The organism is Serratia sp. LSHTC3, from assembly GCF_057197125.1.
In genome coordinates this window covers 453,402-511,072 of sequence record NZ_JBXUNP010000002.1, presented here as the reverse complement: position 1 = coordinate 511,072, position 57,671 = coordinate 453,402, and the positions used below count along the sequence as shown (strand labels likewise).

The 57,671-nt window shown below is 58.8% G+C and carries 43 protein-coding genes (2 of these 43 cut by a window edge); 15 read left to right on the top strand and 28 right to left on the bottom strand.

Annotated elements, in window-relative coordinates:
- The 3 genes in view from ssuD to ssuB are tightly spaced (at most 11 nt apart) and all read left to right on the top strand, a layout consistent with a single transcriptional unit that may run on beyond the window.
- Nucleotides 1-166: the 3' portion of an FMNH2-dependent alkanesulfonate monooxygenase gene (gene ssuD, locus AC2CGI_RS09585; protein WP_015377346.1), read on the top strand. Its footprint begins 983 nt before the window's first position; 166 of the gene's 1,149 nt are visible here — the last part of the coding sequence; its start codon lies beyond the left edge, outside the window; it ends in the stop codon at nucleotides 164-166.
- Between the two features lie 11 nt (nucleotides 167-177).
- The gene (ssuC, locus tag AC2CGI_RS09580; protein WP_044031527.1) at nucleotides 178-972 is read left to right on the top strand and encodes an aliphatic sulfonate ABC transporter permease SsuC; all 795 of its coding nucleotides are present in this window, start codon (nucleotides 178-180) and stop codon (nucleotides 970-972) included.
- Complete coding sequence (ssuB, locus tag AC2CGI_RS09575; RefSeq protein ID WP_015377344.1) at nucleotides 969-1,742, top strand: aliphatic sulfonates ABC transporter ATP-binding protein; 774 nt, start codon at nucleotides 969-971, stop codon at nucleotides 1,740-1,742. Before ssuC ends, ssuB begins: the two co-directional genes overlap by 4 nt.
- Nucleotides 1,743-1,797: 55 nt before the next feature.
- On the opposite strand, the gene pepN is transcribed toward ssuB, so the two are convergent.
- Nucleotides 1,798-4,416 (bottom strand): aminopeptidase N, encoded by a 2,619-nt coding sequence (gene pepN, locus AC2CGI_RS09570; RefSeq protein ID WP_076740364.1) that lies wholly within the window; start codon nucleotides 4,414-4,416, stop codon nucleotides 1,798-1,800.
- A 337-nt stretch (nucleotides 4,417-4,753) separates the two neighbouring features.
- Here pepN and AC2CGI_RS09565 point away from each other — a divergent pair, with 337 nt between their 5' ends.
- The 5 genes from AC2CGI_RS09565 to AC2CGI_RS09545 all read left to right on the top strand — a co-directional run bounded on the left by AC2CGI_RS09565 (nucleotide 4,754) and on the right by AC2CGI_RS09545 (nucleotide 12,396).
- Complete coding sequence (locus AC2CGI_RS09565; RefSeq protein WP_041922208.1) at nucleotides 4,754-6,454, top strand: GGDEF domain-containing protein; 1,701 nt, start codon at nucleotides 4,754-4,756, stop codon at nucleotides 6,452-6,454.
- 255 nt (nucleotides 6,455-6,709) lie between these two features.
- A complete protein-coding gene (gene pncB / locus AC2CGI_RS09560; protein WP_076740365.1) occupies nucleotides 6,710-7,915 on the top strand; it encodes a nicotinate phosphoribosyltransferase in 1,206 nt (401 codons plus the stop codon).
- Between the two features lie 215 nt (nucleotides 7,916-8,130).
- The gene (asnS, locus tag AC2CGI_RS09555) at nucleotides 8,131-9,531 is read left to right on the top strand and encodes an asparagine--tRNA ligase (protein ID WP_015377341.1); all 1,401 of its coding nucleotides are present in this window, start codon (nucleotides 8,131-8,133) and stop codon (nucleotides 9,529-9,531) included.
- 301 nt (nucleotides 9,532-9,832) lie between these two features.
- Nucleotides 9,833-10,960 carry a porin OmpC gene (gene ompC, locus AC2CGI_RS09550; RefSeq protein ID WP_015377340.1) on the top strand — a complete coding sequence of 376 codons (1,128 nt, stop codon included), beginning with the start codon at nucleotides 9,833-9,835 and terminating at the stop codon, nucleotides 10,958-10,960.
- Nucleotides 10,961-11,205: 245 nt separating this feature from the next.
- Entirely contained in the window at nucleotides 11,206-12,396 is a 1,191-nt protein-coding gene (locus tag AC2CGI_RS09545; protein ID WP_076740366.1) for an amino acid aminotransferase, read from the top strand.
- Between the two features lie 76 nt (nucleotides 12,397-12,472).
- On the opposite strand, the gene AC2CGI_RS09540 is transcribed toward AC2CGI_RS09545, so the two are convergent.
- The 7 genes from AC2CGI_RS09540 to cmoM form a co-directional block, all read right to left on the bottom strand.
- Complete coding sequence (locus tag AC2CGI_RS09540; RefSeq protein WP_075684382.1) at nucleotides 12,473-13,120, bottom strand: MBL fold metallo-hydrolase; 648 nt, start codon at nucleotides 13,118-13,120, stop codon at nucleotides 12,473-12,475.
- 64 nt (nucleotides 13,121-13,184) lie between these two features.
- Nucleotides 13,185-13,733 (bottom strand): peptidoglycan L,D-endopeptidase MepK, encoded by a 549-nt coding sequence (mepK, locus tag AC2CGI_RS09535; protein ID WP_004928217.1) that lies wholly within the window; start codon nucleotides 13,731-13,733, stop codon nucleotides 13,185-13,187.
- A 180-nt stretch (nucleotides 13,734-13,913) separates the two neighbouring features.
- Nucleotides 13,914-15,722 (bottom strand): L,D-transpeptidase, encoded by a 1,809-nt coding sequence (gene ldtD, locus AC2CGI_RS09530; RefSeq protein ID WP_028127364.1) that lies wholly within the window; start codon nucleotides 15,720-15,722, stop codon nucleotides 13,914-13,916.
- A 221-nt stretch (nucleotides 15,723-15,943) separates the two neighbouring features.
- Entirely contained in the window at nucleotides 15,944-20,392 is a 4,449-nt protein-coding gene (gene mukB, locus AC2CGI_RS09525) for a chromosome partition protein MukB (protein WP_076740367.1), read from the bottom strand.
- Complete coding sequence (gene mukE / locus AC2CGI_RS09520) at nucleotides 20,389-21,117, bottom strand: chromosome partition protein MukE (protein ID WP_004928226.1); 729 nt, start codon at nucleotides 21,115-21,117, stop codon at nucleotides 20,389-20,391. Before mukE ends, mukB begins: the two co-directional genes overlap by 4 nt.
- Nucleotides 21,098-22,420 (bottom strand): chromosome partition protein MukF, encoded by a 1,323-nt coding sequence (gene mukF / locus AC2CGI_RS09515; RefSeq protein WP_076740368.1) that lies wholly within the window; start codon nucleotides 22,418-22,420, stop codon nucleotides 21,098-21,100. Before mukF ends, mukE begins: the two co-directional genes overlap by 20 nt.
- Complete coding sequence (cmoM, locus tag AC2CGI_RS09510; protein ID WP_015377334.1) at nucleotides 22,417-23,202, bottom strand: tRNA uridine 5-oxyacetic acid(34) methyltransferase CmoM; 786 nt, start codon at nucleotides 23,200-23,202, stop codon at nucleotides 22,417-22,419. Before cmoM ends, mukF begins: the two co-directional genes overlap by 4 nt.
- Nucleotides 23,203-23,354: 152 nt before the next feature.
- Here cmoM and elyC point away from each other — a divergent pair, with 152 nt between their 5' ends.
- Nucleotides 23,355-24,128, top strand: a complete 774-nt coding sequence (gene elyC, locus AC2CGI_RS09505) for an envelope biogenesis factor ElyC (RefSeq protein WP_015377333.1) — start codon at nucleotides 23,355-23,357, stop codon at nucleotides 24,126-24,128.
- 7 nt (nucleotides 24,129-24,135) lie between these two features.
- Here the strand turns inward: elyC and AC2CGI_RS09500 are convergent, their stop codons facing one another.
- The 6 genes from AC2CGI_RS09500 to cspE all read right to left on the bottom strand — a co-directional run bounded on the left by AC2CGI_RS09500 (nucleotide 24,136) and on the right by cspE (nucleotide 28,404).
- Nucleotides 24,136-25,032 (bottom strand): YcbJ family phosphotransferase, encoded by an 897-nt coding sequence (locus AC2CGI_RS09500; protein ID WP_015377332.1) that lies wholly within the window; start codon nucleotides 25,030-25,032, stop codon nucleotides 24,136-24,138.
- Between the two features lie 150 nt (nucleotides 25,033-25,182).
- A complete protein-coding gene (kdsB, locus tag AC2CGI_RS09495; protein WP_004928235.1) occupies nucleotides 25,183-25,932 on the bottom strand; it encodes a 3-deoxy-manno-octulosonate cytidylyltransferase in 750 nt (249 codons plus the stop codon).
- On the bottom strand, nucleotides 25,929-26,111 hold the full coding sequence (locus AC2CGI_RS09490) for a Trm112 family protein (protein WP_004928237.1): 183 nt from the start codon (nucleotides 26,109-26,111) through the stop codon (nucleotides 25,929-25,931). Before AC2CGI_RS09490 ends, kdsB begins: the two co-directional genes overlap by 4 nt.
- A 298-nt stretch (nucleotides 26,112-26,409) precedes the next feature.
- Nucleotides 26,410-27,636 carry a winged helix-turn-helix domain-containing protein gene (locus tag AC2CGI_RS09485; protein WP_015377331.1) on the bottom strand — a complete coding sequence of 409 codons (1,227 nt, stop codon included), beginning with the start codon at nucleotides 27,634-27,636 and terminating at the stop codon, nucleotides 26,410-26,412.
- A 113-nt stretch (nucleotides 27,637-27,749) separates the two neighbouring features.
- Nucleotides 27,750-27,971, bottom strand: a complete 222-nt coding sequence (locus AC2CGI_RS09480) for a cold-shock protein (RefSeq protein WP_004928241.1) — start codon at nucleotides 27,969-27,971, stop codon at nucleotides 27,750-27,752.
- A 223-nt stretch (nucleotides 27,972-28,194) separates the two neighbouring features.
- Entirely contained in the window at nucleotides 28,195-28,404 is a 210-nt protein-coding gene (gene cspE / locus AC2CGI_RS09475; RefSeq protein WP_004928244.1) for a transcription antiterminator/RNA stability regulator CspE, read from the bottom strand.
- A gap of 525 nt (nucleotides 28,405-28,929) precedes the next feature.
- Between cspE and hglS the strand changes: the two genes are divergently transcribed.
- The gene (gene hglS, locus AC2CGI_RS09470; RefSeq protein WP_004928247.1) at nucleotides 28,930-30,336 is read left to right on the top strand and encodes a 2-oxoadipate dioxygenase/decarboxylase HglS; all 1,407 of its coding nucleotides are present in this window, start codon (nucleotides 28,930-28,932) and stop codon (nucleotides 30,334-30,336) included.
- Nucleotides 30,337-30,338: 2 nt separating this feature from the next.
- Here the strand turns inward: hglS and lpxK are convergent, their stop codons facing one another.
- The 9 genes from lpxK to ansB all read right to left on the bottom strand — a co-directional run bounded on the left by lpxK (nucleotide 30,339) and on the right by ansB (nucleotide 42,639).
- Nucleotides 30,339-31,319 carry a tetraacyldisaccharide 4'-kinase gene (lpxK, locus tag AC2CGI_RS09465; protein ID WP_015377330.1) on the bottom strand — a complete coding sequence of 327 codons (981 nt, stop codon included), beginning with the start codon at nucleotides 31,317-31,319 and terminating at the stop codon, nucleotides 30,339-30,341.
- Entirely contained in the window at nucleotides 31,319-33,067 is a 1,749-nt protein-coding gene (gene msbA / locus AC2CGI_RS09460) for a lipid A ABC transporter ATP-binding protein/permease MsbA (RefSeq protein ID WP_015377329.1), read from the bottom strand. Before msbA ends, lpxK begins: the two co-directional genes overlap by 1 nt.
- Before the next feature lie 35 nt (nucleotides 33,068-33,102).
- Entirely contained in the window at nucleotides 33,103-35,379 is a 2,277-nt protein-coding gene (locus AC2CGI_RS09455; protein WP_370456215.1) for a ComEC family protein, read from the bottom strand.
- A gap of 270 nt (nucleotides 35,380-35,649) precedes the next feature.
- Nucleotides 35,650-35,934 (bottom strand): integration host factor subunit beta, encoded by a 285-nt coding sequence (gene ihfB, locus AC2CGI_RS09450; protein WP_004928264.1) that lies wholly within the window; start codon nucleotides 35,932-35,934, stop codon nucleotides 35,650-35,652.
- A 62-nt stretch (nucleotides 35,935-35,996) separates the two neighbouring features.
- Nucleotides 35,997-37,670, bottom strand: a complete 1,674-nt coding sequence (gene rpsA / locus AC2CGI_RS09445) for a 30S ribosomal protein S1 (protein WP_004928267.1) — start codon at nucleotides 37,668-37,670, stop codon at nucleotides 35,997-35,999.
- A gap of 184 nt (nucleotides 37,671-37,854) precedes the next feature.
- Nucleotides 37,855-38,544, bottom strand: coding sequence for a (d)CMP kinase (gene cmk / locus AC2CGI_RS09440; protein ID WP_004928270.1), 690 nt, complete (start codon nucleotides 38,542-38,544; stop codon nucleotides 37,855-37,857).
- 259 nt (nucleotides 38,545-38,803) lie between these two features.
- Nucleotides 38,804-40,090, bottom strand: coding sequence for a 3-phosphoshikimate 1-carboxyvinyltransferase (aroA, locus tag AC2CGI_RS09435; protein WP_016928320.1), 1,287 nt, complete (start codon nucleotides 40,088-40,090; stop codon nucleotides 38,804-38,806).
- 114 nt (nucleotides 40,091-40,204) lie between these two features.
- Nucleotides 40,205-41,290 carry a 3-phosphoserine/phosphohydroxythreonine transaminase gene (gene serC / locus AC2CGI_RS09430; protein ID WP_004928275.1) on the bottom strand — a complete coding sequence of 362 codons (1,086 nt, stop codon included), beginning with the start codon at nucleotides 41,288-41,290 and terminating at the stop codon, nucleotides 40,205-40,207.
- A 302-nt stretch (nucleotides 41,291-41,592) separates the two neighbouring features.
- Nucleotides 41,593-42,639 carry an L-asparaginase 2 gene (ansB, locus tag AC2CGI_RS09425; RefSeq protein WP_021504333.1) on the bottom strand — a complete coding sequence of 349 codons (1,047 nt, stop codon included), beginning with the start codon at nucleotides 42,637-42,639 and terminating at the stop codon, nucleotides 41,593-41,595.
- A gap of 148 nt (nucleotides 42,640-42,787) precedes the next feature.
- Between ansB and ycaO the strand changes: the two genes are divergently transcribed.
- The 4 genes from ycaO to pflA all read left to right on the top strand — a co-directional run bounded on the left by ycaO (nucleotide 42,788) and on the right by pflA (nucleotide 49,232).
- Nucleotides 42,788-44,551, top strand: a complete 1,764-nt coding sequence (ycaO, locus tag AC2CGI_RS09420; protein ID WP_076740369.1) for a 30S ribosomal protein S12 methylthiotransferase accessory factor YcaO — start codon at nucleotides 42,788-42,790, stop codon at nucleotides 44,549-44,551.
- A gap of 461 nt (nucleotides 44,552-45,012) precedes the next feature.
- The gene (focA, locus tag AC2CGI_RS09415; protein ID WP_004928284.1) at nucleotides 45,013-45,873 is read left to right on the top strand and encodes a formate transporter FocA; all 861 of its coding nucleotides are present in this window, start codon (nucleotides 45,013-45,015) and stop codon (nucleotides 45,871-45,873) included.
- 54 nt (nucleotides 45,874-45,927) lie between these two features.
- Nucleotides 45,928-48,210, top strand: a complete 2,283-nt coding sequence (gene pflB / locus AC2CGI_RS09410; protein ID WP_004928286.1) for a formate C-acetyltransferase — start codon at nucleotides 45,928-45,930, stop codon at nucleotides 48,208-48,210.
- Nucleotides 48,211-48,491: 281 nt separating this feature from the next.
- Nucleotides 48,492-49,232 carry a pyruvate formate lyase 1-activating protein gene (pflA, locus tag AC2CGI_RS09405; protein WP_031299859.1) on the top strand — a complete coding sequence of 247 codons (741 nt, stop codon included), beginning with the start codon at nucleotides 48,492-48,494 and terminating at the stop codon, nucleotides 49,230-49,232.
- A 48-nt stretch (nucleotides 49,233-49,280) separates the two neighbouring features.
- On the opposite strand, the gene AC2CGI_RS09400 is transcribed toward pflA, so the two are convergent.
- On the bottom strand, nucleotides 49,281-50,432 hold the full coding sequence (locus AC2CGI_RS09400) for an MFS transporter (RefSeq protein ID WP_033654251.1): 1,152 nt from the start codon (nucleotides 50,430-50,432) through the stop codon (nucleotides 49,281-49,283).
- Nucleotides 50,433-50,595: 163 nt separating this feature from the next.
- On the opposite strand from AC2CGI_RS09400, the gene AC2CGI_RS09395 reads away from it, so the two are divergent.
- Nucleotides 50,596-50,961, top strand: coding sequence for a DUF1801 domain-containing protein (locus tag AC2CGI_RS09395; RefSeq protein ID WP_015377322.1), 366 nt, complete (start codon nucleotides 50,596-50,598; stop codon nucleotides 50,959-50,961).
- 53 nt (nucleotides 50,962-51,014) lie between these two features.
- Here the strand turns inward: AC2CGI_RS09395 and serS are convergent, their stop codons facing one another.
- From serS to AC2CGI_RS09375, 4 genes are all read right to left on the bottom strand, one after another.
- Nucleotides 51,015-52,307 carry a serine--tRNA ligase gene (serS, locus tag AC2CGI_RS09390; RefSeq protein ID WP_015377321.1) on the bottom strand — a complete coding sequence of 431 codons (1,293 nt, stop codon included), beginning with the start codon at nucleotides 52,305-52,307 and terminating at the stop codon, nucleotides 51,015-51,017.
- A 109-nt stretch (nucleotides 52,308-52,416) separates the two neighbouring features.
- The gene (locus AC2CGI_RS09385) at nucleotides 52,417-53,703 is read right to left on the bottom strand and encodes a replication-associated recombination protein A (protein WP_049870719.1); all 1,287 of its coding nucleotides are present in this window, start codon (nucleotides 53,701-53,703) and stop codon (nucleotides 52,417-52,419) included.
- Between the two features lie 67 nt (nucleotides 53,704-53,770).
- Nucleotides 53,771-54,382, bottom strand: a complete 612-nt coding sequence (lolA, locus tag AC2CGI_RS09380; RefSeq protein ID WP_015377319.1) for an outer membrane lipoprotein periplasmic chaperone LolA — start codon at nucleotides 54,380-54,382, stop codon at nucleotides 53,771-53,773.
- Between the two features lie 195 nt (nucleotides 54,383-54,577).
- A protein-coding gene (locus AC2CGI_RS09375; RefSeq protein ID WP_076740371.1) for a DNA translocase FtsK 4TM domain-containing protein crosses the window boundary here: on the bottom strand, nucleotides 54,578-57,671 show its 3' portion. Its footprint extends 584 nt past the window's final position; the window shows 3,094 of its 3,678 coding nt (coding positions 585-3,678); the start codon falls outside the window, past its right edge; the stop codon is at nucleotides 54,578-54,580.

Here is a 57,671-nt window from a genome sequence, read left to right as displayed (position 1 = left end):
TCTCTCCGGCTATCCGCATCTGGAAGAGGCCTACCGCGTCGGCGAACTGCTGTTCCCGCACCTCGATCTGGCGCAGGAGGAAACGCCCGCTCGCCTTCAGCCGGTGCGTCCGCAGGGCGAAGTGGTGGCCAACATCTATGTTCCGCAAAAAGTATCGCAGAGCTGAGGAGCGCCCCGATGGCAAATAACGTACAACGCATCCTGTATCGGCTGGCCCCCTGGGCGCTGCCGCTGGCGCTGGTGATCATCTGGCAAATCGCCGTCGAAACCGGCTGGCTGTCCAACCGCATTTTGCCGGCGCCGAGTGCGGTGCTGGCCGCCTTCTGGCGCCTGAGCCAAAGCGGCGAACTGTGGCAGCACCTGAGCATCAGCAGCCAGCGCGCGTTGTTAGGCTTCGCCATCGGCGGCAGCATCGGACTGATACTCGGCTTTATTACCGGGCTGTCGCGCTGGGGCGAACGCCTGCTGGACAGCTCGGTGCAAATGATCCGCAACGTGCCGCATCTGGCGCTGATCCCGTTGGTGATCCTGTGGTTCGGCATCGATGAATCCGCCAAGATCTTTCTGGTGGCGCTCGGTACGCTGTTCCCGATTTATCTCAATACCTATCACGGCATCAAAAACATCGATCGCGGCCTGTTGGAGATGGCCCGCAGCTACGGCCTGAGCGGTTTTCGCCTGTTTACACAGGTGGTGCTGCCGGGCGCGCTGCCGTCGATTATGGTCGGCGTGCGTTTCGCTCTCGGCTTCATGTGGCTGACGCTGATCGTCGCCGAAACCATCTCGGCCAATTCGGGCATCGGCTACCTGGCGATGAACGCGCGTGAATTTCTGCAAACCGACGTGGTGGTGGTGGCGATCGTGCTGTACGCCCTGCTCGGCAAGCTGGCGGACGTGGGCGCGCAGCTGCTGGAGCGCGTCTGGTTGCGCTGGCATCCGGCCTATCAACTGAAACAGGGAGAAGCGCTATGACCCTTCCCGCTCGCCTTGCGCAAGGCACGCCGGTGACGCTGGAGTCTATCGGCAAACGTTACGGCAACCGCACGGTGCTGGACAATATTCAGCTGCGCATTTCCGCCGGGCAGTTCGTGGCGGTGGTTGGCCGCAGCGGCTGCGGCAAGAGCACCCTGCTGCGCCTGTTGGCCGGCCTGGAACAGGCCAGCAGCGGCGCTTTGCTCAGCGGCAACGCGCCGCTCGCCGCCGCTAAAGAGGATACCCGGTTGATGTTTCAGGATGCGCGCCTGTTGCCATGGAAAACGGTGATCGATAACGTGGGTCTGGGGCTGCGCGGCCAGTGGCGCGACGCGGCGTTGCAAGCCCTGGAAGCGGTCGGTTTGGCGGATCGCGCCCGCGATTGGCCGGCGGCGCTGTCCGGCGGACAAAAGCAGCGGGTCGCCCTGGCGCGCGCGCTGATCCACCGCCCCCGCCTGCTGCTGCTGGATGAACCGCTCGGAGCGCTGGATGCCCTGACGCGCATCGAGATGCAAGGGCTGATAGAAACGCTGTGGCTACAACACGGTTTTACCGTACTGCTGGTCACACATGACGTCAGCGAAGCCATCGCGCTGGCGGATCGGGTGATCCTGATTGAAGAGGGCCATATCGGGCTGGATCTGAGCATCGATCTGCCGCGGCCGCGCCGCAAAGGCTCGGCCAGGCTGGCGGAACTGGAGGCCGAAGTGCTGGAACGGGTGTTATCGCCGCCTGCCGCGACGGACGCCGCGCGCCGGGCGGCGAATTGAATGAATGAAAAAGGGACGGCCCAGGCCGTCCCTTGATGTCTCTAGCGCGAAAAAATCAGGCGTCGAGCGCCTTGCTGATCTTCTCGTACAGATCGCCGGACAGGTTTTCCAACCCTTTCAGCTGTTCCAGCGCCTTACGCATCAGCGCCTGGCGGCCGGCATCGTAACGCTTCAGGCGAATCAGCGGTTCGATCAGGCGCGCGGCGATCTGCGGGTTGCGCTGGTTGAGATCGCTGAGGATCTCCACCAGGAACTGATAGCCGCTGCCGTCCGCGGCATGGAACGCCGCCGGGTTGCCGGAAGCGAAGCCGCCGATCAGCGAACGGGTGCGGTTCGGGTTGCTCAGGCTGAACGAGCGGTGTTGCAACAGCGCGCGCACCTTGCTCAACACGTCTGCCGCCGGGCTGCCGCCCTGCAGCACGAACCATTTGTCCATCACCAGGCCATCCTGATGCCAGCGCTCGTCGAACGCCGCCAGCAGCGCATCGCGGCACGGCAGCTGGGCCGCGACCGCGGCAGACAGCGCCGCCAGCGAGTCGGTCATGTTGTCCGCCTGGCGATACTGTTCGTTCACCAACTGGTCCGCCAGCGCCTCATCTTCGCCGAACGCCAGATAGCCCAGGCACACATTGCGCAAGGCGCGCTTGGCGATCTCGGCATGCTCCACGCGGTAGCCGTCGGTCTTGTTGGCGTGATACACCGCCAGCCACTCTTCGGCCAACTCCCGCGCCAGGCAGCGTACGATCGCTTCGTGCACCGCGGCGATCGCTTCCGGATCGATAGTGGCGAACAGCTCGGCGATTTCGTTCTCCGACGGCAGCGTCAGGATCTGCGCCGCCAGCGCCGGATCCAGTTTTTCGTCCAGCAGCACCGCACGGAACGCATCGGCCACGTGCAGCGGCAGCGACAGTGGCTGCTTCTGCTGGTGCCGCGCCACGTTCAGCTTGATATAGGTCGCCAGCAGGCTCTGTGCCGCATCCCAACGTGCAAATTCATTGCGTGCGTGCTGCATCAGGAAGGTCAGTTGCTGATCGCTGTACGGATAGTCCAGTTTCACCGGCGCGGAGAATTCGCGCAGCAGCGACGGTACCGGCTTGTGCGCCACGCCGTCGAACACGAAGGTCTGCTCCGCTTCGGTGACGTTCAGCACGTTGTTGACCGGCAGGCCGCCTTTTTGCAATGGAATGACATTGCCTTCGCTGTCGTACAGTTCGATATCCAGCGGAATATGCAGCGGCAACTTCTCCGGCTGATCGGCGGTCGGCGCAGTTTTCTGGCTGACATGCAGGCGATATTGCTGAGTTTGCGCATCGTACTCGTCGCGCACCGTCAACAGCGGCGTGCCGGACTGGCTATACCAACGGCGGAAGCGCGACAGATCGACGTTAGACGCATCCTCCATCGCCTGCACGAAATCGTCGCAGGTAGCGGCGCTGCCGTCGTGGCGTTCGAAATAGAGCTGCATCCCTTTCTGGAAGTTCTCCTCCCCCAACAGGGTATGCATCATGCGGATCACCTCGGAACCCTTTTCATACACCGTGAGGGTGTAGAAGTTGTTCATCTCGATGACTTTGTCCGGGCGGATGGCGTGCGCCATCGGGCTGGCGTCTTCGGCAAACTGCGCGCCGCGCATCACGCGCACATTGTCGATGCGGTTGACCGAACGCGATCCCAGATCGGAACTGAATTCCTGATCGCGGAACACCGTCAGCCCCTCTTTCAGACTGAGCTGGAACCAGTCGCGGCAGGTCACGCGGTTACCGGTCCAGTTGTGGAAGTATTCGTGGCCGATCACCGCTTCGATGTTCAGGTAATCCTTGTCGGTCGCGGTTTCCGCCTTCGCCAGCACATATTTGGAGTTAAAGATATTTAACCCTTTGTTCTCCATCGCGCCCATATTGAAGAAATCGACCGCCACAATCATATAAATGTCGAGATCATATTCCAGGCCGAAGCGGGTCTCGTCCCACTTCATCGAGTTCTTCAACGAAGTCATTGCCCAGTCGGCGCGATCCAGGTTGCCGCGATCGACGAACAGCTCCAGTGCGACCTTACGGCCGGAACGGGTGGTGAAGCTGTCGCGCAGCACGTCGAAATCCCCCGCCACCAGCGCGAACAGGTAGCAAGGTTTCGGGAACGGATCCTGCCATTGCACCCAGTGGCGGCCATCGGCCAATTCGCCCTGGCCGATGCGGTTGCCGTTCGACAGCAGGAACGGATAGCGCGTCTTGTCGGCCACGATGCGGGTGGTAAAGCGCGCCAGCACGTCCGGGCGATCCTGGTAATAAGTAATGTGGTGGAAGCCTTCGGCTTCGCATTGCGTGCACAGCGCATCGCCGGACAGGTACAGCCCTTCCAGCGCGGTGTTCTTCGCCGGGTGAATATCGTTGACAATGGTAAGAGTGAATTGTGCCGGCAACTCTTCGATGATCAGCTGGTTATCCTGCTGACGGTAGGCGCTCCACGGTTGGCCGTCCACCTGAATGCTCACCAGCGTCAAATCTTCGCCATCCAGCACCAGCGGTGCACCGGCCGCCCCCTGACGTTTGATTTTACTGACGGCGGTCACGCGCGTGGTTTCCGCGTCCAGACTGAAGTCCAAATCGATATCGGTCGTGGTGTAATCGGGCGCGCGATAATCGTGGCGGTATTTTGCCTGTGGCTGTTGTGTCATAAAAACCCTTAAACGTCTCAGTGAGTTATAGGTGCCAGGCTGCTCTTCTCCTTCGTACCGCAGCCGGTATGTTCCCCTGCGGCGCGCGGTGAGCCTGAATTGTGAATAAACTGTATCACAGCTGGCCGAAAAGCCCAGAGCCGCAGGGCGACCAGGAGAGAGAAATCAGAGGCAAATCATAAATCGCCCGGCAGGCGGCAGTGCGGGTGACCAATGGCCAAATAAAAATCAGCATTTACTGCTAAAAAACCGCCATCGCGGCGCGCCGGCATAGTTGAGGCGACACCGGCGGCATGGTGGTATAATTGCGGCATCAGGTTCAGGGATGGCTCGCATTATGAAGATTAAATACGCAATCTATTTTTTCACCCTGTGCCTGATGACTTCTTTCTCTCTGTTCATCGTCGATGAGCTGCTCGAAGCCCATACCGACTACCGCGACAACCAGCTAAACCTGTACAAAATTGATCGCGCCAAAGAAATTTCCGAAGCTTTTCAGGCTGCGTTGCTGGCTCATCGCCTCAAACGATTGAGCCTGATCGATCCGCAAATCACCCGTGCGCAATGTTTGGCCGCCGATCGGGTGGCGCGTGAGAGAATCACCCGGATCCGCGAACATCTGGACGATGAGGTCGCCAGACAGCTTGGGGTTCAGCAAAAAATCGCCGCGCTGTCGATGATCGCTTTGATGGAACAGCTGCTGGATAATGACAACCTGCAGCTTTCGCAGGTCAATAACACCAACGCCAATCTGTTCAACATCAACAGCGCCTATTACATCTCGCAAACCAGCAAGAGTTATTACCGCTACACCTACGATACCCGGATGGTGGATACCGACTCCTTTATGTTTCTCGAGGCCATCCGCCTCAATAACCGGCTAAATATGTCATTGACGGAATTAAGCGATCAGATTATCGACGTCAACGTCAGCCAGCTCGTTCGCAAAGACGCCTATCTGAAGTCCATTCAGCTAACCGGCGTGCTGAACGCGCTGAGCACCCGATTGATCTTCATGAAGATCAACTACGACGACGTGCAAACCACCGAGCTCGTCAATCAGTTGCTCACCCTAGTGTCGGCCGAACGTCTCAAGCAGATCACCGATGGGTTATACACCGCCATCAATACCCAAAAACCCTATCCCGCAGCGCTTATTTCGCGCTATGTCGACGAGCTGAGCGGGCTTTCGCAGGCGCTGTATCAACGCAGCTTCGAGCTGGAAACCGTCGCTTCGCGTCATAAAATTTACGATAGCCAGACGACCATTTACGGCATGATCGCGCTGGCCGGCCTGGTGGTTTTGCTGTTCATTTTGCCGGCGTTGGTGTTCTGCACCAGCATCAACCGCTGGCTGACCAAGACCCACAACAATATCGTGCGGCTGTCGCGCGGTGAGATGAATATCGATCGCAACGACGCCTTCTACAGCCAGGAATTGATCGCCATCAGCGACGCCATTCAGCAGCTCAGGCAATACCAGCTGGACAAGGTCTCGCTTGAGAGCGAGAAACAACTGCTGATTAAAGAGCTCGAGGCCTCTTCCTTCCTCGATCCGCTTACCAATATCTACAACCGCCGTAAATTCTTCCTTGAATGTCAACTGCTGGGCAACGCCAGCTACCCGCAGGCCTTTTGCCTGATCGACATCGACAATTTCAAACAACTCAACGACAGCTACGGCCACGACGTGGGTGACCGGGCGCTGGTGGCCTTCGGCCACCTGCTGCAACGCGCGTTCCGCGCCAGCGACATCTTCTGCCGCTATGGCGGCGAAGAGTTCGCGGTGCTGCTGGGCAACTGTTCGTTGGACAACGCGCGGGACATCATGGAGCAATTGCGCGCCCGTACTCATCGCCTGACGCTAAATCTGGCCGACGGACGGCAAGTGCGTTTCACCACCAGCTGCGGCATTGCGCCAGTCAGCGCGTTCACCGCGCTGCAGGCGGCGATCAAACAGGCGGACGAAGCGCTCTACTTTTGCAAAAAGAACGGCAAGGATCGGGTCAGCGTGCATACCCAGGCCGGCTTTATCTGATTCGCTGTTTAAAATAATTAACATTATAATTTTTATGACTAATTAGGCTAAGTCATTCACCTTACAGGCATATCTGGCTTTTTTTCCTCTCCGCCGCTATCCGGCTGCCATAAAGGCACGTTTAATCCTCGACCCGCTTCGGTGATTTATGGTGTGATGCAGCTTCAATAACAGGATAATCCGGGTATACTCCCCCCCCACTTTTATGATTATCCGGATTTGGACACGCGCCTGACGAGGATGCTGTAACGCGCTATGACTCAATACGCTTCCCCGATTTTGACATCACTGCTTGATACCGATGCTTATAAGCTTCATATGCAGCAAGCAGTGTTCCATCGCTATCCCGCGATCAGCGTGGCGGCGGAATTCCGCTGCCGCGGCGACGAACTGCTGGGCGAATATGCCGACGAGATCCGCGCGCAGGTGGCGCTGATGAGCCGGCTGGCGCTAACCGACGCCGAATTCGCTTATCTTTCGGGCCTGCCCTTCTTCCGTCAAGATTACCTGAACTGGCTGCGAACGTTCCGCTACGATCCGCAGCAGGTCACCATCGACAACCGCGACGGCAAGCTGCAAATCCGCATCGCCGGCCCCTGGCGTGAAGTGATCATGTGGGAAGTCCCATTGCTGGCAGTGATCAGCGAAGTGGTGCACCGCCGGCGCTCGCCGCTGGCGACGCCGGAACAGGCGGTGGCGCATCTGCAAACCAAGCTGGCGCAGTTCAAGACGTTGGCGGGCGATCTGGATCTTTCGCGCTTCAAGTTGATGGATTTCGGCACCCGCCGCCGTTTCTCTCAGGGCGTGCAACAGGCCATCGTCAGCACCTTGAAGGCCGAATTCCCGTACCTGTCGGGCACCAGCAATTACGATCTGGCGCACCAGCTGGGTCTGGCGCCGGTCGGCACGCAGGCGCATGAGTGGTTCCAGGCGCATCAGCAGATAAGCCCGGTGCTGGCCAACAGCCAGCGCGCCGCATTGCAGGCCTGGCTGGATGAATATCCGGACCAGCTTGGCATCGCGCTCACCGACTGCATCACCATGGATGCCTTCCTGCGCGACTTCGGCCCGCAGTTCGCCGAGCGTTATCAGGGGCTTCGCCACGATTCGGGCGATCCCGTCGAGTGGGGTGAAAAGGCCATTGCCCACTATCAGAAACTGGGCATCGACCCACTGAGCAAAACGCTGGTGTTCTCGGACAATCTGGATCTGGAAAAAGCGCTGGCGCTCTATCGCCATTTCTATCAGCGCATTAATCTCGGCTTCGGCATCGGCACGCGCCTGACCTGCGATATTCCCGGCGTTAAGCCGTTAAATATCGTGATCAAGCTGGTCGAGTGCAAAGGCAAGCCGGTGGCCAAACTCTCCGACAGCCCCGGCAAGACCATCTGCCAGGACCAGGCGTTCGTCAGGGCCCTGCGCAAGGCCTTCGATCTGCCGCTGGTGAAGAAAGCCAGCTGAGCCTTCTTTATATAAAGAGAGAAAGCCGGCCCGGTTCACGCGCCGGCTTTTTTGTTTTTATCCCGAACGCCCTCTTTTCAGTCAGCCGCGATAAATGTTGCGCCAATCCGATGATTTCTGCTTGTGCTCTGCACCGCGGCAAGTAACATAGCCATTACCCCCATATTCTTGGGTTGTAAGCTATTTCTAAACCAAATTATTAAAGAGAGAAATCTATGAGCGTAGTGCCTGTAGTCGACGTACTGCAAGGTCGTGCTGCGGTTGACAGTGAAGTCACCGTACGCGGCTGGGTACGTACCCGGAGAGATTCAAAAGCTGGTATCTCCTTCCTGGCCGTCTATGACGGTTCCTGCTTTGATCCGTTACAGGCCGTCGTTAATAATTCTCTGCCGAATTATCAAGATGAAGTGCTGCACCTGACCACCGGCTGTTCGGTTGAAGTTACCGGCAAGGTCGTCGCCTCACCGGGCGAAGGCCAGAGCTTCGAGCTGCAGGCCACCGCGATCAAAGTGGTCGGCTGGGTCGACGATCCGGATACTTACCCGATGGCGGCCAAACGTCACAGCATCGAATACCTGCGCGAAGTGGCCCACCTGCGCCCGCGCACCAACCTGATCGGCGCCGTGGCGCGCGTGCGTCATACCCTGGCGCAGGCGATCCACCGCTTCTTCCATGAAAATGGCTATTTCTGGGTATCTACCCCGCTGATCACCGCCTCCGACACCGAAGGCGCCGGCGAGATGTTCCGCGTCTCCACGCTGGATCTGGAAAACCTGCCGCGCACCGACAAGGGCGCCGTCGATTTCAGCCAGGACTTCTTCGGTAAGGAAGCCTTCCTCACCGTTTCCGGCCAGCTGAACGGCGAAACCTACGCCTGTGCGCTGTCCAAGGTATACACCTTCGGCCCAACCTTCCGCGCTGAAAACTCCAACACCAGCCGCCACCTGGCGGAATTCTGGATGATCGAGCCGGAAGTGGCCTTCGCGACGCTGGACGATGTCGCCGGCCTGGCCGAAAGCATGCTGAAGTATGTGTTCCAGGCGGTGCTGGATGAGCGTGCAGACGATCTGAAATTCTTCGCCGAGCGCGTGGATAAAGACGCTATCGCGCGTCTGGAGCGCTTCGTCTCTTCCGATTTCGCCCAGGTAGACTACACCGACGCCATTGAGATCCTGCTGGCCTCTGGCCAAACCTTCGAAAACCCGGTCTCCTGGGGTATCGATCTCTCTTCCGAACATGAGCGTTATCTGGCGGAGAAACACTTCCAGGCGCCGGTAGTGGTGAAAAACTACCCGAAAGACATCAAAGCGTTCTATATGCGCATGAACGAAGACGGCAAAACCGTCGCGGCCATGGACGTGCTGGCGCCGGGCATCGGTGAAATCATCGGGGGCTCTCAGCGTGAAGAACGTCTCGACGTACTCGATCAGCGTCTGGAAGAGATGGGCCTGAATAAGGAAGACTACTGGTGGTATCGCGATCTGCGTCGTTACGGCACCGTGCCGCATTCCGGTTTCGGCCTGGGCTTTGAACGTTTAATCGCCTATGTCACCGGCGTGCAAAACGTGCGCGATGTGATCCCGTTCCCACGCACCCCACGTAACGCAAGCTTCTAATTTATACGATCACACGTTTTTTAAACGATTTCGTTACAAAACAAAGGCCAGCCTCGCTGGCCTTTCGCATTTTTTAATATTGACGCACGTCACAAAGTTCCCGAAAAATTACATTTGGTTACACATACTTTCCTTTTGCAACCTCATTGCGACATTGGTATCATTTTCGTCCTAGATTAACCCGCCTGTGAATGGAACACTGCGTTCAGACACAGGACGACACCAATCTATCAACAATAGTTCCCAAGGAATTATTGGCGGCAGTGGCAAAGGTGTCCGAATAACACCAATGAGGGTAATAATGATGAAGCGCAACATTCTTGCAGTGGTTATCCCGGCTCTGTTGGCTGCTGGTGCAGCAAACGCAGCTGAAATCTACAACAAAGACGGCAACAAGCTGGATCTGTACGGCAAAGTTGACGGTCTGCACTACTTCTCCGACGACAAAGGTAATGACGGCGATCAGACCTATGTTCGTTTCGGCTTCAAAGGTGAAACTCAGATTACTGACCAACTGACCGGTTACGGCCAGTGGGAATACAACGTCCAGGCTAACCACTCCGAATCTCAGGGCACCGAAGGCACCAAAACCCGTCTGGGCTTCGCGGGTCTGAAATTCGCTGACTACGGCTCCTTCGACTACGGCCGTAACTACGGCGTACTGTACGACGTGGAAGGCTGGACCGATATGCTGCCAGAGTTCGGTGGCGATACTTACACCTACACCGACAACTTCATGACCGGCCGTACCAACGGCGTTGCGACCTATCGTAACAACAACTTCTTCGGTCTGGTTGACGGTCTGAACTTCGCCGTTCAGTACCAGGGCAAAAACCAGAACGACGGCCGTAACGTCAAGAAACAAAACGGCGACGGCTGGGGCATCTCCTCTACTTATGACATCGGCGAAGGCGTAAGCTTCGGCGCTGCATACGCATCTTCTAACCGTACCGACGACCAAAAACTGCGTTCCAACGAGCGTGGCGACAAGGCTGACGCATGGACCGTGGGCGCGAAATACGACGCCAACAACGTTTACCTGGCGGCGATGTACGCAGAAACCCGTAACATGACTCCGTTCGGCGGCGGTAACTTCGGTGCAGGCTGTGCAGCTACCGATGACAAGTGCGGCGGCTTCGCGAGCAAAACTCAGAACTTCGAAGTGACTGCTCAGTACCAGTTCGACTTCGGTCTGCGTCCAGAAGTGTCTTACCTGCAATCTAAAGGTAAAAACCTGAACGTCCCAGGCGTGGGTTCTGACCAGGATCTGGTTAAATATGTTTCTGTTGGTACCACCTATTACTTCAACAAGAACATGTCCACCTACGTTGATTACAAAATCAACCTGCTGGATGACAACGAGTTCACCAAAGCAACCGGCACCGCTACCGACGATATCGTAGCTGTTGGTCTGGTATACCAGTTCTAAGTTGTCTCGCTTAACGGCGGTTTACCGTCGGCTAAGTTAAAAAAACAGGGCTTCGGCCCTGTTTTTATTTGTGTCTGCCGGTAACGTTTTATCCTGCAGATTTCCCCTTATCCCTCATTTTTTCTGTCGAATCCTTCCCGTTCACAAGATCGCGGTGTTTTTATCGCAAACGGTTGGCAAAGCCGATAACTGGCGCTACCCTGATGCTTCTGTCTGCTTAACTCCGAGATTTGGAAGCACCTGACATGTTTGAAAAAATCACCGCCGCACCCGCCGACCCGATCCTGGGCCTGACCGACATTTTCCGCGCCGACGCCCGCCCGAATAAAATCAATTTAGGCATTGGCGTTTATAAAGATGAAACCGGCAAAACCCCGGTGCTGACCAGCGTAAAAAAAGCTGAACAGTATCTGCTGGAAAACGAGACCACCAAAAACTATCTCGGCATTGAAGGCATCCCGGCGTTTGCCAGCTGCACGCAAGAGCTGCTGTTCGGTAAAGAGAGCCCGATCGTCACCGATCGTCGCGCACGCACCGCACAGACGCCAGGCGGCACCGGCGGCTTGCGCGTAGCGGCAGACTTTATCGCCAACCAGACCAGCGCCAAGCGCATCTGGATCAGCAACCCAAGCTGGCCGAACCACAAGAACGTCTTTAGCGCCGTTGGCCTGGAAGTGCTGGAGTACGCCTACTACGACGCAGCCAACCACGCGCTGGATTTTGACGGCCTGCTGAACAGCCTGAAACAGGCTCAGGCCGGTGATGTCGTGCTGTTCCACGGCTGCTGCCATAACCCGACCGGTATCGATCCAACGGCGGAACAGTGGGCGCAGCTGGCTGAGCTTTCCACCGCCAATGGCTGGCTGCCGCTGTTCGACTTCGCCTACCAGGGCTTCGCCAACGGTCTGGAAGAGGATGCGCAGGGTCTGCGTATTTTCGCCGCCAAACATCAAGAGCTGATCGTCGCCAGCTCCTACTCGAAAAACTTCGGCCTGTACAATGAGCGCGTCGGCGCTTGCACCATTGTAGCTGCCGATGCCGAAACCGCCGATCGCGCCTTCAGCCAGGTGAAAGCGGCCATTCGTGCCAACTACTCTAACCCGCCGTCGCACGGCGCGGCCGTTGTCGCCACCATTCTGGGCAACGACGCCCTGCGCGCGATGTGGGAGCAGGAGCTGACCGACATGCGCCAGCGCATTCACCGCATGCGTCAGCTGTTCGTGAACACCCTGCAGGAGAAAGGCGCACAACAGGACTTCAGCTTTATCATCCAGCAGAACGGCATGTTCTCATTCAGCGGCCTGACCAAAGAACAGGTGCTGCGTCTGCGTGAAGAGTTCGGCGTATACGCCGTAAACTCGGGCCGGGTGAACGTGGCCGGCATGACGCCGGACAACATGGCACCGCTGTGTGAAGCCATCGTCGCCGTGCTCTAAAGCATCGACGCAGGTCATAAATCATAAAAAAAGGGCGCTCTATGCGCCCTTGATTATTTCGGCCGGGAAATAATCGTTACCACACCGCCGGCTCTTCGCGCAGGAACGGATTGGTCTGGCGCTCGTGGCCAAAGCTCGACATCGGGCCGTGGCCGGGAATAAAGCGCATATCGTCGCCCAATGGCAGCAGTTTGGTGCGAATAGAGGCGATCAGCGCCTGATGATCACCGCGCGGGAAGTCGCTGCGCCCCACGCCGCCGTTAAACAGCACGTCACCCACCAGCGCCAAACGCGCCTGCTCATTGATAAAGACGATGTGGCCCGGTGTGTGCCCAGGGCAATGCAACACCTTGAGCGTCATCTCACCCACCTGCATCTCATCGCCTTCCGACAACCAACGGGTCGGGGTCAGCGGCGCACACTCTTCCAGCCCGAACATCCGGCTCTGCGCCGGCAAACCATCCAGCCAAAAAGCGTCCTCTTTATCCGGGCCGTAAATCGGCACCTGATAATGTTCCGCCAGCTCCGCCGCCGCGCCGACGTGATCCAAATGGCCGTGCGTCAGCAAAATCTGCGTGATTGTCACACCCTGTTTCGCCACTTCCGCTTTGATTTTTTCCGCTTCGCCGCCGGGATCGACCAACGCCGCCTGCTGCGTGTTTTCACACCAGATCAGGCTGCAATTCTGGCTAAAGGCGGTAACGGGAATAAGATGGTATTTCATAAGGCTCCAACGACAATAACACCGCCTCCGCAAGGAGCGGCGTTATTCACTGAGGGCACCGCGATTACCAGCTCCGAACCGGGCCGGTATCGATGTGCACGAAGTTGCTACGTGGGTAATATCCTACACCACCGGCGCGCATTTTTAACGCCGCTTTACGGATATTACTCAATTGGATACCTTCAATATGGAAATCCATCGCCTGGCCCTTGGTATGGTAGCTGTGCTTGGCCACACCGCGGCTGTGCGCGCGCAATTCGTTATTGGTATCTACGGAACGGTAACCGGAGATCAGCTGCACCGGCTTGCTGGTACCCAGCAGCCCCTGCAGGCGATAGAGGTGATCAAACAAGCTGGGATCGATCGATTTAACCTTGTTGGCGCGATAATCGCGGAACAGATGATTTAGCCGAACCAACTCTTCTTTATTGTAGCCTTTGCCGTCAAAGAACTCGGCTTTAATAGATTCACCGGTATTCAGGTTATTCAGCACTAAAATACGCGGTCGAGCGGTGGAAAGACTGGCAAATGCCTGCCCTGGAAGCAGCGCTATGCCCATAGCGGCGCCACCTAGCGCCAGCCATTTACGGCGATGATGATCAATTTTGTCCATGACTCTGTTAAACCCGGCAAGAATGTCAAAATAAATGCACAAAGCAGCGCACTGTCCGAACCATAACCGCCTGCGTATGCTGAGTCAACCCGCGATACGCCTAGGTTTACAGGCCCCCGGCTACGAGGGCCTGCGGTATAGCCAAACATTCTGACCGTTATTTATTTATAATTACTGCATTTACTGCATTAATTTTTTGGCCTGAGCCAAAATTTGTGCGCCCGATCTCACCGTATTATCATAATTGTAAATATCTGTACGGAATTGCGGTTGGCCATCATCCGAAACCCAGGCGGTCAGATAATACAGTTTTACGGGAATACGCTGGCGAATATTCACATAAGTGGTATTGCCTTCTTTCAGCGTGGAGGAAACGCGGCTATTGTTCCAGCCGGCATCCTGCAGCAGCATATTCGCCAAATCGGAAGCCTTGTTCACCCGCACGCAGCCGGAGCTGAGCGCGCGGATGTCTTTCTGGAACAGGCTGTGGTTCGGGGTATCGTGCAGGTAGATGGCATCCGAGCTCGGCATATTGAACTTGAAACGCCCCAGCGAGTTGGTGGCGCCTGGCGCCTGGCGCACGCGATACGGGAAGTTGCGCGCAGAAACCATGCTCCAGTCGATCATCGCCGGGTTGATCACTTCCGCATCGTTGCTCCAGCCTGACAGCACGGTATAGCCGTGTTTCTGGAAATAGTTACCGTCGCGCATCGCCTTCGGCACGATATCCTCACGCACCAGCGTGGTCGGAACGTTCCAAGGCGGGTTGACCACCACGTTATTCAATGCGCTGCTCATCAACGGCGTCTTGCGGCTTGGCCGCCCGACGATAACGCGGGAGGACAACACTTCGTTGCCGTTCTGATAGTAGGTCAGCGAGTAGTTGGGAATGTTCACCATAATGCCGGTGCCGACATGCCCCGGCAAGATGCGCAAGCGCTGGATATTCAGCGCCAACAGCGCGGCGCGGGTTTTCGGTGACACGTTGAGCCACTCGCGGGTGCGCACGCCGATCACGCCGTCCGCCGTCAACCCCTGCCATTTCTGGAAACGCTTGACGCCCTCCACCAGCTCGTTGGTATAGAGGTTGTCGCTCACCACGCTGCCGATCTGCGGCGGCGTCTGTTCCGCGGTCAACTCCGTCACCGGCGCTGCCGATGGGCTGACCGTCACGCGGCTTTTCTCTTCGTCTACCGTCAGCCCGCCGTCGTCGGGTTCATTGCTCTTCGCCGAGACCACCGCCGGTTCCGGCTCCGCTTCCGGCGCCGAGGCGGCCAGCATGCCGGTGCGCGTCAGGATCTCACGCAGCGCCGGGATATCGTTGCTCATTTGGCCTGGGCGCAAGCTCGGGCCACTGCCCACCTGCGGCCAGGGGCGGTTGTCCGCCAGCATGTCACGCAGCGCCTGATGCATCTTGGCGTATTGCGGATGCTGCGGCGCAAGTGAATTCACGTAGCTCAGGGTTCGCGCCTGGCGCACCGCCAGCTGCCATTGATTGATCACCGCCGTGGGCGGCAAACCAAGCTTGTAAGGAATATTGCTGTACAGCCAGTTGTTGCCGTTGGCGCCGATGGCGGATACAAACTGCAAATAGCCCAGCATCGCATCGGACAACACCGCATCGCGGCCCGCTTCACTGAGCGCCGGATCGGTCAACATCTTCACCCACTGGGTGAACTGCGGCTGTACGCCGGACATCGCCAGTTCGGCCAGCTGCTGTTGAAATTGCTGAACGGCCTCGCGATCCTGCCACATCGGCTGCATATGATTCGCCGCATACAGCGGCGCCAGCGTGGAAAGGTAGTGCAGATCCATACCGCGCGGCAACGCGGCCAGCAGTTCAGAACGACTCTGCGCAACGGACATGCCTGCTGTTGCCACCGGTAACGCCGTTACGGTGGCCAAGGCGGAAAACGACGACACAAGACTACAGGCGATAGCGCCACTCAGCGCCAAACGTCGTAGAGAGTTTCCCTTTTTAAGCAACATCCCTTGCCCCCTGTATGCTCACAAAAAAAAACGTCAAAAACTGCATATAGTTTCAGTATACAAACAGAAAGGCCGTTTCGCCCTGCGGGCGTCGAATAACTGTTTATGTGATTAAACTAACCGCTTTTCAACGGATAAAAAAGCAGGACTATCATCCACGCGCACAAAAAAATAGCCACCCTGCGGCGGCTATTTTCGGATTTTTAGGGCGTTTTTCTGCGTTACGGCGTCTCAACCGGCGCAGTGCCCAGCGCCGGCGGCTCGCCGGCGAAACCGCGCAGCCCCACCACGTGCACATGCTCGTGGTTCTGGAACACCTTACGCACCAGTTTATAGGTGGTGCCCTTCTCCGGACTGATGTTTTCCGGCGCCGCGATGATCAGCTGCATCTCCAGACGATCGCACAGTTCGAACAGCGTGGCGATCGACTTGGCATCCAGGCGCGCCGCTTCATCGAGGAACAGCAGGCGACACGGCGAGATATCTTTACCGCGCAGGCGGCGGGACTCTTCTTCCCAGCTCTGCACCACCATCACCAGGATTGACATCCCGGTACCGATGGCTTCACCGGTAGACAACGCGCCGCTTTCCGCACGCAGCCAGCCGTCGGAACCACGGTACACCTCAACTTCCATTTCCAGGTAGTTGCGGTAGTCCAGCAACTCCTCGCCAATGGTCTGTGGCGTACGCTGCCCCATGTCGATCTGCGGATTCAGGCGCTGATACAGCTTGGCCAGCGCTTCGGAGAAGGTCAGGCGGTTGCTGTTGAACAGATCCTGATGCTGTTCCTGCTGCTCGGAGAGCACGTCCAGCAAAGTGGCATGCGCTTCGCGCACGTTGACGTTCAGACGGACGCTCTTCACCTGGCCGAAAGCAACGGCCTGCAACCCCTGGTTCAGCATGCGAATGCGGTTCTGCTCGCGCTGAATGGTTTTGCGAATGATGTTGGCCACGCTTTTCGAACTGATCGCCAGCTTCTGCTCGCGCGCGGTCAGTTCTTCGGTCAGACGGCCCAGCTCAATCTCCATCTGCTCGATGGCCTCGACCGGATCGTCGGTACGGATGATGTCCTGGCGGATACGCTCGCGCAGGTGTTGGTACACCGCGATATAGAACTGAATCTTACGCTCCGGCCGCTTCGGGTCTTCCGACAGACGCAGCACGTCGCGCAGGTGTTCGTTGTCCGCCACCGCCAGACGCAGCGCGCCGAGCGCCTTATCCGACATCGAGCGCAGCTCGTCGCCATCCATATACGCCAGCTCGCGGCGATGCAGACGGCGTTCCACGCCGTTGTCTTTCACCAGACGCATCACCGCGCACCAGCCCGCCTTGGCGGTCACCACCTGCTCGCGCAGCTGATGGTAGTCGCGTTCCAGCTTGCGCAGTTTCTTCTGCAGGCCATCCATTTCGGCTTCGCAGAAGGTCAGCTGTTTCTCCAGCTGATTGCGGCGAGCGCGGTTGTTGCTCAGCGCCGCATGCAGCTCGTCGCGGCGCTGACGCGCGCGCGCTTCGGCGTTGGCGTCGGCCTGCACGCCGATATCCACCAGCTCCTGGCTCAGCTCTTTCAGCATGTCGCGCTTGGCGTCATACGAGCTTTTCAGCGAGGCCAGCACCTGGCTGTATTGGGTGAACTGGGTTTGATATTGACGCAGCTGCTCACGGGCGCGGGCGCGTTCGGCTTCCGCCTGTTCCAGACGCTGGCGCAGCTTGTCGTTGAGATCGTTGTTGGCATTCTGCATGCCGGCGGAGTCGGTATAGCTGAAGTGCGCGCGGCGCTGCACCACTTCTGTCAACGCGAACGCCTGCTGTTTGGCCTGACGCTGCACGCTTTGCGCCTGCGCGTAGTCCTGCTGCAGCTGTTCATGCTGCTGCGGATCGCTCTGCAGCACCGACAGCAGCGGCTCCAGTTTGGTCAGCGACACCTCGTGCTGTTGAATGTGGCGCGCGGCGTCCTGTGCTTCTTCCAGCTCTTCACGGATCTCGTCGACGCGATCCTGCAGCGTTTCATCGTTCAGCAACGACACCAGCGGCATCAGGCGGTTGAGCGCGGAAATGCCCTCTTTGGCCTGATCGTACTGCTGGCGCTGCTGCTGATTCTGCGCTTCGTGATTGTTCAGCGCACGCTCGATCTCGCCGCGACGGGCGTTCAGGCCGCGGATCTCCGCTTCCGGATCGGCGTCGAACGCCACCGCCAGATGGGTGCCGATAAAGCGGCTGAAGGCCTGATGCGAACGCTGGGTTTTCTGCACGTCGAACGACAGCGTGGCATAGCGCTCCGCCAGCGTTTCACGCTCGGCATGCAGCACTTCCAGGCGGTTTTCGCGCGCCGCGCGGCCGAACAGCGGCACTTCCGGGTAGCGGGAATAACGCCACTGGCGATCGGCGATCTTCACCACCACCGCTTTGTCCTGTTCTTCGACGGCAAATACGCTGTCATCGAACGACTGCGGATCCCCTTCGATCAGATAGAGATCTTCCGGGCAATCTTCCAGCCCTTCCAGCATCTCGCGCACCAGCGACAGATCCGGCACCACGATGGCGTGGCGCGAAGGGCCGTACAGCGCCGAGAAGTAAGGCGCGTCGTCGATGGTAACGTCATCGTAAATTTCCGACAGCAGCACGCCGCCGAAACGTTCGGCCAAGGTGACCAGGCGTTGATCTTCCGCGCCGCCCGGCTGGCTGAGACGTTCGATCTGCGCTTCCACTTCGCGCTTGCGGGCCGCCACCTCGTCGCGCTCGACGGTGGTTTCACGCTCGCGCTCCAGCAGCTGCTGCATGTATTCGGTCACCTGCTGGCTGTTTTCCAGCGGCTCTCCGCTCTGATCGCTGAGCTGGCTCAGGGCGTCCTGCGCTGCCAGCCACACCGGGGCGCGCGCCGTCAGCTCACGGATGCGCTGCTGGATCTGCTCCAGCTCCTGGCGCATCTCCATGCGGCGTTCGCCGGCTTCGCTGACGTTCTGCGACAGCGCTTCCAGGCGCTCTTCCAGCTCCTGCTGCAGCATGTCGAGATCGTCCGGCTGGTACTCCTGACCATGGCGTTTGCAAAATTCTTGCAGCAGGCGCTCGGCGTCCTGCTGCGAGCGCAGGCGCTGTTCCAGTTCGCTCAGGCGCAGGCGCAGCGGCTGAACGCGCTCGGCGAGGTGTTGCTGCGAAGGCCAGTCGCGCAGCAATTCGCGCGCGCACTGCCAGGCTTCGCTGCGGCTGACCTGACCGGCGATTTTACCCACCAGCTGATAGGCCTGCTCGAACTGGCCGTGCGCGGCGTCGGCCACGCTCAGCTTCTGTTCCAGCATCAGCAGCGCTTCGGTCGCTTCCTGCTCGCGGGCCTGGAAGGTGTCCAGCCACTGCTCGGCGTTGTCGGCGGTCAGATCCGGCAGTTGGCACAGCGCGCGCGCGCGCTCCAACGCCTGCAGCGCCTGTTGGTACTGAATGGCGCGGGTCTGCTGCACGTCGAGCGCCTGCTGGTAGTCGGCCAGCTGGCTCTTCAGCTCATCCACTTCCAGCTCGGCCGCTTCGGCGCGCGCTTCGTTTTCGGCCTGCTGCTCGCTCGCCTCGGCCACCACTTCGTTCTGCTCTTCCAGACGGTAGGTCAGCTCTTCCAGATCGGCTTCATAGCGTTCGATCTTCTCCTGCTGACGCATGGCCGTCTGCACCAGATTCAGGTGGTCGCTGGCGGCCTGGTAATCGGTTTCCAGATCGGATTCGGCGCCGCTCTGTTCGCTCAGCTCGCGCGCCATTTCCACATGGCGATACTGTTCGGCGGCCAGCTGCTTGCGGCTGCCCAACAGATCGCTGCGCAGCGCCAGCGCGCCGTCCAGGTGGATGCGGCGTTCGTTGGCATGACGCATATAGTCCGCCGCCACATAGGAGGTGGCCTCGGAGATCAGATGCTTGAACAGGTCGCGATCCGACTGGGTGACGCGGATCGCCTCCAGCGTCATGCGGTTCTCGCGCAACGCCGCTTCCATGTCCTGGAACGCCTTGCGTACGCCGCTGTTTTCCGGCAGCAGGTAATCACGCAGCGAGCGGGTGATGGCGCTGGAGATACCGCCGTACAGCGACGCTTCGATCAGACGATAGAATTTGCTGCGATCGGCGGACGAACGCAGGCGTTTCGGGATCACGCCCAGATCGAACATCAGCGAGTGGTAATCGGTGATGGAGTTGAACTGCTTGAACTGCACGCCCTCCATCTCTTCCACGCGCTCTTTCAACTCTTGCAGCGACAGCACGCGCGCCTGGCGCTCACCCACGGTCTGGGTCAGCAATTCAGTCGGCTGTACCGCGGTCGGCAGCCCCTGAATGGTGAACGGTTTGATATCGACCTTGCGGTCGCGCCCTGCCACCTGCTGCAGACGCACGCCAACCACCACGCGCTGGTGGCGTGAATTGACGACGTCGAGGGTGGAGTAACACACGCCGGCGCGCAGCTTGCCGTGCAGGCCCTTGTCGCGCGAGCCGCTGGTGGCGCCCGCTTCGGTGGTGTTACGGAAGTGCAGCAGCGTCAGGTCGGGGATCAGTGCGGTGACGAAGGCCGCCATGGTGGTGGATTTACCCGCCCCGTTACCGCCGGACAGCGTGGTCACCAGCTCATCCAGATCAAAGGTGCGGGCGAAGAAGCCGTTCCAGTTAACCAGCGTCAACGAGCGAAATTTACCGCGTTCAATCATTCCTGTTCATCCTCTGCACCGTCAGGAGCGTTATCAACCTGCTGATCCTCAGCGTCATTCTCATCGTTCAGCGACAGGCTGGTTTCAACCGGCATCGCCTCGCCGTCGCGAATCATGCGCAGCTGCGCTTCACGCGGATCGTCGCCGCTGCGCACGTCGGCGCCGAAGCGGAACACCGCCTCGGTAATGCGGAACTTGCTGCTGTCATTGCCCATGAAATAGACCATGCCGAGGCGGCGCAGACGGTTCAGCGAGGTGCGCACCTTTTCGTGCAGCTTCTGCCGATCGAGATCCGAACCGGTAGAGCGCTGGTTGACGAACTTCAGCAGCTTGTTCTCATCGGCCAGGCTCAGCAGCTCGTCGTACAGCTCCTGATGGCTGAAAATGCCCTCGTGCGCCAGGCGCTCGGGGCTGAGATACAGGTAGCACAAGATCTTACCCACCATCATATCCAGCTCGGACAGCACCGAACGCGGGATCAGCGTGGTGGAGCGCGGGCGCAAATAGAAGAAACCTTCCGGCGCCCGAATCAGCTCGACGCTGTAACGGTTGTAAAACTCTTCCAGCTCATCCTGGAAATCCATTAAAAAGGCGTGGTTGTCCAGCTCATCGATACCGATGTGACGACCCGCGCGCAGTTGGCTATCCAATGCCGGAAACAGCGAGTTGGACAGCGCCTTGGCCAGCTTGACTGGCATTACTTGTTCAATATTTGTCGATGACATGGGCCTGGACCTTGGCTCCGTAATCATTGATTGCCTGCCATTCCGCCGGCAACCCTGAGAAATCTGCTTCAGCCACACCGAGGCGCACAGCCTGGTCGACCACTAAACGTGCCACGTCGAAATGACGCGCACGCGGATATTGCGCCAGATAATCGCGCATCACCGCTGCAAGGTTGAGCGGCATCTGCTGTTCCTGGTACACCTTCAGCGCCTCTTCGATCATCGCCGCCAGCTGTTCGCGAATCTCGCTGAACTCTTCGAACTCCAGATCCGGCGGCAGTTCCCCGGTCACTTCATCGCTGCGCAGCGCCAGTTCTTCGTCGCGCATGTCCAGCAGACGATCGGCATTGGCATGGGTCAGCGCCCACGGGTGGTCGAAATAGGTTTGCACCGACTGGCGCAGGCGCTGGGCGAACACGCGGTTTTTGTCCATATCGATAGCGGTACGGATAAATTTATGCACGTGGCGATCGTAGCCGATCCACAGGTCGATCGCCTGCTGACCCCAGCTGATGATGCGATCCAGCTTGCTTTGCAGATCGAACACCAGCTTGTCAACGAAACCCAGTTCCACGTTGCCGAGGGTTGCGTCCTGGATGCGCAGCAGGTTGGCCTGCAGCTTATCGCCCGCCGCATCCAGCGTATCCTGCAGCTCGCGCAGGGTGCCCGAGGTTTCCGACAGCAGCATCTCGCAGCTGGAGATCGCCGCCCGCCAATCTTTGCTCAGCAGCGCCGCGATGTCGTTCTTCACGCTCTGCTGCTGCTCGTCCATCACGCGTTGGGTCATGTCGATGCTGTCGAAGATTTCCGCCACCGAATATTTCAACGGCGCGAACACGTTGCGGTGCCAATGGAAATCGTCGCCGCCCTCGTCGGCGGCATCGGCGGCGCGTTTGAGTTCCTGCGCCACGATCGACAGCTGCATCGACAAACGCAGCGTGGAGAATTCGCGTTGGCGAATATAGTAATCGGTAATGCCGATACCCAGCGGCGTCAGGCGGTAAATCGCGTTGCCGTCCGCCAGCTCGCTGGTAAAACGGTTCAACAGGCGCTGGCGCACCATGTCGTTAATCGCATTGTTGGCGCGCATCGACACCGTTTCATGCGTCTGTTCAAAACCCTTGCTGACATGGCGAAATGCATCAACCAGCTCACCTTCGCTCATCTCGCCGTCCAGTCGTTCGCCGTTCAGGGTGGCGATGGCGAGCAGAAATGCGAGACGCTCCGTAGGGAGCGAAATAGAGAAATCATTTTTCCGTGCCCAGGCGACCAGTTCGGGTACTGTCTGGGAAAATTCACTCATAGTTCGTCCTTCAGGTTTGGTTTATGCGCCATGACGTGAATATAGCGCCCCAAACTCACGTACGGCTCCTGCCGGCAATAGTGCTGTTCAAGCGCCAGTAACTCTTCAAATTTTTGTGTTTGCAGCTGTCTGCTCTGCAGATAGTCGTGGAACACCCGCACGCCGGTTTTGCCGCCGATGCGCATGCCCAGCTGTTCCAACCAACCGTAGACCAATAGCGGATCGTGCGGATATTGCGGCGACAGCGAACGCTTGCGGCGCCGTCTGACCTCGGGATCCACCAGTTGGAAATTACCCAACACCACGTTGCGCATCAAGAGGCCGTTGGCGTTGAAGAACATCAGCGACAGTGCGCCGCCCGGCGTCAGGCAGTCATACAACGCCTGCAGCGCCGCTTCGGGCTCGGCGATCCATTCAAGCACTGCATGAAACAATATCAGATCAACCGGCTGTTCCAAATGTTGAGCGATATCCTGCGCAGAACTTTGTACGAATTGCATGTTCTGGCTCACACCTTTCTGCTCCGCCAGCTGCGCGGCGCGCTGGATCATCTCACCAGAAAGATCGCACAACAACACCTGATGTCCTAATTCTGCCAGTTGGCAGGCCATATGGCCTTCACCGCCCCCGGCGTCGAGAATGCGCAGCGGCCGCTGCGGCAACTGCGCCAGCAGCCCGGTCAGATCCTGCCAAACCACCGCCTGGCGGATTTTTCCTTTCGTGGTGCCGTAAATATTACGCGCAAATTTTTCAGCAATATCGTCAAAATTGCGATCCTGCATGGACAACGGCTCCGCTGATCTCATTCTTGTCGGCGGCAAAGCGCACGCCCATTCAAACCTGCTATTTTGGCACAGACTGACTTAGAATGTATCTTCTTGCGGCCTGTTTATACCTGGATGCCGCTTTTTCACCCAAAAGGATCTGATTTTCGATGCTGTTCAACCTGAAAAAGTTCTTTGGCGCCCTGCTGATGCCACTGCCGCTGTTGATGCTGCTGATGGGGCTGGCGCTGCTGCTGCTGTGGTTCACCCGCTGGCAAAAAAGCGGTAAGACGATTTTCACGCTGAGCTGGCTGTTTTTACTGCTTTTCAGCCTGCAACCGGTGGCCGACCGGCTGCTGCGGCCGATCGAGGCCGAATACCAGACTTATCGCGGTAACGATCCGGTCAGCTACATCGTCGTGTTGGGCGGGGGTTATACCTACAATCCCGATTGGGCGCCCAGTTCAAACCTGCTCGGCAACAGTCTGCCGCGCGTGACGGAAGGCGTGCGGCTCTACCTTGCACATCCCGGCGCCAGGATGGTGTTCACCGGCGCGTCCGCCGGCCCCATGCAAAGCAACGCCGCCACTGCGGCGCTGGTGGCCGAAAGCCTGGGCGTGCCGCGCAGTGATATGGTGATCTTGGGGGAACCGCGCGATACCGAGCAAGAGGCCGCTCAGGTCGCCAAATTGGTCGGCGAGCAACCGTTCATTCTGGTGACCTCCGCCAACCATCTGCCGCGCGCCATGCGTTTCTTCAAGGCTAAGGGGCTGCACCCGATCCCGGCGCCGGCCAACCAGTTAGCGATCGACTCGCCGCTGAATATCTGGGATCGCGCCACACCGTCGTCAATGTTCCTCGGCCATACCGAGCGCGCGTGGTATGAAACGCTGGGTAGTCTGTGGCAATGGCTGAAGGGCGCAGATAGCGCCGGCGCAGAGTAAAGCTCGTTCAACCGGCCAGCCAGGGCAGCAGCTGTTGCGACGCATAGTCGAACGGCCGCCGCTCCAGCTTGCCGGTATGGATCAAACGCCCTACCGCTTCCCACACCACATATAGCCAGCGCCGCGCCAGGAAAGCGTCGGCGACCGGCGCCCGCTGCAGATAGCTGAACAGCAGCTGGCTGGGCATGCCCGCCTCGCAGAGGCGGAAAAGATCGTATTCGCGCGGCGCCCACAGCACTACGCCGGGATTGAGCATCGCCAGCAGTTGATCGCTTTTGGGATCTTTCAGCATGCTGCGCAGCGATAAGTTACCGTGCACCAGAACACAGGGATCATCGAAGCCGACGAAGAAATGGGTCAGCGCTTCGCGCGTGCGGTACAGCAAACGCCGATCCGCCATGGTCAACTGCGGGGTGGTGAGATTGACCACCGTCGCCCACAGCACTTCGACCCGCTGTTGATACCAGCAAAACCAGTCATTCTCCTGCGTGCTGTCAACGCTGCCGACGCTGCCGTGGCTGTCGATGCGGTGCCAGGCCAATATCCCGTCAACGATCTGCTCCATCAGCATATTCCAGCGATCCGGCGAGCGCGTCGGCGCCTCAGCCGACACGCCGCGCAGGCGCTCGATCAGCAGGATTTCCGTATACGGCGCCTGGTGGGTACACACCACGCCATACACCGTAGGCAGGCGAATATCCCCGTCGCGCGCCAGCATCGACAGCTTGTACGCCTCCTGCTGGGCGATGCCCCGACAGATAAAGCTTTTCGCCATCAGCGGGATCGCGTTGCCCTGCCGATCGTACAGCGAATACATATGCGCATAAGGCTGTTCGCTCACCCGCTCCAGCCGGCTGATGGACTCACCCAGCACAATGCTCAGTTCGGCGCGTAACTGCTCCATAAGGCATTCACCTCAGGCTAATTAGGGGGGATGCGTAACATCATCGAACGGCGAGCGGAAAAATTCTTCAACGCAGATCAACAAAACGGGGATCAATAATGGGGGTATTGCATCGTCGGCGCGTTGCGCGGCGCGCCGACGAAATCAGGCTCAGGGTTGAATGCTGTCGCGCACGCGCTGGAGGTCTTCCGGCGTATCGACCCCCACGCTCGGGATCGCTTTCGCGACCGCCACGTGGATCTTTTCACCGTACCACAGCACGCGCAGCTGTTCCAACAGCTCGATCTGCTCCAGTTGGCTCGGCGCCCAGCTGACGTAGCGGCGCACGAAGCCCGCGCGGTATGCGTAGATGCCGATATGACGCAGCAGGCTGTCGCCGATGCTCTCTTTCGACGCGGCGAAACGCTCGCGATCCCACGGAATGGTGGCGCGTGAGAAATAGAGCGCGTAGCCCTGCGCGTCCATCACCACCTTCACCGCATTGGGGTTGAAAGCCTCTTCGGCGCTCTCGATCGGCACCGCCAACGTCGCCATGCCGGCCTGGCTGCCCGCCAGGTTTTCCGCCACCTGCCGCACGATAACGGGTGGGATCAGCGGTTCGTCGCCCTGCACGTTAACGATGATCTGGTCGTCGGCAAAGCCGTAGTGCGCGATCACTTCCGCCAGACGCTCGGTGCCGGAATGGTGATCCGGGCTGGTCATGCACACTTCGCCGCCGGCGGCTTCCACCGCTTTGGCGACTTCAGGATGATCGGTCGCCACGATGACGCGGCTGGCGCCGGACTCACGGGCGCGCTCCATCACATGCACCACCATCGGCTTGCCATGAATATCGGCCAGCGGTTTGCCCGGCAAACGGGTTGAGGCGTAGCGGGCGGGAATAATAGCGATAAAACTCATGCGTGCTTCTCATCCAGCGACAGCGCACGCGCTTCATTTTCCAACAGCACCGGAATGCCGTCGCGCAGCGGGTAAGCCAACCCGTCCGCTTTGCACACCAGTTCCTGGTTTTCTTTATTGAAATAGAGTTTGCCGTTGCATACCGGGCAGGCAACGATTTCGAGTAAACGGTGGTCCATGCATCCTCCGCTAGGGGATAGGTCATCTGGGAAAGGCAGTGAGGATAGCATAACGCCCGGCCTCAGGTTAATCATCGGCGGCGCCAAGCCGCCGATATTTCCTCACTGCGTCAGCGCGACAGCTTGAACTGCGGCGCATCCCGGCGTAGAATTTTGTGACACAAATCACAAAAGAAAGCCGTGATACATGATCAAACGTCTGCATAAAATCATCGCTCTGTTCGCTAACTTCAGCCACTGAGCCCCTTTGTAACGAGCGACGCTTCACTTCGTTTTACCCCACCGACGGCGTCGCTCGTTATCCCACTTCCCAGCCGGCACCCCATTCCGCGGCCAACGCGGCCGGAATGTCGCCCAGCGCGACGCGTTGCGCACCGTGCCATTTGGCCGTGCGCGCGATGGCCTGCCGGATGTCCTGCGCTCGCTGTTTACCGAAGCGCACCTGCGGCTCCGCATGGAAACTGATGATCTCGAAGATGCCCTGGCGACGGTGCGCCTTGGCGTCAATCCGCCCCACCAGCTCGCCCCGATGCAGCACCGGCAACGTGAAGTAACCATAGCGACGTTTTTCTTTCGGCGTGTAACACTCCAGCCGATAGTCAAAGTTGAACAGTTCGAGCGCCCGGCGGCGATCCCACACCACCGGATCAAAAGGCGACAGCAGGCTGGTGACCGTCGATTTCAGTTTGCCCTGCTCCGCCAGCGGCAGCAGTTCCGCCAGTGATTCATGCACATAGAACTGCCCTTCCAGCCCCTCTACCTGCACCGGCGAAATTTCCCCCTGCGCCTGCAGCTCTGCCAGCAAGGCTTTTGGCGCCACGCGTTTCAGCCGATAATAATCCGCCAACCACTCGGCGCGGAAAATGCCCAGATAGCGGCAGGTGCGATGCAACATCTGCCGGCGCGCCCGCTCCGCAGGCAGCGCATGACGCGCATCGTCCCAGGCCGGCAGCAGCCTTTCGGTCAGATCGTAAACCCGGTGGAAGTTGCGACGCTCGGCCACCATCAGCTTGCCGGCGGTAAACAGGATCTCCAGGTGCCGTTTCTCCGGTTTCCAGTCCCACCACCCGCTGTTGCCTTTCTTCTCGGCGCTGAAATCGGCGGAACGCACCGGCCCCTGTTGTTCGATGTGCCGCAGCAGGTTGTCCATCGCTGCCTGGTGCTGCTGCACCCAGTCGGCCGAGTATTTCCAGCCCATATCATGCGGCGCCAGCATGCGATGCCGCAACAGACCAAAATCCTCGATCGGCAGGAAACAGGCCTCGTGCGCCCAATACTCGAACAGCTTGCGGCCGGCGAGCGCCTGCTCCAGCCACTCCGGCTGATAGGCCCCCAAACGGCTGAACAGCACCAGATACGGGCTGCGGGCGACGACGCTAATGGTATCGATTTGTAACAGCCCCATGCGCTGGATCGCGCTCACGACATCATCGGGCCGAGCCTGGCGTTTAAGCGGAGAAAGCAGCCCCTGGGCGGCAAGGTGCAGTGCGCGAGCGGCGGTAAGGGAAATGGTCGGGGTGGTCATCCTGATATCCGTGGCGAGTAGGCAATGGCCTGATAATAGTGGATATCGCGGGATTTATCTTCGCCAGTGCTTGCGGGTGGCGACACCGGCACTGGCGAGGAAGGAGGATGCGATCAGAACGCGATAACGTCTGCCGCGGACAGCCCATGCGAGCTGCGATAGATCGAGAACTCAACGTTCTGACCTTCGTTCAACGACTTATTTTTGGTGTTGGCGATAGCGTTGCGGTTGACATAGATTTCGTCGCTGCCATCTACCGGTGAAATAAAACCATAGCCTTCGGCCTGATTAAACCATTTCACACGACCCATTTTTAACACAGTATTTTTAAACATAACTTATATCCTTTTACTTGAGCATCCTTGACAACGTCATTTTTTATATTGTCTGGACGCTACCAGCCGATCCTAAAGTTTTTCGTAACAAACCTCTCGTGAGCAAAAAAATAAAAAACCCGCACTAAGGCGGGCTTGTTGAACTTAATATCTTCCGCATGACTCAGCGCTGAAGCGTCACCATGGTTGTATTAAGATCTCTTTATACGCGTTCCCTGTCTTCTTACAGAGCAACTACGTTGGCGGCAGCCGGCCCGCGCGGGCTGTCCTGGATGGTGTACTCGACGCGCTGGCCTTCAGCCAGGGTCTTGAAACCGTCGGTCATGATTGCGGAGAAGTGTACGAATACATCTTTGCCGCCGTCGTGCTGCTCAATGAAACCAAAACCTTTGCTTTCGTTGAACCACTTAACTTGACCAGTCTTCTTAGACATTACTTTTACCTTTAAATATATTTACAAAACCTGCCATAAGAGGCAATTGCGGCCATTTCAGAAACATTACTTATGGGAGGTACTTAGAAGGTTCGTCTTTGAAGCGGAATCGGATGATAACGTTTTTGGAGGAACTGCTTAACTCTAAACTCGAACATAAATAGGTCTGGATTACAGGCCGACTTGCATTTACTCATAAAAATGGTGAATGCACAAGAGGTTTATTGCAATAAATTCATCATTACACCGAATTTATTTTTATCCCCATGAATATACATGACTTAATTTAACGCTCGCCGCAGCCGATCCAGCGCGTTCCTCTCCTCACCGGGGCATCATTTGCCCGTCTGAGCGCTGCAAATGAGAGCTAACGCATAAAACTCTAATATGCTTGACGCCGCTATAACAAATCCCAAATCAGATGGCTAAACTTGAGGGGAAAACAAGGCAGACGGCTTTTTCGCCAGCACTTTTGCCGCTAAAAACACGATTTTTCAGATTATGCTGAATCAAGGAGCTATGCGCATGACCGCCCAGCAGTTCGTTTCACCTAATGAAATCCGCGCCAGATTCTCTCACGCGATGTCGGACATGTATCAAAAAGAGGTACCGCTGTACGGCGATCTGCTGGAGCTGGTGGCGGAAACCAACCGGCAGGTTCTACGCGAAGATGCCGCACTGGCTCATCAACTGCAAATCACCGGCGAGATCGAACGCCTGGCCATGGAGCGCCACGGCGCGATCCGGGTCGGCACGGCGGACGAACTGGCCACCCTGCGCCGCCTGTTCCGGGTGATGGGCATGGCGCCGGTCGGTTACTATGACCTGTCGGTGGCGGGCGTTCCGGTGCACTCCACCGCTTTTCGCGCCATACACGAAGACGCGCTGCAGATCAGTCCTTTCCGCGTGTTCACCTCCCTGCTGCGCCTGGAACTGATAGAAGATCCCGCGCTGCGTGCGCTGGCCGAGCGCTTGCTGGCGCGCCGCCGTATCTTTACAGATCGCGCGCTGGAGCTGATGGCGCTGCAGGAAGCGCAAGGTGGGCTGAATGAAGTGCAGGCGCAAGAATTTGTCGAACAAGCGCTGGAAACCTTCCGCTGGCATAACCAGGCGACGGTCAGCGCCGAAGAATACCGGCAGCTGCACGATCAGCATCGCCTGATCGCCGACGTGGTGGCGTTTAAAGGGCCGCATATCAACCACCTGACACCACGTACGCTGGATATCGATCGCGTTCAGCAAGCGATGCCCGGCCGCGGTATTACGCCCAAAGCGGTCATCGAGGGCCCGCCGCGCCGCCGCCGCGCGATCCTGCTGCGCCAAACCAGCTTCAAAGCGTTGGAAGAAAGCGTCGATTTCGTTGAGCACGACGGCCACGCCATCGCCGGTCACCATACCGCGCGCTTCGGCGAGATCGAACAACGCGGCGTGGCGCTAACGCCTAAAGGACGCGAACTTTACGACCGTTTGCTGCAGGCGACCAACGATGCGTTGCAGGCGCCGCCGAGCGAGAAGAATGCCGAGCGCTACTATCAACTGCTGGAGGAAAACTTCCGGGCGTTTCCGGATGATTACGCCACGCTGCGTGAGCAACAGTTGGCCTGGTTCCGCTATTTCCCGACCGAATGCGGCCTGGCGGCCAAAGAGTCGCTGGACAAGCACAGCACCCTGGAACAACTGATCGAGAAAGAACACGTTCGCTTCCAGCCTCTGGTATATGAAGATTTTCTGCCGGTCAGCGCGGCGGGGATTTTCCAGTCGAATCTGGGGGACAGCCGCCACGCGCAGTACAACGCGGTTTCCAGCCGGGCAGCGTTTGAACAAGCGTTGGGCAGTGAGGTGATCGACGAACTGGCGCTGTATCAGCAAACCCAGCAGCGTTCGCTGGAAGCCTGCGCGCAAGCCCTGGGGCTTGCCACGCTGGCATCCTGAGATTACTTAGTCAGCAGAGATTCGATATCCTGCAGCAGTTGCTCAGCCTGAGCGGACGGTAGCACCGCATCAACCGGTAGATACCACCAATTGGGCTGGGCAAAGGCGCGACACTTCACCGCGTCCTTCTCCGTCATCAACAGCGTTTGATCTGCATTAACCAACGCCGCCAGCGGTTCCTGCTGATATTCCTGATGATCGGCAAACGCCACTTCCTGCACGACTTCGACGTTCAACTTTTCCAACGTCGCGAAGAAACGCGGCGGATGGCCGATGCCCGCCATCGCCACCACGCGCGGCAGCTCGGCCGCCGGGCGACGTTCACCGCTCAGCAGGTTCACCGCATCACGCGCCTGCAGGCGCATGGCAATTTCCCCGGCCTGCGCCACGCCACCATTGGCGACGCGCGCATCGACGCTGCCAAGCCGCGCGGCACGTTCACGCATCGGCCCGGCCGGCAACCACCAGCCGTTACCGAAACGACGCACGCCGTCGATGACCACCAGCTCGAAGTCACGCTGTAAAGCGTAGTGCTGCAAGCCGTCGTCGGTGATGATCACATCCAGCGGCTGTTGTTGCAGCAGGGCCTGCACCGCCTCGGCTCGCTTGGGCGCGATCGCCACAGGCGCACCGGTACGTTGATAAATCAGCACCGGCTCATCGCCCGCCTCGCGGGTCGACGTATTCTGACCGAGCACCAGCGGATAAACCGCCGACTTGCCGCCGTAGCCGCGTGACACCACGCCAACGCGATAGCCCCGTTGTTGCAGGTGTTCCACCAGCCAAATCACCATCGGCGTTTTACCGTTGCCGCCGGCGGTGAGGTTACCCACCACCACTACCGGCACCGGCGAACGCCAACTTTTACGCAGGCCGCAGCGGTAACTGAGGCGGATCAGCCAACTGAACAAGCCATAAAGCCACGAGAGCGGCAATAGCGCCAGATAAAGCAACGAACCGCCGGACCAGATGCGCTCAATCATTATTGACCAAACTGCATGCGGTGCAGCTGCGCATAGGCGCCCTGGCGCTCAAGCAACTCGGCGTGTTCACCGCGTTCGACGATGCGGCCGTCCTCCACCACCAGGATCTCGTCCGCCTTCTCAATGGTCGACAGACGGTGTGCGATCACCAGCGAAGTGCGGTCTTTCTGCAGCTCGTCCAGCGCGGCCTGAATGGCACGCTCGGATTCGGTATCCAGCGCAGACGTCGCCTCATCCAGGATCAGGATCGGGCAATCGCGCAGCAAAGCACGCGCGATGGCAATGCGCTGGCGTTGGCCGCCGGACAGCATCACGCCGTTTTCACCGATCACCGTATCCAGACCGTTTTCCATCTTGTTGATGAAGTCCATCGCGTACGCCATTTCCGCCGCTTTCTCAATCTGCTCGCGGCTGTATTCGCTCTCGCGCGCATAGGCGATGTTGTTGGCGATGGTGTCGTTGAACAGGTGCACGTTTTGTGAAACCAGGGCCACCTGATTGCGCAGCGAGGCCAGGGTATATTCACGCAGATCGTGGCCATCCATCAGGATTTCGCCTTCCTGAATATCGTAGAAGCGCGTCAGCAGGTTGGCGATGGTGGATTTACCCGAACCGGAACGGCCCACCAACGCGACGGTTTTGCCTTCGGAGATTTTCAGGTTGATATCACGCAGCGCCGGCGTTTCTTTGGCCGGGTAGTAGAAGGTGACGTTGCGGAATTCGATATCGCCTTTCGCACGCTTCACTTCGCGGGTGCCGGTGTCTTTTTCCTGTTCCATATCCAAAATGGAGAACAGCGTCTGACAGGCCGCCATCCCTCGCTGGAACTGGGCATTGACGTTGGTCAGCGACTTCAGCGGACGCATCAGCGCGATCATCGACGAGAACACCACGGTAATGGTGCCGGCGGTCAGGGTTTCCATCACGCTTGGGAAGCTGGCGGCAAACAGCACGAACGCCAGGGCCAGCGAAGCGATCAGCTGAATGATCGGATCGGAAATCGAAGACGCGGAGACCAATTTCATGCCCTGTTGGCGCATGCGGTTGCTCACCGAGTTAAAACGCTCGGTTTCCACCTGCTGGCCGCCGAAGATCAACACTTCTTTATGGCCTTTCAGCATCTGCTCGGCGCTGGTGGTCACCTGCCCCATGGTGTTCTGCATGTTCTTGCTGATGTTGCGGAAACGCTTGGACACCAGGCGAATGGCGATGGAGACGATCGGCGCCAGCACGATCAGGATCACCGACAGCTGCCAGCTGTAGTAAAACATCATGATGAACAGGCCAATGATCGAGGCTCCTTCACGCACCACGGTCACCAGCGCGCTGGAAGAGGAGGAAGCTACCTGCTCGGAATCATAGGTAATACGCGACAGCAAAGTCCCGGTGGACTGCTGATCGAAGAAGGCCACCGGCATTCTCATCATGTGGCCAAACAGGCGGCGGCGCATTTGCATCACCACCATGCCGGAAACCCAGGAAATGCAGTAGCTTGAAACAAAACTGGTCACGCCGCGCATCAACATCAGCGCAATCACCGCCAACGGCATCCATACCAGCACGCTGCTGTCGGTTTTTCCAAACCCATCGTCCAATAACGGTTTAAGCAGAGACAGCATCAGCGTGTCCCCCGCTGCGTTCATAATCAACGCAATGGCGGCCACAATCAGCCCGGTCTTAAAAGGAGTGATCATCGGCCAGAGTCGACGGAACGTCTGCCAGGTCGAGAGATCTTTATCATTCATCATGCAAATACCAGCATCGGAAGAAATAGCGGCCTATTTTACTCATTATCACCCTCTACGCCAAACCGCTGATGGTACCAACGGGGCATTAATTGTTCGCGAAAGCCTTTAATTTGCCAATCGTTGTCGAAAAAAAGTACCGATAACTGACCCGAGCGCGTTGTATCGCGCCATTGGATGCCATTTGCCCGGTATCTGGCGACCACTTTCCGCGCCGGCAATCGCCATTTGTTGTAACGCGATGCGGAGGCCAGCGCCACTTCGGGATTGACCGCGCGCAGAAACGGCGGCGTCGAGGACGTCTTGCTGCCGTGATGCCCCACCTGCAACACCGTAGCCGCCAAGCGATCGCGCCGCAACCGTAACAGCTGCGCCTCCGCCTTCTTTTCCGCATCGCCGGTGAGCAGCAAACTGAATTGCCCATCGTCGATGCGGATCACGCAGGAGTCGTCATTGACCGGCCTTTTGCGCGTTTTCGGTGGCCACAGCACCTCGAATTGCAGCGATTGCCAGCGCCAACGCTCCCCGGCGATGCAGGGCAAGTGTCCTTCCCCGCGTATCGGGCTGCGCACCGTCGCCTGCGGAAACGCCCGCCGCATCACCGGCAGCCCGCCGATATGATCGAGGTGAATATGGCTGATAATGATCTGCTCCAGTTCAATATTCCGCCAGTTCAACATCGGTAAGATATGCCGTTCGGCAGCGCTGCCCGTGGGCCAACGATCGCCGGTATCGTACAGTATCCCCTTGCCGTTTTGCTCGATAACCACCGCCAACCCGTGCCCGACATCAAGCATATCGACGCGCCAGCGATAGTCCGGCGCTTTGCCACGCCACAACACGCAGCATATCGCCACCGCCGCCAGCCCCGGCGCATAGCGCCACCACCAATGAAAGCGCCAGCAGATAACGATAAGCCATCCCGCTATGCTGGCCAGCAGCGAGGCGGCCCCCAAATCCACCCAACCGCGTTGCAGGTAATGCAGCGGCACAAACACCCCGCTCAACGTGAAATCTGCCAACCACCAAAGCCCGTAACTTAGCGAGGGGAAGACGCCGCCGATCACCGCCAGCAAAATCAACGGCACCGTCACCAATGAGACGATGGGCACAGCCCAAAGATTGGCAGGCAGCGAGGTCAGCGTCAGACCTAAAAACAGCGCGACCTGCATCGGCACCAGCAACAACGTCATGCCCAACTGAATATGCAGCCAGCGTACCGGCGCCCAATACCAGGCCGAGCGAAATCGCTCGCTGAGCGGTGCCCATTCAAACCAAAAAATCAAACACCCCACCGCCAGCACCGACAGCCAAAAACTGTCTGACAAAACCGCCAACGGATCGCACAGCAAAATCAGCCCGATACACCACAGCCACACTTGCCAGGAAGAACAATGAACGCCGCGCAAGCGCAACAGCATCCACAGCGTCATCGCCAACGCGGTACGCACCGCCGGCGGTTGGGCGCCCACCAACCAAACATAGATCAGCGTCGCCACCCAGCCTGCGACCAATGGAAAGCGATAGCCAATCAAATGGGCGGGAAGAAAAAACTGCAGCGCTCGCAACGCGGCCCAGAACAAAATGGCGACCATCGCCACATGCAACCCTGAAATGGCCATCAGGTGAGCGATGCCGGTTTTCAGCATCAGCGTGCGCAAAGCCTGCTCCAGCGCGGTTCGTTCCCCAAACGCCAGCGCCAGCAATACCGCCTTGTAACGCAATTCACCGATGTTAGTTTCCGCATGGCTGATGATGCGCTGACGCAGCCCGCAGTCGCCATCCAGCAAACGAGCCTGCCTGACCCGCCCCGTCAACGGCTGGCGCTGGGCAATCGCCCAACGTTGGCTGTCAAATCCGCCTTCATTGAGCTTGCCATGTACCGGCCGCAGGCGCAGTTTCAATTGCCAACGCTGCCCGGCACACAGCCGCTGCCGTTCGGGAGCCCACGTCGTGGTAAACGCCAGCGCAGGCGCCAACCAATGACCGTCGACCCGCTCGATGCGCATCAGCGTCTGTTTACTGGCGGCGGGCTCCAGCGCGACGCTGCTCACCTGCACCACCGCCGTCACGTCCGGCATGCGAGTTAAGCGCTCCATTTGCCCGAGCAGGCTTCCGGCGTTGAAAACCGCCCATGTGAATCCCAATCCCAGGCAGGCCAAATAGCGGCAGAACGGCCAACGCGCGCGCAACAGCAAGCAGCCGACAAACAGCATCGGCCACAGCAGCCATAGTTCTGGCAACTGCGGTAAAATCAGCAGCGGCAAGATGCCGCAGATAACGGCGAATATCGCCAGATCCAGCGAAATTTTGATCGTTCTTCTCCCATCGCACCCGCCACGCGCACAAGCGCGTTACGGCAGGCAAACAGGATGAGTCAAGCGGCATGTCGCGACCAGCGGGCTTTAGCGAGAATGCGGCGAGCGCGCCAGGGTAAGAGAGGTTTATGCAGCAACTACACCGCAAATGCGGCGCAGTACGCAATTCACAAGCGTATCGTGGAGAATCGCAGGCGAAAAAAAACGGCGCCTTACAGGCACCGTTTTATATTCTTTACAAGCAACAACGCTATGATCAGTCAGCGACTAGCCATAGATATTGGCGCGGTCACGCAACTCTTTGCCTGGTTTGAAGTGAGGAACGTACTTGCCGTCCAGCTCGACTTTGTCACCGGTTTTCGGGTTGCGGCCTACACGCGGGGCACGGTAGTGAAGAGAAAAACTGCCGAATCCGCGGATCTCAATGCGTTCGCCCTCGGCCAGCGTAGCGGCCATGTGCTCAAGCATCTCTTTCACTGCATCCTCAACGGCCTTCGCCGGAATATGAGATTGCTGGCCAGCAAGTCTTTCAATAAGTTCAGACTTGGTCATAGTACCTCCAAGCTTTGCAGCTAAACTACCGTATTGGGGCGGTCAGCGACCGCCCCCCGTCATTACTCGCCTTTAGCCGCTTTGAAAGCTTCAGCCATTGCGTTAGAGAAGTTGCCTTCTTCCTGTTTGTTGTTAACAGTTGCGATGGCGTCTTTCTCGTCAGCTTCGTCCTTAGCACGTACGGACAGGCTTACAACGCGGTTCTTACGGTCAACGCCGGTGAATTTAGCTTCAACTTCGTCACCTACGTTCAGAACCAGAGTTGCATCTTCAATGCGGTCGCGAGAGGCTTCAGATGCACGCAGGTAACCTTCTACGCCGCCTGCCAATTCAACTGTAGCACCTTTGGCGTCAACTGCAGTGACTTTACCAGTAACAATAGCACCTTTCTTGTTCATAGACAGGTAGTTATTGAACGGGTCTTCAGCCAGTTGCTTCACGCCCAGGGAGATACGCTCGCGCTCTGCGTCAACTTGCAGAACAACAGCAGCGATTTCGTCGCCTTTCTTGTATTCACGTACTGCTTCTTCGCCTGCAACGTTCCAGGAGATGTCAGACAGGTGAACCAGGCCGTCGATGCCGCCGTCCAGGCCGATGAAGATACCGAAGTCAGTGATAGACTTGATTTTACCTTCAACGCGGTCGCCCTTGTTGTGGGTTTCTGCGAACTGCTGCCATGGGTTGGATTTGCACTGCTTCAGGCCCAGGGAGATACGACGACGTTCTTCATCGATGTCCAGAACCATCACTTCCACTACGTCGCCCACGTTAACAACTTTGGACGGATGGATGTTTTTGTTGGTCCAATCCATTTCAGAAACGTGTACCAGACCTTCAACGCCTTCTTCGATTTCTACGAAGCAGCCGTAATCAGTCAGGTTGGTTACACGGCCAGTCAGCTTGGTGCCTTCTGGGTAACGTTTCGCGATAGCAACCCATGGATCTTCGCCCAGCTGTTTCAGGCCCAGGGATACACGAGTACGCTCGCGGTCGAACTTCAGCACTTTAACAGTGATTTCATCGCCAACATTGACGATTTCGCTTGGGTGCTTAACGCGTTTCCAAGCCATGTCAGTGATGTGCAGCAGGCCGTCTACGCCGCCCAGATCAACGAATGCACCGTAGTCAGTGAGGTTCTTAACGATACCTTTAACTTCCATGCCTTCCTGCAGGTTTTCCAGCAGTTGATCGCGCTCAGCGCTGTTCTCGGATTCGATAACCGCACGGCGAGAAACGACAACGTTGTTGCGCTTCTGATCCAGCTTGATGACTTTGAACTCAAGCTCTTTGCCTTCCAGGTGCAGAGTGTCACGTACCGGACGCACGTCAACCAGGGAACCTGGCAGGAACGCGCGGATGCCGTTCAGCTCGACGGTGAAGCCACCCTTCACTTTGCCGTTGATAACACCGGTTACAGTCTCAGCTTCTTCGTAGGCTTTTTCCAGCGTGATCCAAGCTTCGTGACGCTTAGCTTTCTCACGGGACAGCAGGGTTTCACCGAAGCCGTCTTCAACAGCATCCAGAGCAACGTCAACTTCGTCACCAACCTGGATTTCCAGCTCGCCCTGGGCGTTTTTGAATTGCTCAGCCGGGATGGCAGACTCAGATTTCAGACCGGCGTCAACCAGTACGATATCTTTGTCGATAGCAACAACGACGCCACGAACGATGGAACCCGGGCGGGTTTCGATTTCTTTTAAGGATTCTTCAAAGAGTTGAGCGAAAGATTCAGTCATGTTGTTAATCTTCAGGGTTCTTTAGTTTAACGTCCATTTAGCGTCCCGCCGAATGGGGTTGTTTCACATACCCCGCCATTGGCTCCATGCCGACAGGGTTTAAGGTTACAGGGGTAAAATTTTACCCGATATATTGCGATACCGCTATGACAAATATGACAAAAAGCCAATAGCGCCGCCGCGCTTATTGCTGCGGCAACGCCAACACTTTCTGTGCATACGTCAACGCCTGCCGGATCACTTCTTCGATCGACATGCTGGTAGAATCCAGCACGAGGGCGTCAGAAGCGGGCACCAGAGGCGCGATAGGCCGATTACGGTCACGGTCGTCCCGTTCCTTTATCTCGGCTAAAAGACGTTCAAAGTTAACATTAAAGCCTTTCTCCTGCAACTGCAGCATGCGGCGGTGCGCGCGCTCCTCCGAGCTGGCGTCGAGGAAAATCTTGACCGGCGCGTCAGGGAACACCACCGTGCCCATGTCGCGGCCATCGGCAATCAGGCCGGGCGCCTCACGGAATGCGCGCTGGCGGCGCAGCAACGCCTCGCGCACGCGCGGAAACGCAGCCGCTTGCGACGCGGTGTTGCCGACGGTTTCGGTGCGGATCTCATTGCTGACGTCCTCACCTTCCAAAATCACCTGCAGCTTGCCGTCCTGGGCAACGAAGCGAACATCGAGATGTGCGGCCAGCGGAACCAGCGCTTCCTCAGAAGTGATATCCACCTGATGATGCAACGCCGCCAGCGCCAGCACGCGATAGATCGCGCCGGAGTCCAGCAAACGCCAACCAAGGGACTCGGCCAACGCTTTACACAGCGTGCCTTTGCCCGCGCCACTTGGTCCATCAACGGTTATCACCGGGGCTGTAGCCGTCATTTCTCTCTCCTTCAGGTAGAAAACCTCACAGAGACACGGCGTGCTTCGACTCGAAGCCCGTGAGCTCTGTCACCTGCCCAATCAGGGGCAAATACGGTGGCGTATTATACGCTGCCCTACGGCGATCTGTTACCCTGGAACTATCCGGTTGTTGAAAATAAGCGCACAACCGCGAAAAAGTATAGAAGAAACGCCGGTCGCCAAAGGTTAAAAACGATAAAGGCCCGCAAAGGGGCCTTAAAATAAACGATTTGACGGGTTACGCCGGCTGGCTGATGCGCGCCAGCTGTTCGAAATAATCCGGGAAGGTCTTCGCGGTGCATTTCGGATCGAGAATGGTGACCGGCGTATCCGACAGCGCCACCAGCGAGAAGCACATTGCCATGCGGTGATCGTTGTAGGTGCCGATCTCGGCGAACTGCAGCTTGGCCGGCGGCACGACGTGAATGTAGTCTTCGCCTTCGTCCACTTCCGCCCCCACTTTACGCAGCTCGGTGGCCATCGCCGCCAGACGGTCGGTCTCCTTCACCCGCCAGTTGTAGATATTGCGGATGGTGGTCGGCCCCTCGGCGAACAGCGCTGCGGTGGCGATGGTCATCGCCGCGTCGGGAATGTGGTTCATGTCCATGTCGATGCCGCGCAGTTCACCGCGGCTGCACTCGATGAAATCGTCGCCCCAGGTGATGCGCGCGCCCATTTTCTCCAGCACGTCGGCAAACTTGGTGTCGCCCTGCACGCTTTTGCGACCAATGCCGGTCACGCGCACGGTGCCGCCCTTGATCGCCGCCGCCGCCAGGAAGTAAGAGGCGGAAGAAGCGTCGCCCTCAACCAGGTAATCGCCCGGCGCGATATACGTCTGGCGCCCCTGGATATGGAATACCCGGTAGTTGTCGTGGCTCACCGATACGCCGAAGGTGCGCATCAGATGCAGCGTGATGTCGATGTACGGCTTGGAAACCAGCTCGCCCTTGATGTGGATCTGCGTATCCTGCGGCGCCAGGGGCGCGGTCATCAGCAACGCGGTCAGGAACTGGCTGGAAACGCTGCCGTCAACGGTGACGTCGCCGCCCTGGAAACCGCCGCGCAGGCGAATTGGCGGGTAATCGGTCTGTTCGAGGTAATCAATCTGCGCCCCGCCCTGGCGCAACGCGTCCACCAGATGGCCGATCGGGCGTTCTTTCATGCGGGGTTCCCCGGTCAGCACCACGTCGCCTTCACCAAGGCACAGCGCCGCCGCCAGTGGGCGCATCGCGGTGCCGGCATTGCCGAGGAACAGTTCCAGAGGTTGGTTGGCCACCAACGGCCCGGCCACGCCGGTCACTTCACACACGGTGCGGTCGGCGGAAAGCCGGTAGTTCACACCCAACGCCTGCAGCGCATTCAGCATATGACGCACGTCGTCGCTGTCCAGCAGGTTGGTCAGCCGGGTCGTTCCCTCCGCCAGCGCCGCCAGCAGCAGAGCGCGGTTAGAAACGCTCTTCGAGCCGGGTAAGTTGACGGTGCCATTGACCAGGGCGACCGGTTGTAACGTCAGGGAATCCACCATGTGAACAAAACTCTCCAATTCTGATAAACGAAACGGCTCCGGAATAATGCCGGAGCCGCTTTAATGCAAAAGGACAACAGCCTGAGGCCGCCCGCGCCTGGCGGGCTGCCGGAATCAACCGTGACGACGTTCGAAGTCGGCCATGAAGTCGGTCAGCGCCTGGACGCCGGCCAGCGGCATGGCATTGTAAATAGAAGCGCGCATGCCGCCAACTACCCGGTGGCCTTTCAGCGCCTGCAGGCCGATAGCCTCGGCTTCGCTGAGGAACACCTTGTCCAGCGCCGCATCGGCCAGCTGGAACGGCACGTTCATCCAGGAACGGTTGGCGATCGCCACCTGGCTGCGGTAGAAGTCAGATTTATCGATGGTCGCGTACAACAGCTCGGCCTTGGCCTGATTGCGTTTTTGCATCTCCACCAGGCCGCCCTGCTCTTTCAGCCATTTGAACACCAGCCCGGACAAGTACCAGGCGAAGGTCGGCGGGGTGTTGAACATCGAGCCGTTCTCGGCCAGCACGGTGTAGTCAAGGATAGACGGCACTTCTTTGCGCGCCTTGCCCAGCAGATCGTCGCGCACGATCACCAGCGTCAGACCGGCCGGGCCGATATTTTTCTGCGCGCCGGCGTAAATCACGCCGAAGCGGCTGACGTCGAGCGGGCGGGACAGGATGGTCGAGGAGTAATCGCCGATCACCACTTTGTCGCCGAAGTCCGGCGTTTCATCGATGGCCACGCCGTCGATGGTCTCATTCGGGCAATAGTGCACGTAAGCCGCGTCGTTGCTCAGTTGCCACTCTTTCATCGGCGTGATGCCGCTCAGGCCGTCGATGCGGGTTTTCACGTCGATGACGTTCGGGGCGCAATACTTTTCCGCTTCCTTGATGGCGCTGTGCGCCCAATAGCCGCCGTCGATATAGTCGGCGGTGGCCTTGTCGCCCAGCAGGTTCAGCGGCAGCGCGGCGAACTGCGCGCGGGCGCCGCCGTGGCAAAACAGCACTTTATAGTTGGAGGGGACTTTCAGCAGATCGCGCAGATCCTGTTCCGCCTGCTCGGCAACGGCGATGAATTCTTTGCTGCGGTGACTGATCTCCATCACAGACGTTCCCAGGCCGTGCCAGTTGCACAGTTCCTGTTCCGCACGACGCAACACTTCCACCGGCAGCATCGCCGGGCCAGAGCTAAAATTATAAACCTGAGTCATTTCCCCTCACCACATTCACTGTTCGCCGCAGAAAAGCGACCTGTCGAAAAGACGCCCGAAGTTAACGCTCGCGTTAACCAACCCATCGGTTTTATCACTCACGCCCCATGGCTGCAACGCTTATTCGCCCGTCGGCGGCAAACGGCCGTGCCGGGTGATGACAGGCTCTGCGGCCGTCGCGATTGTTTGGACGATAAAACCCTGTGACATGGGGAAATTCAGCGGGTTAACGCGGTGTTTTATGCTGTATTCAGCCAACATGGCTGCGGGAGCCTGGATGGCCCCCGCAGGAGAGGAAACGATCAGTACTGATTAAACATCTGCTGGATCTGCTTCGCGTCTTTGGTTTGCGTCAGCGCCAGCTGCAGCAGAATGCGCGCCTTTTGCGGATTCAGCGTGCCGGCGGCCACGAAGCCGTACTTGGCGTCGTCCACTTCCGCATCCTCGGTGGTGGCGCCGGTCGGCACGCGCGAAGAACGCACCACCGCCACGCCGTTGTGCGCCGCCGTCGCCAGGGTGTCGAACACGGTTTTATACAGGTTGCCGTTGCCGACCCCGGCGCTGACGATGCCCTGATAGCCTTCGGCGATCAGGGCCTTGGCTGGCGCATCGGAGGCGTTGGCGTAGTTGTAGACGATGCCGACCTTCGGCAGCTCGTTCAGCTTGCTGACGTCGAACGGCGTCTCCCGGGTATGCTTACGCTGCGGCGAGCGCTGGTAATCGATCTTGCCGTTGTGGATATACCCCAGCGGGCCGTAGTTTGGCGACTGGAAGGTCTGCACGGCGGTGGTATTGGTCTTGGTGACGTCACGCGCGTCCAGCACGGTGTCGTTCATCGCCACCAGCACCCCGCGGTTGGCCGATTGCGGATCCGCCGCCGTCACCACCGCGTTATACAGGTTGAACGGGCCGTCGGCGCTCATCGCCGTCGCTGGCCGCATCGCCCCCACCAATACCACCGGCTTGTCGCATTTCACCGTCAAATCAAGGAAATAGGCCGTCTCTTCCAGCGTATCGGTGCCGTGAGTGATGACGAAGCCGTCGGTTTTGCCGCAGTCGGCGTCAATTTTCTTCGCCAGCGTCAGCCAGACCTGATCGTTCATGTCCTGCGAGCCGATGTTCACCACCTGTTCCCCCTGCACGTTGGCGATATCTTTCAGCGCCGGCACCGCATCGACCAACGCCTCGACGCCCAGTTTGCCCGCGGTATAGTTGGATTTCGTCGCCGAATCGCCGCCGCCGGCGATAGTGCCGCCGGTCGCCAGCAGGGTGATGTTGGGCAGCGCCAGCGCCGAGGCGCTGACACCGGTCAACAAGAGGGTTAACGCGCTGAGTTTCACTGATTTCATTAGATTTCTCCGTGACAGATAACTTGCTGAATTATGGCCTTTATCCTTAAAAAAACTGTGACTTTGCCGCCGCTTTAGGAATACGTGGAGCTCCAGCGTAAAACCCCGTATCATTGCGCGTTTTTAGTACGCGCAAAAAGTGAAGACAATGACGCAAACTTTTATCCCCGGTAAAGACGCCGCCCTGGAAGACTCCATCTCCCGTTTCCAGCAGAAACTGAGCGATCTCGGTTTCAACATCGAAGAAGCCTCCTGGCTGAACCCGGTGCCGCACGTGTGGTCGGTGCACATCCGCGATCGCGATTGCCCGCTGTGCTTCACCAACGGCAAAGGCGCCAGCAAAAAAGCCGCGCTGGCCTCCGCGCTGGGTGAATATTTCGAGCGCCTGTCCACCAACTACTTCTTCGCCGATTTCTATCTGGGCAAGCAGATCGCCGAAGGCGATTTCGTGCACTACCCGAATGAGAAATGGTTCCCGATCCCGGCGGACGACGCGCTGCCGGCCGGCATCCTCGACGAACGCCTGCACGCCTTCTACGATCCGCAGCAAGAGCTGAGCGCCAGCGATCTGGTCGATCTGCAGTCCGGCAACGCCGATCGCGGCGTGTGTGCACTGCCGTTCACCCGTCAGTCCGACCAGCAAACGGTATACATTCCGATGAACATCATCGGCAACCTGTATGTTTCCAACGGCATGTCCGCCGGCAACACCGCCAACGAAGCGCGCGTGCAGGGCCTGTCGGAAGTGTTCGAGCGTTATGTGAAAAACCGCATCATCGCCGAATCCATCAGCCTGCCGGCGATCCCGGACGAGGTGCTGAACCGCTACCCGGGCGTGGTGGAAGCTATCGCCAAGCTGGAAGAGGAAGGTTTCCCGATCCTCTCCTATGACGCCTCGCTGGGCGGCAACTACCCGGTGATCTGCGTGGTGCTGTTCAACCCGACCAACGGCACCTGTTTCGCTTCATTCGGCGCGCATCCGGACTTCGGCGTGGCGCTGGAGCGCACGGTAACCGAACTGCTGCAGGGCCGCAGCCTGAAAGATCTCGACGTGTTCACCGCGCCGACCTTCGATGACGAAGAAGTGGCGGAACACACCAACCTGGAAACGCACTTCATCGACTCCAGCGGCCTGATCTCCTGGGATCTGTTCAAGCAGGACGCGGACTATCCGTTCGTTGACTGGAACTTCAGCGGCAGCACGCAGGAAGAGTTCGCCACCCTGATGAGCATCTTCGACAAGGAAGACGCGGAAGTGTACATCGCCGACTACGAGCACCTGGGCGTCTACGCTTGCCGCATCATCGTGCCGGGCATGTCCGATATCTACCCGGCGGAAGACCTGCTGCTGGCTAACAACAGCATGGGCGCGCACCTGCGCGATACGCTGCTGGCGCTGCCGGGCAGCGAGTGGGAGCCGGAAGAATACCTGGCGCTGATCGAGCAGTTGGACGACGAAGGGCTGGACGATTTCACCCGCGTACGCGAACTGCTGGGCATTGCCAGCGGCAAAGACAACGCCTGGTATACCCTGCGCGTGGGCGAGCTGAAATCGATGCTGGCGCTGGCGGGCGGCGATCTGGATCAGGCGCTGATCTGGACCGAATGGACGCAGGACTTCAACGCCTCGGTGCTGAGCCCGGCGCGCAGCAACTACTACCGCTGCCTGCAAACGCTGCTGCTGCTGGCGCAGGAGCCTGAACGCGAAGCGGCGCAGTACTATACCGCGTTCGTGAAGATGTACGGCCAGGAAGCGGTCGACGCCGCCTCCGCCGCCATCAGCGGTGAAGAGCGCTTCAACGGGCTGTTCGCCGTCGATGCCGATCTGAAGGCGCTGCCGGCCCATCAGGCTCTGCTGGCGGCTTACGAGAAGCTGCAGGCGGCCAAACGCCGCCACTGGGCCAAGGCCTAAGCATCATCAGGGGATACTGCCACTTTGGGAGTACCCCTGTTGCCAAACGCCGCACTCCGTTGCGGCGTTTTCAATTTTGCGGTTTATTTCAACGCATTCGGTTTTATTTTTTCGCCGGGAAATAGGTGGTTAAACGACCATAAAAATAAATAAACCGTCAATTGTTGCCGGACGGTGAAATAATAATTAACCGATAATTAAACTTTCAGCGCCGCGCGGCGACAAAACGCCTAAAAATTTAACTTTACTCCACGCCGACCACTCGGTGGATTCAAAAAAATTTGCAAACATTAAAAAATTGTTTTTTATTAAAAATCAATAAATTAACCATAAAAACCACACAAAAAACACGTCATTTCACCGCTCTACTTCCCCGCCTTATGATCCAAATCAAATTTTCCCCTATACTGCTTTGCTAGTATCTCATTGCGTTGTTTTAACCCTTAAGAGCGAGAGTTAGTTTGAAAACTGACAGCCCCTTCGATCTGATTTTACCTGCGGCAACGGCGAAAATCGCTGAAGATGCCGGCGTGTATAAAGCCACCAAACATCCGCTGAAAACGTTTTATTTGGCGATCACCGCCGGTGTCTTCATTTCCATCGCCTTCGTCTTCTACATCACGGCGACCACCGGCACCGCCGGCGTGCCTTTCGGGCTGGCGAAACTGGTCGGCGGCATCTGCTTCTCTCTCGGGTTAATGCTGGTGGTGGTGTCGGGCGCCGACCTGTTCACCTCTACCGTACTTATCGTCATCGCCAAGGCCAGCGGCCGCATCAGCTGGGGCCAGCTGGGCGCCAACTGGCTGAACGTTTATCTCGGCAATCTGGTCGGCGCGCTGTTCTTCGTGGCGCTGATCTGGTTCTCCGGCGAGTATATGGTCGCCAACGGCCAGTGGGGCCTGAATGTCCTGCAAACCGCAGACCACAAGCTGCATCACACCTTCATCGAAGCCGTGTGCCTCGGCATTCTGGCCAACCTGATGGTCTGCCTGGCGGTCTGGATGAGCTACTCCGGCCGCACCCTGACCGACAAGATGCTCGCCATGGTGCTGCCGGTCGGGATGTTTGTCGCCAGCGGCTTCGAACACAGCATCGCCAACATGTTTATGATCCCTATGGGCATCGTGGTCAAACACTTCGCCACGCCGGAATTCTGGCAAGCCGTAGGGGCGGTACCTGAGCAATTCGCTCATCTGACAGTAAGCAACTTCATCATCGACAACCTGATTCCGGTCACCCTCGGTAACATCATCGGCGGTGGTCTGCTGGTTGGGTTGACTTACTGGGTAATTTATCTGCGCGGGGGCCGCGAGCAGCACTAAGCTGTGAGTAACCGCGCGCAGAGTTAGAAATCCACAATCAAAGGTAGGTGTACAATGACCGAACTTAACGAGAAATTAGCCAACGCTTGGGAAGGTTTCAGCAAGGGTGACTGGCAGAATGAAGTCAACGTTCGTGACTTCATCCAGAAAAACTACACGCCTTATGAGGGTGACGAATCCTTCCTGGCTGGCGCTACTCAAGCCACCACCACCTTGTGGGACAAGGTTATGGAAGGGATCAAACTGGAAAACCGCACTCATGCGCCGGTTGATTTCGACACCAACGTTGCTTCAACCATCGTTTCTCACGACGCGGGTTACATCGCCAAAGAGCTGGAAACCATCGTGGGTCTGCAGACCGACGCCCCTCTGAAACGCGCGCTGATCCCGTTCGGCGGCATCAAAATGGTCGAAGGTTCGTGCAAAGTGTACGGCCGCGAACTGGATCCGCAGCTGAAAAAAGTGTTCACCGAATACCGTAAAACCCACAACCAGGGCGTATTCGACGTTTACACCAAAGACATCCTGAACTGCCGTAAATCCGGCGTGCTGACCGGTCTGCCGGACGCTTACGGCCGCGGCCGCATCATCGGCGACTACCGCCGCGTGGCGCTGTACGGCATCGACTTCCTGATGGCCGACAAGCTGAACCAGTTCAAATCGCTGCAGGAAAAACTGGAAAACGGCGAAGATCTGGAAATGACCATCCAGCTGCGTGAAGAGATCGCTGAACAGCATCGCGCTCTGGCTCAGATCAAAGAGATGGCCGCCAAATACGGTTACGACATCTCCGGCCCAGCCACCAGCGCGCAAGAAGCGGTGCAGTGGACCTACTTCGGCTACCTGGCCGCGGTGAAATCCCAGAACGGCGCCGCCATGTCCTTCGGCCGCGTGTCCACCTTCCTCGACGTGTTCATCGAGCGCGACATCAAGGCGGGCAAACTGACCGAAGAGCAAGCGCAGGAACTGATCGACCACCTGGTGATGAAACTGCGTATGGTGCGCTTCCTGCGTACCCCTGAGTACGATGAACTGTTCTCCGGCGACCCAATCTGGGCGACTGAATCCCTGGCCGGTATGGGCGTCGACGGCCGTACCCTGGTCACCAAAAACAGCTTCCGCTTCCTGAACACCCTGTACACCATGGGGCCGTCTCCGGAACCGAACATGACCATCCTGTGGTCTGAGAAGCTGCCGCTGAACTTCAAGAAATTCGCGGCGAAAGTGTCCATCGACACCTCTTCCGTACAGTACGAAAACGACGACCTGATGCGTCCTGACTTCAACAACGATGACTACGCCATCGCCTGTTGCGTCAGCCCGATGATCGTCGGTAAGCAAATGCAGTTCTTCGGCGCCCGCGCCAACCTGGCGAAAACCATGCTGTACGCCATCAACGGCGGCGTTGACGAAAAACTGAAAATGCAGGTCGGCCCGAAAGAAGCGCCGATGATGGACGAAGTGCTGGACTATGACAAAGTCATGGCGCGCATGGACCACTTTATGGATTGGCTGGCCAAGCAGTACGTGACCGCGCTGAACATCATTCACTACATGCACGACAAGTACAGCTACGAAGCTGCGCTGATGGCGCTGCATGACCGTGACGTTTATCGCACCATGGCTTGCGGCATCGCCGGTCTGTCCGTGGCGGCCGACTCCCTGTCCGCCATCAAGTACGCGAAAGTCACCACCATTCGCGACGAAGACGGCCTGGCTATCGACTTCAAAGTGGAAGGCGAGTATCCGCAGTTCGGTAACAACGACGCCCGCGTCGATGACATCGCCTGCGACCTGGTTGAGCGTTTCATGAAGAAAATTCAGAAACTGCGCACCTACCGCAACGCGGTACCGACCCAGTCCGTACTGACCATCACCTCCAACGTGGTGTACGGTAAGAAAACCGGTAACACCCCGGATGGCCGCCGCGCCGGCGCACCATTCGGCCCAGGTGCCAACCCGATGCACGGCCGTGACCAGAAAGGCGCAGTCGCCTCCCTGACCTCGGTAGCCAAACTGCCGTTTGCCTACGCGAAAGACGGGATCTCCTACACCTTCTCCATCGTGCCTAACGCGCTGGGTAAAGACGACGACGTGCGTAAAGCCAACCTGGCGGGCCTGATGGATGGTTACTTCCACCATGAAGCCTCCATCGAGGGCGGTCAGCATCTGAACGTCAACGTAATGAACCGCGAAATGCTGCTGGACGCGATGGAAAACCCTGAGAAATACCCTCAGCTGACCATCCGCGTCTCCGGTTACGCCGTGCGCTTCAACTCGCTGACCAAAGAGCAACAGCAGGACGTCATTACTCGTACCTTCACTCAAACGATGTAATGCGCCAGCCGGGCGGGAAACCGCTCGGTAGCAACGTCAGGGCCGGTTCTGCCGGCCCTTTTCTCCCACCGCTCTCCCCTGACTCTGTACGAGTCTGTTTTGCCGGACATCTATACTGAATGGATAGCCGGCAAAACAGTTATCCGGCAACTGACCGGCCGACAGGCATCATTACCCCCGGTGGCGGGCTCACTCCGCCACTGCATCGCAGATACCTGGCCGGCGGCCACGCGCCTATTTTTAGACTGCGTTTGACAGTCAATATTGGAGAAAACCCCGCAATGTCAGTAACTGGTCGCATCCACTCCTTCGAATCCTGCGGCACCGTCGACGGGCCAGGGATCCGCTTTATCGTCTTCTTCCAGGGCTGCCTGATGCGCTGCCTCTATTGCCATAACCGCGACACCTGGGATACCCACGGCGGCAAAGAAGTGACCGTCGAAGAGCTGATGAAAGACGCGGTGGCCTACCGCCACTTCATGAACGCTTCCGGCGGCGGCGTGACCGCATCCGGCGGCGAAGCGATCCTGCAGGCTGAATTCGTGCGCGACTGGTTCCGCGCCTGCCACGCCGAAGGCATCAATACCTGTCTGGATACCAACGGCTTCGTGCGCCGCTACGATCCGGTGATCGACGAGCTGCTGGACACTACCGATCTGGTGATGCTGGATCTGAAACAGATGAACGATGAGATCCACCAGAATCTGGTCGGCGTTTCCAACCATCGCACGCTGGAATTCGCCCGCTACCTGGCGAAACGCAACCAGCGCACCTGGATCCGTTACGTGGTGGTGCCGGGTTGGTCAGACGACGATAAATCGGCGCACCTGCTGGGCGAGTTCACCAAAGACATGACCAACATCGAGAAAATCGAGCTGCTGCCTTACCACGAGCTGGGCAAGCACAAATGGATAGCGATGGGGGAAGAGTACAAACTGGACGGCGTGCATCCGCCGAAGGCCGAGACCATGGACCGCGTCAAAGGCATCCTGGAAAGCTACGGCCACAAAGTGATTTACTGATTGGCGCAGCGCCAAAGAAAAACCGGCTCATAGCCGGTTTTTTTATGCTCAGGCGGCGGCGAACGGCGTGTGATGGTGATCCGGCTTCTGCTTCTTCAGCAGCATCAGCAGGTAAACCAGCGCCACGGCGGCGATCATCACGAACAGCACGCGGTCAGAGTAGTTCTGCATCAGCAGCGCCGTCATCGACGGACCCAGTAGGCTGCCGATGGTGTAGCTCATCAACAGCGCCTGATTCATCGCCACCAGTTCGTGCGGCATTGCCTTCTCACAGGCCCAGGACATCGCCACCGGATACAGGGTAAAGCCGGCGCAGCCGAGGATGAACAGTGAAGGCGCCATGGCGTAGTTGCCGAGCATCGCCACGCTGGCGAGGATCACCACGAACACCTGAATACGCAGCACCAGCAGGCGCCCGTAACGATCGGCCAGGCGTCCGACCGGCCATTGGCCGACGATGCCGGAGCTGACCAGCAGCGCCATCCAGTAGCCAACGTTGGCGTCGCTCATGCCCTGATGGGAGAGATACAGCGGCATCAGGCCGTACAGCGAACCGAGCACGATGCCGGAGATGATGCAGCCGTTGATGCCGAGGCGCGCGCTGCGGCGTCTCAACATTGTCCACACCGCCGCCTGCTGCGGCTCGTCTTCATGGCGGTTGACCCGCGCGAACAGCATCGGCAGCATGGCGCTGATCACAATCGCGGTCACCCACGGCACCACGTGCAGCAATTCGGTCGAGGTCATGCTCAACAGCAATTGGCCGGTCACCGTACCGAGGTAATAGACAATCATATAGGCCGCCAGCAGCTGGCCGCGGTTGCTGAGATTGCCGCTGCGCAGCAGCGCGCTTTCCACAATCACCCAGATCCAGGCGCAACCGACGCCGGCGAAGAAGCGCCAGCCCAGCCAGCTCCAGAAATCGATCGACAGCACCATACCGGCGGTCGCGGCGGCGAACAACAAACAGGAGAGATGGTAGCTGCGGGTGAAGCCGACGCGCTGGATCAGTTTACCCGCCACCAACGTGCCCAACAGGTTGCCGCTGAAATAGGAGGAGCTGACCATTCCCACTTGCCAGGTCGACAGCTGAGCATGGGTTAACCAAAGAGGCACTAACGTATTCAAAACGGCAATGGATACCGTGAGCAACAACAGGCCGCAGAGCAACAGGAGCACTGGGCGGGAGTATGCGGACATAGTGAAATTGTGACCGAACGCGCAATGAGAGTGCGCGCATCATGCCACTGGCGATAAAAAAGTCAATCGCCTCTTATCATTCCAGCGCACGATTTGTTTCCGACCAAACGACCGAAAAAGCGTTATGCTCAGCGCAGAGCGGATTTGACGACGGAGAAGCGAGATGAGTCAGGCAAATAATGCGGCGGTCGAGACCTTGCTGGCGGACATCGGCAGCACGCACGGCGAGCTGCTGGAGATCGTACAACAGGTGCGCCGGATCGCCACGGCGAGCGGCAGTGGCGTCAGCGAATCGGTCAAATACGGCGGCATCATGTTCTCGCATACTCAATTTTTCTGCGGCGTTTTCGCCTACCGCAATCACGTCACGGTGGAATTCGGCCAAGGGCACCGACTGGAAGATCGCTATCAGCAACTTGAAGGCAACGGCCAATATCGGCGGCACATCAAGCTTCACTCGCCCGCCGAAGTGAAAAGCAAGCACCTGGCGGACTACATTAAACAAGCCTACGCGCTGGCGAAAGGCTGAATTCTCGACATAAAAAAAGCGCCCGCAGGCGCTTTTTTCTAGTGATTGGCTGTTCAGCCGATATATTCCAGGCCGCCCATATAAGGACGCAGCACTTCAGGCACCTGAATGCGACCGTCGGCCTGCTGGTAGTTTTCCAGCACCGCCACCAGTGTACGGCCGACCGCCAGGCCGGAGCCGTTCAGCGTGTGAACCAGACGCGGTTTCTTGTCGGCCTTGCTGCGGCAGCGCGCCTGCATGCGACGCGCCTGGAAGTCCCACATGTTAGAGCAGGACGAGATCTCGCGGTAGGTATCCTGCGCCGGCAGCCACACTTCCAGATCGTAAGTCTTGCACGCGCCGAAGCCCATGTCGCCGGTGCACAGCAGCACCTTGCGGTAAGGCAAGTTCAGCAACTGCAGCACTTTTTCCGCGTGGCCGGTCAGCTCTTCCAGGGCATCCATCGAATCTTCCGGACGGACGATCTGCACCATTTCAACCTTGTCGAACTGGTGCATGCGGATCAAACCACGGGTGTCGCGGCCGTAAGAACCGGCTTCCGCACGGAAGCATGGCGTGTGTGCGGTCATCTTCAGCGGCAGAGTTTCCTCTTCCACGATCTCGTCGCGCACCAGGTTGGTCAGCGGCACTTCCGCCGTTGGGATCAGCGCGTAGTTACTGCTGTCGGCTTCTTCTTCCAGCGGGCGGGTATGGAACAGATCTTCGCCGAACTTCGGCAGCTGGCCGGTGCCGTACAGCGTGGCGTGGTTGACCAGATAAGGCACGTAGGCCTCCAGATAGCCATGCTGCTCGGTGTGCAGATCCAGCATGAACTGGGACAGCGCGCGGTGCATGCGGGCGATTTGCCCTTTCATCACCACGAAACGCGAACCGGTCAGCTTAACTGCGGCGGCAAAATCCAGCCCGCCGGCCATTTCGCCCAGATCGACGTGATCGCGCACCGCGAAGTCGTACTGGCGCGGTTCGCCCCAGCGGGTGACTTCCAGGTTTTCGCTGTCGTCTTTACCATCCGGCACCGCGTCGTCCGGCAGGTTAGGCAGCGTCAGGGCGTAATCGCGGATCTCGCTTTGCAGCGCATCCAGCGCCGCCTTGGCGGCATCCAGCTTGTCACCCAGCTCGTTCACTTCGCGACGCAGCGGCTCGATGTCTTCCCCACGCGCTTTGGCCGCACCGATGGATTTCGATCGGGAGTTGCGTTCCGCTTGCAGCGTTTCAGTTTCTACCTGCAGAACTTTGCGGCGTTCTTCCTGCGAACGCAGCAGATCCAGATCGAGTTTAAAACCTCGGCGAGCCAGTTTGACGGCGACTGCGTCTAGCTCATTACGCAGCAGATTGGGATCGAGCATGCTAATCCTGTGCTTGTTGTTATTGAAAGAAGTGTTGTTGTTCTATGCGGCTGATTTATAGCCGCATAAAAGAAGAGTGATACCCGCTAACCTTACCGCAACGGCCACGCTAGCGGTAGCGTTTTGTCGGGCTATTTTGATCCTGCTCAGCCAGCCATGCCAACTTTTCGCCGATTTTCCCTTCCAGCCCGCGCGAGGTCGGTTGGTAGTAGCGCGTATGGGCCATTTCGGGCGGGAAGTAGTTCTCGCCGGCGGCGTAGGCGTTGGGTTCATCGTGGGCGTAACGGTACTCCGCCCCCAGCCCCATCTCCTTCATCAGCTTGGTCGGCGCGTTGCGCAAATGCTCCGGCACGTCATAATCGGCCTGCTCCCTGGCGTCGCGCATGGCGGCCTTGAACGCGGTGTAAACCGCGTTGCTCTTCGGCGCGCAGGCCAGGTAAACAATCGCCTGCGCGATGGCGCGCTCGCCCTCCGCCGGCCCCACGCGGGTGAAGCAATCCCAGGCGGCGATCGCCACCTGCATGCCGCGCGGATCGGCGTTGCCCACGTCTTCAGAGGCGATCGCCAACAGACGGCGCGCCACATAGAGCGGATCGCCGCCGGCGGTAATGATGCGCGCATACCAATACAGCGCGGCGTCCGGCGCCGAACCGCGCACCGATTTATGCAGCGCGGAAATCAGGTCGTAATAACGGTCGCCCTTGTTGTCGAAGCGCGCGCTGCGCTCGCCCGACACCTCTTTCAGCAGCTGCGGCGTCAGCACCCGCACGCCTTTGGCGTCGAGCTCCGCCATGTCCGCCATCATTTCCAGGCTGTTCAGCGCCCGGCGCGCATCGCCCCCCACCAGCTCCGACAGCAGGCGGCGCGTTTCCGCCGGCAGCTCGACGTTCTGGCCGCCAAAGCCGCGCGCCTTGTCGTTCATCGCCTGATCCAGCACCTGGCCGATATCTTCGGCGGTCAGCGCCTTAAGCAGATACACGCGGGCGCGCGACAGCAGCGCCGAGTTCAATTCGAACGACGGGTTTTCGGTAGTGGCGCCGATAAAGGTGATGGTGCCGTCTTCAATGTGCGGCAGGAATGCGTCCTGCTGACTTTTGTTGAAGCGGTGCACTTCATCGACGAACAGAATAGTGCGGCGGCCGGCGTCGCGGTTTTGCCGCGCCCGTTCGATCGCCTCGCGGATCTCCTTGATGCCGGAGGTCACGGCGGAGATCCGTTCGACATCCGCCTGACCATAACGGCCGATCAGCTCTGCCAGCGTCGTCTTCCCGGTGCCCGGCGGCCCCCATAAAATCATCGAGTGCAACTGCCCGGCCTCGATGGCGCGCGGCAGCGGCTTGCCGGCGGCCAGCAGATGCTGCTGGCCGATATACTGCGCCAGCGTGGTCGGCCGCATGCGCGCGGCCAACGGCTGGAACTCGTTCTGGGAAAAATCGAGCGACAGATTATTACTCACTTGCACCTCACTGGCGCTGGTCGTCCAGCGTCACCCCCTTCGGCGGGGTAAATTTGAATTTGGCCGGATCGGCGGCAACGTTCTGCTGGCTTTTCAGCGTATAAGCGCTGCGCTGGCCGTCCTGCTCCACCGCGGCGAAGCTGCGGATGGTGCCGCTGTTGGTCACGCTGATGGCGAATTGCTTCAGGTTGCCGCTGGCGGATTTTGGCGTTAATTCGAAATCATCGCCCTTTTGCTTCACGTTGTACTGTTTCCAGTCGCTGGCATTATTGCGGGTGATCAGCATAAACGGCGTATTGCCGGTGGCGTTCTTCAACCAGGTCGCCGTCACCTGCTCGACGAACGGGTTGTAAAACCACAGGGTTTGGCCATCGGAGACCAGCACGCTCTCATCGGGTGAGGTCATGTGCCAGTTGAACAGGTTCGGCCGCTTCACCCACAGCTCGCCTTCACCCTGTTGCACCGCGGCGCCTTCGGCGCTGGTCACGGTTTGCGAGAAGCTGGCGTGGAAACTGTTCACCTTCGCCAGGCGACTTTGCAGATCCTGTGCGGCGTCGGCCAGCACGGAGGTAGAAGCGAATCCCGAAAGCAGACAGCAGGCAACTAACAGTTTTTTCATTATTCCAGATACCTTATGAAATGCGTTAACCGCAGGGCGACGCCGTGCGGGTCAATCAACCCTTTACTCCCGTTACTTTACCTGAAGCCGGCGATCGGCCGGTAGGCCAATGTTCCGAGAAGAAACGGGTTTACGCTTCTTTGCACAAGGGCCGCTTAAGCGGCCCTTTCTTATTGAATTGCAACGGCTAAACCATCAGTCATGCCGCGGCGGCGCCAGCACCTCGCGGTTGCCGTTATGCCCCTGCTCACTGACGATGCCCTGCGCCTCCATCTGTTCGATGATGCGCGCCGCGCGGTTGTAGCCGATACGGAACTGGCGCTGTACGCCGGAGATGGAGGCGCGGCGTTTATCCACCACGAAATCCACCGCCTGGTCAAACAGCGGATCCAGCTCTTCGTCACCGTCCATGCCGCCGCCGGCACCGCCCTCGCCGTCTTCACCGCCGCTGAGAATGCCCTCTTTATATTGGGGCCGCTCGCGCGCTTTCCAATCCTTGACCACCGCATGCACTTCCTGATCGCGCACGAATGCGCCATGTACGCGCACCGGGATCGAGGAGTTCGGCGCCAGATAAAGCATATCACCCATGCCCAGCAAGGACTCGGCGCCCCCCTGATCGAGGATGGTGCGAGAGTCGATCTTGCTCGACACGGTAAAGGCGATACGCGTCGGGATGTTGGCCTTGATCAGGCCGGTGATCACATCCACCGACGGACGCTGGGTCGCCAGCACCAGGTGGATACCCGCCGCACGCGCTTTCTGCGCCAGGCGAGCGATCAACTCTTCGACCTTCTTGCCCACCGTCATGATCAGATCGGCGAATTCGTCGACCATCACCACGATGTACGGCTCTTTCTCCAGCACCGGCGGCGTGATGTCCATGCTGTCGGTCGGCTTCCAGAATGGATCCGGGATCGGACGCCCCATCGCTTCGGCCTGATCGACGCGCTCGTTGTAGCCGGCCAGGTTACGCACGCCCAGAGCTGACATCAGCTTGTAGCGGCGTTCCATTTCACCCACGCACCAGCGCAGCGCGTTGGCGGCGTCTTTCATGTCGGTAACCACGTCGGTCAACAGGTGTGGAATGCCTTCGTAAACCGACAGCTCCAGCATTTTCGGGTCGATCATGATAAAGCGCACTTCTTTCGGCGTGGCCTTATACAAGATGCTCAGGATCATGGCGTTGACCCCGACCGACTTACCGGAACCGGTGGTACCGGCGACCAGCAAGTGCGGCATTTTGCCCAGATCGGCCACTACCGGTTCGCCGGAGATGTCTTTACCCAATACGATGGACAGCGGCGACGGATTGTCACGGAAAGCCGGGCAATCCAGCACTTCGCGCAGATACACCGTTTGCCGTTTGGCGTTCGGCAGCTCCAGGCCGACATAAGGCTTGCCGGGGATGACTTCCACCACGCGCACCGCCGAAGTCGACAGCGAGCGCGCCAGATCGCGCGACAGGTTGGAAATGCGCGCCGCTTTAACGCCCGGCGCCAGATCCAGCTCGAAGCGGGTGATGACCGGCCCCGGCAGGATGTCCACCACGTCGGCTTTCACGCGGTAATCAGCCAGGCTGGCCTCCACCAGGCGCGCCTTCTGTTCCAGCGCGAAGGAATCGACCGGCTCCACCTCTTTCGGCGCTTCGGTCAACAGATCCAGCGTCGGCAGCGGCGTGGTCGGCTTCTGCAGCGGCTGATCGTTGCGCATCAGGAACGGGTGAATCAGGCTGTCCATCGCCGGATGTTGCTCGGCCTGAGCTTGCTGAGGCTGCTGCTGCGCCGGTTGCTGCGGCTGCTGATATTGCGGCTGCGACGGCTGTTGATACTGCTGTTGCTGCGGCTGCTGGTATTGCTGCGGCGGCTGTTGGTATTGTTGAGGCGGCTGATGCGATTGCTGAGGTTGAGCCGCAGGCGCCACAGGCTCAAACTGACCGAACGGCACATCGTCCTCCTGCTCGCTTTGCTGTTCAATGCGCTCTTCAAGCTGCGGGGACAGCGTGAACATTGGCTCGCTCGGGCCATCGTCCACCAGATCCGCCATCGGCGAGAAGCTGAAAGCATTGCGGGTATCGATCGGGCTGGTGGCCGGTGCCTGCGGAGCAGGTGCTTGCTGGCCGTAGCGCGCCTGCTGCTGCTCGGCGAACGCCTGGCGCAGCGCTGCCTCTTGCTGCGCCTCTTCGTCGTCCTGTTGATAGCCTTCGCCGTAGCGTTGGTGCTGCTGCTCGGCAAACGCCTTGCTCAGCTCGGCTTCCTGCAATGCGCTCTCGTCATCTTGTTCCTCAGGCGCGTAACTTTCGCCATAGCGCTGGCTCTGCTGCTCGGCAAACGCCTGACGCAGCGCGGCTTCCTGCAGCGCCTCTTCTTCTTGCGGGTTCACCGTCGCCGGCTGCTGAGGCTCCGCCTCTGTCTGGCGCTGCTCCTGTTCGGCCGCACGCTGCGAAGGTAGCTTGATGCCGTAGGAAGCCAGTTCGCGACGGGTCGGGATGCGCACCGGATTCGGCCGCGGCAGTTCAGGGCCGATGCCCTGCTTAACCTGCGGATTGCCGTCGCTGGTCGCCGTAAAGGCCGGCATAAAGGTCGCCGCCGCGGCACCAGCAGCAGCAGCGGCTGCCGCCGTATCCGGCTGCGGTTTGGCGCCGGTGGCGCTGAAACCGCTCGAATTGCCGATGTCGACGCTGTCACGCTGTGCGGCGGTAAAATCAAAGGGAGAACGCGCCGGCGGCTGCGGTGCGGCCGGCTCTTGCCAGTTGCCGAGGCGCGGCTCATCGTCATCCTGATAAGGATCGACAGGACGCGTCGCCTTAGGCGCGGGCGTTTCCTCCGGGATCTCGAAGGAATACAGCGGCGGCGTAGCGTCTTGCGCCGGGGCGCTCACCGGGTGCTGATTGACAGAGGCCGGCGCGGCCGGCGCCACCGTCACCGACGGCGCCTGTGTGGCGATCGGCGCTGCAACGGGCTCGTGGATCTCTGCCTTCACCGCCGGTGCAGGCGAAGCCGCCGGCGCGATGGATGCGGCTTCTGCTTCAAGCTCGCCATCGTCGGCGCGCAGGCCGCTGAGCAACGGATCGGCGGCGTCTTCCGCCGCCGCTTTGGCGCTTTCGGTGACCGAAGGCGCGGAGAACAGCACGTCGTCATCGGCGGCCGCGGCTCCGGCGGCGGTCGCGGCAACCGCTGCGGCGGCGCCCTTCTCTGCCTGCTCAGGTTCGTCGTCGACGTAACGCTCGTCATCCTCAAAATAGCGCTCTTCGCGACGTGAGCGATTGGTCATCACCGTCGCGACGCCC

Bases quoted from the DNA above. Each gene is read 5' to 3' on its own strand.
- ssuC (WP_044031527.1), top strand. From the start codon at position 178: ATGGCAAATAACGTACAACGCATCCTGTATCGGCTGGCCCCCTGGGCG.
- ssuB (WP_015377344.1), top strand. From the start codon at position 969: ATGACCCTTCCCGCTCGCCTTGCGCAAGGCACGCCGGTGACGCTGGAG.
- pepN (WP_076740364.1), bottom strand. From the start codon at position 4,416: ATGACACAACAGCCACAGGCAAAATACCGCCACGATTATCGCGCGCCC.
- AC2CGI_RS09565 (WP_041922208.1), top strand. From the start codon at position 4,754: ATGAAGATTAAATACGCAATCTATTTTTTCACCCTGTGCCTGATGACT.
- pncB (WP_076740365.1), top strand. From the start codon at position 6,710: ATGACTCAATACGCTTCCCCGATTTTGACATCACTGCTTGATACCGAT.
- asnS (WP_015377341.1), top strand. From the start codon at position 8,131: ATGAGCGTAGTGCCTGTAGTCGACGTACTGCAAGGTCGTGCTGCGGTT.
- ompC (WP_015377340.1), top strand. From the start codon at position 9,833: ATGATGAAGCGCAACATTCTTGCAGTGGTTATCCCGGCTCTGTTGGCT.
- AC2CGI_RS09545 (WP_076740366.1), top strand. From the start codon at position 11,206: ATGTTTGAAAAAATCACCGCCGCACCCGCCGACCCGATCCTGGGCCTG.
- AC2CGI_RS09540 (WP_075684382.1), bottom strand. From the start codon at position 13,120: ATGAAATACCATCTTATTCCCGTTACCGCCTTTAGCCAGAATTGCAGC.
- mepK (WP_004928217.1), bottom strand. From the start codon at position 13,733: ATGGACAAAATTGATCATCATCGCCGTAAATGGCTGGCGCTAGGTGGC.
- ldtD (WP_028127364.1), bottom strand. From the start codon at position 15,722: ATGTTGCTTAAAAAGGGAAACTCTCTACGACGTTTGGCGCTGAGTGGC.
- mukB (WP_076740367.1), bottom strand. From the start codon at position 20,392: ATGATTGAACGCGGTAAATTTCGCTCGTTGACGCTGGTTAACTGGAAC.
- mukE (WP_004928226.1), bottom strand. From the start codon at position 21,117: ATGTCATCGACAAATATTGAACAAGTAATGCCAGTCAAGCTGGCCAAG.
- mukF (WP_076740368.1), bottom strand. From the start codon at position 22,420: ATGAGTGAATTTTCCCAGACAGTACCCGAACTGGTCGCCTGGGCACGG.
- cmoM (WP_015377334.1), bottom strand. From the start codon at position 23,202: ATGCAGGATCGCAATTTTGACGATATTGCTGAAAAATTTGCGCGTAAT.
- elyC (WP_015377333.1), top strand. From the start codon at position 23,355: ATGCTGTTCAACCTGAAAAAGTTCTTTGGCGCCCTGCTGATGCCACTG.
- AC2CGI_RS09500 (WP_015377332.1), bottom strand. From the start codon at position 25,032: ATGGAGCAGTTACGCGCCGAACTGAGCATTGTGCTGGGTGAGTCCATC.
- kdsB (WP_004928235.1), bottom strand. From the start codon at position 25,932: ATGAGTTTTATCGCTATTATTCCCGCCCGCTACGCCTCAACCCGTTTG.
- AC2CGI_RS09490 (WP_004928237.1), bottom strand. From the start codon at position 26,111: ATGGACCACCGTTTACTCGAAATCGTTGCCTGCCCGGTATGCAACGGC.
- AC2CGI_RS09485 (WP_015377331.1), bottom strand. From the start codon at position 27,636: ATGACCACCCCGACCATTTCCCTTACCGCCGCTCGCGCACTGCACCTT.
- AC2CGI_RS09480 (WP_004928241.1), bottom strand. From the start codon at position 27,971: ATGTTTAAAAATACTGTGTTAAAAATGGGTCGTGTGAAATGGTTTAAT.
- cspE (WP_004928244.1), bottom strand. From the start codon at position 28,404: ATGTCTAAGAAGACTGGTCAAGTTAAGTGGTTCAACGAAAGCAAAGGT.
- hglS (WP_004928247.1), top strand. From the start codon at position 28,930: ATGACCGCCCAGCAGTTCGTTTCACCTAATGAAATCCGCGCCAGATTC.
- lpxK (WP_015377330.1), bottom strand. From the start codon at position 31,319: ATGATTGAGCGCATCTGGTCCGGCGGTTCGTTGCTTTATCTGGCGCTA.
- msbA (WP_015377329.1), bottom strand. From the start codon at position 33,067: ATGATGAATGATAAAGATCTCTCGACCTGGCAGACGTTCCGTCGACTC.
- ihfB (WP_004928264.1), bottom strand. From the start codon at position 35,934: ATGACCAAGTCTGAACTTATTGAAAGACTTGCTGGCCAGCAATCTCAT.
- rpsA (WP_004928267.1), bottom strand. From the start codon at position 37,670: ATGACTGAATCTTTCGCTCAACTCTTTGAAGAATCCTTAAAAGAAATC.
- cmk (WP_004928270.1), bottom strand. From the start codon at position 38,544: ATGACGGCTACAGCCCCGGTGATAACCGTTGATGGACCAAGTGGCGCG.
- aroA (WP_016928320.1), bottom strand. From the start codon at position 40,090: ATGGTGGATTCCCTGACGTTACAACCGGTCGCCCTGGTCAATGGCACC.
- serC (WP_004928275.1), bottom strand. From the start codon at position 41,290: ATGACTCAGGTTTATAATTTTAGCTCTGGCCCGGCGATGCTGCCGGTG.
- ansB (WP_021504333.1), bottom strand. From the start codon at position 42,639: ATGAAATCAGTGAAACTCAGCGCGTTAACCCTCTTGTTGACCGGTGTC.
- ycaO (WP_076740369.1), top strand. From the start codon at position 42,788: ATGACGCAAACTTTTATCCCCGGTAAAGACGCCGCCCTGGAAGACTCC.
- pflB (WP_004928286.1), top strand. From the start codon at position 45,928: ATGACCGAACTTAACGAGAAATTAGCCAACGCTTGGGAAGGTTTCAGC.
- pflA (WP_031299859.1), top strand. From the start codon at position 48,492: ATGTCAGTAACTGGTCGCATCCACTCCTTCGAATCCTGCGGCACCGTC.
- AC2CGI_RS09400 (WP_033654251.1), bottom strand. From the start codon at position 50,432: ATGTCCGCATACTCCCGCCCAGTGCTCCTGTTGCTCTGCGGCCTGTTG.
- AC2CGI_RS09395 (WP_015377322.1), top strand. From the start codon at position 50,596: ATGAGTCAGGCAAATAATGCGGCGGTCGAGACCTTGCTGGCGGACATC.
- serS (WP_015377321.1), bottom strand. From the start codon at position 52,307: ATGCTCGATCCCAATCTGCTGCGTAATGAGCTAGACGCAGTCGCCGTC.
- AC2CGI_RS09385 (WP_049870719.1), bottom strand. From the start codon at position 53,703: ATGCGGCCGACCACGCTGGCGCAGTATATCGGCCAGCAGCATCTGCTG.
- lolA (WP_015377319.1), bottom strand. From the start codon at position 54,382: ATGAAAAAACTGTTAGTTGCCTGCTGTCTGCTTTCGGGATTCGCTTCT.